We start from the raw sequence: 57,671 nt of genomic DNA, 5'->3' as shown, positions 1-57,671 counted from the left end.
GTTTATTCTGCATAAGTTGTAGTTTTGTGTATGGTTTCTTGATGCTGCCGAAAACGCGCTCCTTGAGATTGTCTCTGTTTAATTGCTCGCAGATAACTTGTTTCTTGTAAAGCGCTCACACTCTCGGCACTGTATTCTGTAAGTAAGCGATCGCGTGCTGCTTGTCCTAGTTGCATTCTTAAGTTTGGGTTAGCCAATAACTCAATCACTGACTGGGAAATTTTTTCGGGGTTATGAGGGGGGATGAGTCGGCCAACTTTTTCTGTATTGAGCATATCCGCCATCCCTCCGGCATTTGTACCGACAATTCCCCTACCAGCGGCCATTGCTTCTAAACAAACACAGGGGAAATTTTCCCACAAACTAGGAAAAACACAAATATCAGTATTGGCTAAAATATCAGGTAGATTTTTTGGAGCTACAACACCAGTAAACTCAATCGATTGGCTGTAAGAACGCAGCATCTTTTCTAAATATTGGCGCATATCTAAGCGTGGATCTGGAGAAGGTTCTGCTGCACCCACAAACCGAAATCGCACATTAGGAAACTGCTGTAAAATTTGGGGAATTGCTTGTGCTAAGTCAATCACACCTTTACGAATTTCCAATCTACCAATAAAAGTTACAGTATTGGTTTGAGTATCAACAGGAATCTTCAGCAACTCCTCACAAGGAATATAAGGATAAGGAACATGACTCACCTTAGCAGCATCCAAACCCCACTCATCAACTAGCAGTTTTCCCAGAGAACGAGAAGGGGAAGCAATTTCATCAGCGCTTACAGCATGCGATCGCTCTATTTCATTGACCTTTAATGTATATAAACGATGGGCTGCACCCATGGGAGAATATCCCCAAGCCGGACGAATTCTCCTGAATAATGAAGCAACATACCAATAACTTTTTCTCAACATCGAGGCATAAGATTCATCATAATTCAACTTTAATAGCAAAATCGAGGGAGTATGCAATTTAAGAACAAACGGGATTTCTGGAACTAATCTTACAGCCTCCCTCGCATCAGCAGCATAGTCAGGCCCTTCCAACACATCAAAACCTATATCCCCATGGCGTTTAGCAAACAGCCGTCCCACAAGTTCTGCAAAATCTTGTTGTTCCAAAGACTTAACTCGGTGGGTGATAACTCCAGCTTCAGCTTCACTCCCAGAACGCTCACGACTACCTGCAAATACTTCTACCTGATGACCAAGTTTACTCAGCATTTTAGCTGACTGATATACATAAGTTGCAATACCGCCATCAGCCGTATCAGGAGGATATTCATAACTAATAAAAGCGATTTTCATCTGTAACTCACACTTAATTGTTTTTAATTTAATTACTTTTGATTATTGACGAGAAATAGAAACAGGAATTTTACAACTTATTGTATGTAAAACTTTTTCTTTCATCCGCCAGATGAAATATTTAATACTGTTGGTTAGATTAGATAAAGTTGGGTTTTGACAGTCCCAAATTTCTTTTTTCAGAGTTTCCCAAATTTCCTGATGTTCGATTCCTTGTGCAGAGAAATAACTTTCTACCCAAAGCAAAAATTTCAATCTGGAAGCCATATAAGCTTTTGTGGCTGCTTCATTAGCACTACAGGTTGCTGGATGCTGTCGATATCTAGCCCAACAATCATTAGCTACAAAAACCGGAAATTTCAGCAGCACTTTTGTAAAAAATACTTGGTCTTCATACATTCCCCGAAAAACTTCTTCAAATTGACCAACTTCTACAAATACTTTTCGCCGCACTAAAACATTACAAGTTGTAGGCGTTTGGCATTTGTTTTTTAATAATAAGAGAAGAAGTTGAGGTGATGGAACCAAGGTATTTGGCTGAACACCAAGATCATAAAAATGATCTTCTTGGCTATCATCAGAATTTTTCGCCCAGCTATACCAAATCTCTGTACGTCCATAAACCATCGCTGCACTAGATTCTGAGTTCAAAATATTGACTTGCTGTTCCAATTTTTTTGGTAGCCAAATATCATCACCATCTAAAAAAGCAATATACTCACCTTCTGCTTTTTGAATACCCAAATTGCGAGAAGCACTCATTCCCCGATTTTGGTGATTTTCATGCTCTAGATAACGAACTTTATCAGGGTATTCTTCAGCAAAGCGACGAGCAATATCTGTGCTACTGTCAACAGAACCATCATCAACTAATAACAGTTCCCAATTTTTATAAGTTTGAGCAAATACGCTCTCGATAGCTTCCTGAATAAACTTTTCTTCATTTAAGAAGATAATAATTCCCGATACTAAAGGTTGAGTGTCCATAAATATATAACCTTTTTATAATAAAGTACCACTATGTTGCAGTTGATAGAGTTTAGAAAACATTCCCTTTAGCTTAAGTAAATCAGAGAATTTTCCTTGCTCAACAACTCTGCCGTGATCAAGTACAATAATCTGGTCAGATTTTTCAATTGTAGATAGACGATGAGCGATCACAATCACAGTCCGATTTTGACTCAGAATATTAACAGCTTCTTGGATTAATCGTTCTGATTCACTATCAAGGGCATTTGTTGCTTCATCTAAAATCAAAATTTGGGGATTACGTAAAATCGCTCTAGCAATAGAAATTCGCTGGCGTTGTCCTCCTGAAAGCCTTACTCCTCTATCACCAATATGAGTATCATAGCCTTGGGGAAGATTACAAATAAATTCATGAGCATAAGCCTGTTTTGCAGCAGCAATAACTTCCTCATCCGAAGCATCCAACCGACTATAAGCAATATTTTCTTTAATGGTTGTACTGAACATATGCACATCTTGACTCACCAGTGCAATTTGACTACGCCAAGAGGACAAATTGAAATTTCTTAAAGGAGAACCGTCTAGATAAATTTCTCCTTGTGTAACTTCATAAAAGCGTAATAGCAGGTTGATTAAAGTTGACTTACCAGAGCCTGAAGGTCCTACAAATGCCGTAGTTTTACCTTTAGGGATACAGATAGAAATTCCCTCGACTGCTGGACTAGTTTGGCTTTCATAACAAAATATAACATCTTCAAAACTAATTGCCAATTCTAGTTTCTTAAAAGGCGCTTTTCCAGAATATATATAAGGCTTGTTAGAAGTATCTAAGAAAGATACAACATTATTTACCGGGCTGAGTAAACCAACTAACTTCGCTCGATTTTTATCAAATTCTTTTATATAAGGCTGTAATCGAGACAACATCAAAATAAAAGTTAGCAAAACTGGTACTGTAGCTTGATTTTGAAAGGCAATGATTAAAATAGCTACTAGTATAGCTACAGAAAAAACTTCAGAAATCGGTTCAACTGCACTAGACAAAAGCTCAAACTTTACACTTACATTGCGGACATTTTTCGATAAATCATCAAACCGGGCTTTTTCGTATGATTCTTGTCCAAAGGAACGGATAACTTTAATTCCTATTATTCCTTCCACTATCCGATTGTAGAGGTCACTATTAGCATTAGTTTTCTGTTCACCAAGGGCAGAAATTTGATATGTTAATTTTCGGATAATTATGGAAATACAAACTAGAGAAACTGCAACAAATATTGTTATCTGCCATGATAGGAGTAGTAAAAGGAGAATAAAAACTGTAATTGTACATCCATGAATAATAATATAAGTAAAATAAGTTAGTGCATCACAAGCAAGGCTAGTTTCCATTTCTAAGGTATTAATCAATCTCCCTGATTGATGGGAATCGATAAAACTCTGGCTAACATTTAAAAGTTGCTGAAAAATCCCCACTCGCAAATGGTGATAAACATTCACATATAGCCAATGAGATAAAGCCTGATAACCATAAGATAGACCACTTTTGAGCAGGAAAGCTAAGAAAATGAAAAAGGGAATTATTAAAAAGCGTTGGCTGGGATGAATAAACAAAAATAGTTGATTGAGATAATTTAAAAATAAATTATTGTAAACGCTAGTTTGTGCTGATGTTTTATCTAAGCTTTGTAATAGAGGAATAAATAGACTGATACCCAACCCTTCAGCGAAAGGAGACAAAGTTCCTAATAGAACAATTACGGGAATTGCCCAAGGATAAAATTTTATCAGGGGCATTAATGCCTTAATTGCTTGTAATTCTTTCATGATGGTTTAGAGGTATTCATACCTTTAAAATGACTGTTTTTTCCATTGTCTTGGTGTGCCAAATATTTTCGGTGCTAGTTGGTGTAAAATTATTTCAACTTGCACTTTCATTGTTTTGTTCAGCTTTTGCTGTTCCGAATTTAAGAAATTATATAAATCGCTAAAATTTTCTGGTTGATTTTTTTGATAATTTATGTCAGCAATTGGTTGGATTTGTGTTTGTGGTTGATAGATAGGTACAACCGAACCTGTAGTTCTTTGGGTAAGCAGTTTGAAGATGCTAGTTAATAATAATTTATATAAGCTTAAACGAAAACAAGGCGTTATGATATCGGCTTTTAAAGCTTTATATAGCCAGTTCAAACTAATTCTAGGATTATTACCTTGATTACTTTGATTAGCTAAGTACATATAGAAACTACTGGCAGATAATCGTTCTATATATGTAGGCATATTAGGATATTTACCTCGAATCGATTGCCACATTAAATCATGGGATTTTGCCATCTGGCTATAGTCCTTGGACATACTATTAGGAAGTTGACGATAGCCGACTAAAATTTCTGGAACTACTCTAAATTGGTAGTATTCGGCAATCCGTAAGCAAATATCCCAATCTTCACTTCCCTGAGCATCTTGCTTCTTCAATCCACTATCATATCCACCAACTTGCTCGAAGCACGTCCGACGAATCATGATAGAACTGGCATTACCAATAAAATAATGAAGCAGCAATGTTGTATAAACGTCACCTTCTATCCTAGAGGCTCGAAAGTATCCAGTTGGCATTTCATTTTCTTCGATATCCATCGACCAAGAATATACTAAGCCGACTTCTGAACCTGCTTGCAACATACATTGCACTTGCTTTTCAATTTTTTGTGGATACCAAATATCATCAGCATCAATTGGGGCAATGAATTCTCCCCGTGAGTTTTCTATTGCTAAATTACGTGCAGATGCTACTCCAGAATTAGATTGTTGTAGCAAGATGATTTGCTGATATTTTTGGGCGATACTTCTAACGATTTCAGCCGTTTTATCTTGAGAACCATCATCTACGACTAAAATTTCGATATTTTTATATGTTTGTTCAATGATTGAATATAGTGTTTTAGCTATAAATTTTTCGGCGTTATATGCAGGAACGATTACCGATACTAAAGGGATATGAGCGTCAGGCTGTTGAGTAATCATATATCTATTCTTGAAGCAGTTTTAATAATTTGCATAGTTAATTAGCTGTATTTTTTTCGTCTGCTTTTAATTAATTCGGGCATACAGTTGATGAAAATGCTTGCCCTACAAGGCTTTTTAGGTTAAATGATGGGTATAGTAGCTATTTTGTTACCATCATCGATCTAGCGATCGCATAACTCCCGGTTTTTTCCCATATTTAGATACTTATATCAGACTTTCCTAAGTACTATAAGGGTTTACCACAGGTAATACAAAGTAATCACGTAGATACTCAAGTTTAGTAATTGCTTACAGACAGGTAGCTAAACATTCAAGGCTCTTGTAAGTAGAGAGAACAATTGATACGGAGCATACTTGAACTCTATTAAGACTGACATGGTTTTTCAGGTATTCCTAGCTCTGGGAAATTCTGCTAATAGTAGCGTAAAGCTATGTTTTTTAATTACCGCATCCACTTTTTGGTAGATTTATTTAAACTTATTTATGAGGTTATGTAGATTTTACAACTCTACTGATAAAATTATCAAATATTAAGGCTGTAATTTCTCTGGCTGTAGAAAAAGTTCATCACAACTTTATTTTCTTTGGCAAAATAAATTCCTCCAAGAAGATTCCGTAAAGATACGGAGGAATGAGTTTAAATGATCAATGTTTAAGCGCTATATTAACGACATACAAAATAACAAAAGATTTATTACTGCTATATACGATGGCATCATCTACCGTACAAAATCTACCAAGTGTTTCGGAAATTACAGTACATAATTTACCAAAAGTTTCAGTAATTATACCTGTGTACAACGGAGGTGAAAATTTTCATCGCTGTCTGACGAGTATGGCTAAAGCTGCATCTTCTGCCTTGGAAGTGATTGTTGTTGCTGATGGTGACACAGATGGTTCATGGCTCCTAGCCAAAAACTTTGGTGTGAAGGTAATTAGAAATCCTAAATCGGTAGGCCCTGCCAAAGCTCGGAACTTAGGAGCCAAAGTAGCACGAGGTGAAGTGCTATTTTTTGTAGATGCCGATGTGGAGATTTATCCAGAGACGATAGATAAAGTTGCGATCGCCTTTCAGCAAGAGCCAGAGATAGCAGCTCTCATTGGCTGCTACGATGATGCACCAGGAGCAGACAATTTTTTGTCCCAGTACAAAAATTTATTCCACCATTACACTCACCAAACAGCATCTGAACAAGCATCAACCTTTTGGGGTGCATGTGGAGCAATCCGCCGCGATGTATTCCTAGAAATCGGCGGGTTTGACGAAAGTTATCGCCATCCCTCCGTAGAAGACATTGAATTAGGCTATCGGCTCAAGCATCATGGTTATCAAATTAAGCTATGTAAGCACATACAGGTTAAGCATCTTAAGTGCTGGAAAGTGATTTCTCTACTTAAAGCGGAGATTTTCTACCGTGCTCTTCCATGGACTGCCTTAATATTGCGCGATCGCCAAATAATCAACGACTTAAATCTAAATTTAACAAACCGAATTAGCGTAGTATTACTCTACGCACTTTTGGGTAGCGTGATAGCAGCTTGTTGGTGGACAAGTTCTCTAATACTCACCTTTACTTTCAGTCTTGCACTTCTAATACTCAACGCCTCTGTTTACCAATTCTTTTGGGAAAAGCGAGGTTTTTCATTTACACTCCTAACTATTTTCTGGCATTGGCTTTACTACCTTTACAGCGGACTAGCATTTGCTATTGGGTTAGTTCGGCACCAAATACTCAATAAACCCAGATATTCTTTCCGGCTATTTCAAAATTTTTCCTAGTTCAATTTTTGACTCCTCAAAAATCCCCATCATGAAGCGATAGGGGACTATCAATAGCTATTCACTAACCAGAAAATCATAGACCACAGCTTAATGCGTTGTCTATTAGGTAATTCAATCTCAATGAATTGCTAAATTGGGCACGCATTTATCAAGTAATTTGGAGCTAAATCATTGGAAAAACATCCTGTAGTTATCATTGGGGCGGGCCCAGCCGGTTTGACATCTGCCTATCAACTTGTAAAGCAAGGAATTAAGCCTATAGTTTTGGAAAAAGCCGATAAAGTTGGTGGTATTGCTCGCACAGAAATATATAAAGGCTATCGCTTCGATATTGGTGGTCATCGCTTTTATACCAAAGTAGAAGAAGTTCAAAAACTCTGGCAAGAAGTCCTTGGAGAAGACTTTCTCAAAGTTCCCCGGATGTCACGCATCTATTATCGGAATCGATTCTTCAACTATCCCCTATCAATTTTTAACACCCTATCAAATATCGGCATCATCGAAAGTTTATTAATTTTATTGAGCTACTTCAAGGCACAGTTATGGCCTTGTCCTCAAGAAGATACTTTAGACCAGTGGGTAACTAATCGTTTCGGCAGTCGTCTCTACAAAATCTTCTTCAAAACCTACACCGAAAAAGTCTGGGGTATCCCCTGCAACAAAATTCAAGCAGAATGGGCAGCACAACGCATCAAAGGATTGTCTTTAAAGACAGCCATCTTAAATGCCCTATTTGGTAGCAACGATACTAAAACCTTGATTAAAGAGTTTGATTATCCAGCTTTGGGCCCAGGAATGATGTGGGAGAAATTTCAAGAAGCGGTAGACAGCAAAGGTGGTCAAGTCTGTCTCAATACTGGAGTTATTCGTATTGAAAGAGAAGGCAATCATATCAATAAAATCATTGCTCAAAAAGACGGCGAGACTTTCCAAATTGCTGGAGAAAATTTCATCTCCACCATGCCTGTAACTACACTGATAGATCGGCTCGATCCACCGGCTCCAGACGAAGTAATCCAAGCAGCCAAATCACTCAATTATCGCAACTTTATCATTGTCTCGCTGATTATTGACGCGAAAGATTTGTTTCCCGATAACTGGATTTATGTTCATAGTTCAGAAGTTAAAGTAGGTCGCATCCAAAACTTTAAAAATTGGAGTCCGGAAATGGTTCCCGATGCCAACAAAACCTGTTTAGGTATGGAATACTTCTGTAGCTATGGTGATGAGATTTGGACAATGTCTGATAGTGAGTTGCTAGATTTAGCAACAACTGAAATAGCACGTTTGGGACTTGCTGAAGCAAATAAAGTCGAAGATGGTGTTGTCCTGCGTCAAGCGAAAGCTTATCCCGTATACGACCGGGATTATCGTCAGCATTTGCAAGTTATTCAAAAGTATTTGGAAAATTTTGATAACCTGCAAACAATTGGTCGTAACGGAATGCACCGTTATAACAATCAAGACCACTCTATGTTGACGGGAATGCTTGCCGTTAGGAACTTACTAGGTGAAAACAATGACCTGTGGGAAGTAAATACTGAACGTTCTTATTATGAAGAGTTCACAAAAGACGATTTAAAAAATCAAAAGGCTCTGCAAGTACTAGAAACCAAATCCTAAGAAGATAAATGTAAAGAAATCAGACGAAAACTTCAGGTTTCTTCAATTTCTCGCCATGACTGAAACCTGAAATTACTTAAAATATTACACTCAATACCCTTGGTGTTAAGAGGTTGTTTGAAAAGTCTAATTTATTACTCACCGGGCGACTGGAAGTCGCGGCTTTCTCATCCTGTCCAAAATCGCCATGCTTTAGATCCCAATGCGTCATGAGAATTGCATCGCTTCTTGTACAATCTGTTGTTGATCAAGCTCAGTAACATTTTTTTGATAGAGTGATGCTTTGTTGAATGCTCTTCATCTCTATGTCCCAGGTATCGCTCCCCCAATCGCTTCAGAAAGACCTACCGCTCACCGCTCTTGCGCCCATGCAGGATGTGACAAACCTCTGGTTTATGAAGATCATTGCCCACTACGGCAGTCCTGACTACTTCTTCACCGAGTATTTCCGCGTCAATCATACCTCACGGCTAAATCGTAGCATTCTGGCAGCAATCACCGAAAACGACACAGGTCGCCCGGTTTTTGCTCAAATGATTGGCGAAAGCATTCCTGACTTAGTAAGAACAGCAAAGGAACTCTGCGGCTATAATATTGCTGGAGTAGACTTGAACATGGGCTGTCCAGCACCTCGAATCTATCGCAAAAATGTTGGGGGTGGATTGCTGCGAGAACCGGAAAAAGTAGAGCGGATTTTGGGAGAACTGCGTTCTGCTGTGAACGATCGCCCTTTGACTGTCAAGATGCGCGTAGGCTTTGAAAATACAGATAACTTTTACTCCATACTAGATATAATCAATAGCCACAGCATTGATTTACTGAGTTTACATGGTCGCACGGTGAAAGATATGTACCACGGGGCAGTGAAATATGATTTGATTGCGGAAGCGGTCAAACGAGTCCATTGTCCAGTACTGGCTAATGGTAATATCAACTCGGCGACAACTGCTGTTGAAGTGCTTTCTCAAACGGGCGCGGCGGGTGTGATGGTGGGACGTTGGGCGATTGGGAATCCTTGGCTTTTTAATCAAATTCGCCAGGCTTTGCGAGGAGAGCAGATCACACCCGTTCCTTTAGTAGAGGTACGCAACTATATTGATCGTTTATGGCAAACCCCCACAGCGCCAACTATACCAGTGCGAGCGCGTGTAGGCTACCTGAAAATGTTCCTCAACTACATTGCTTTGAGTGTTGACGCTGAAGGTCATTTTCTGCGGCTGATGCGACACACATCTACCGAGGTAGAACTGTTTACCCTCTGCGATCGCTTTCTCCTTGCTGAAGGAACGAAAACTTTAGCTCTAGCACCCTCCTTGAGCGTGTAACTGTCCATAATGGGGTATTACAGCATGGGTGGCGTGGCTGTGCCGCAACCAGTGTGGGGAGGTGATGCGGCTAAAAAGTGCTACTTCGGCAATGGATTTGATGATGCGGCGGATGTAGCGTGTTGCCGATGGGTTCACCCGTTTTTTGGCTTGTGAAAAGCGACTCAGTTTTGTCTTTGGCGTGTTGCCGATTAGCCAGAAGGTATTGGTAAAGTTCTGTTGGTATGGGAACATCGCGCTCCTTGTCTCCTTAAGAATTTTGCCAAATTAATTGATTTTAGCTTTATTGGTAAAATCTTTCTCAGAAATCACCTTAAGTCCAAACTAGTTTGTTTTAGTACTTTGTTTAATATGTTCAAAGCTGCGTTATGGTCTCGATCCAAAACACATCTTTGATAAAACAAGCAATCTTGGCTTATGGCCGCTTTTTTTCATATAGCGCTACCCTATAGTTTCAGGATAGATGATGTTTAACAACATATCAAAATTACAATTAAGACAACTATTTTTTTTTGGTCTAGTTGCCTTATATCTAGGAATATTCTTTTTTTCCAATAAACTCCAATTTGCGCCAGTTTGGGATGAGAAGCATTTCTGGGGAACCAGCCTGCTGTTTAGCAAAAGTCTGATTCCTGATTTAGGTCTATTGCGAAATTATCCTGAATTAAATACACCACTGCCTTTTATAATTTTTGGCACTCTTGAACATCTATTTCATGGTGGATTATTTGTTGGGCGTTTGCTAAATTTGCTTCTCTCATTCGTAATTATCTGCTTGGTTGGATTTTCTGGCATTAGCAAAAGCCAATCTGGTTTTATAGCAGCATCTGGCATCTTACTATCACCATATTATCTTTTCCATAGTATAGTTTTGTATACAGATATTATTGCCATATTTTTCGTAGTATTTGGCTTCTGGTTTTACATCCGTTCTCAACATATTTTGAGCTGCCTAGCCTTTATTTTGGCAATTGCCTCACGCCAATATATGCTGGCGTTCCCCTTAGCTATAGCAGCTTATGAGTTGAGTTGTTCTTGGAAAACAGGATTCAAACTCCGCATTCAATTGTTAGCTCCTATAGTTGCTTCATCATCTATTTTTGGATGGATTTGGCTCTTTGGTGGACTAGCTCCACAATCTGGGTTAGGGACAGAAGTTACTCCGGAAATTCAACAATTAGTCTGGGCTTTTTCAATTAATGGTAGCCTTTACTTCCTAGCCTGGGTTGGATTAAATTTTGTAGTTCCTGAATGGGTTTTACTTTCTAGAAAAATTAATCAGCGCCAGATATTTATTCCTAAAAATTGTTGTCTAGCTCTGGGGATACTGCTGTTATTTATTATATCGTTTCACAGCTTTGAGTCTCATGGAATTCTCAAAAACGCAACAGAGTTATTACCAAGTGATTTTTTAAAATTTGTAGTATTTTACTGTTTGGCTCTATTAGCTTGTGTACGCTTTTCACGTATTAATCTAGCTTTCTGGGTGATTTTAATGAACTGTGGAATCATGCTTAAGGCTTACCCTTGGGAGAAATACGTTCTCCCATTAATTGTAGTATTTTGGTATTTTCAATCTATTAATCTCCTAGACAACACACCAAAAGATGGTGTTGCCAAGACAAAGACATAGAAATAGGGCCTTTTCGGCTTTCTTAGCTAGTCTTATACATTTTAAAGACCAGTAACGCAGGGAATTTACATAAAGTTTTAACTAAAACATGGTAGATGCCCTGCTTTTGCATTTAGCCCTTGTATACCAAACATTTTAACCCTGTATGTCAGTGTTATAACGCGTTATATCCATTAAAGAGTGTATAAAGTTGGCGGGTATTCCGTTTATTGGCAGAGAAAAATGTGTACTTTATCTACATAGATAATTTTTTGTAGGCGATTTGATTGATATGAAATTAACATTATTTTTTCCTGCCTTTGTTGCAGCCACAGGTGTTGCTCTTGCTGTAACCGCTATTCCAGCAGCAGCCGCTGTTGTTGGATGTAGTAGCGGTAGTGTCACAGCAGGTGGTAATGCCTACAGTTCTTGCTCTGGCATAATTATTGGTAACAACCGGGGTGCTGGAACCGATAATTTAGAATATAGACTCAATTCTGACAACCTAGCGTTGCTACCACAGAGCGGCTCGGCATTGGATTTTACAAAATATACATGGACTTTGGCCACTGCATCTCTGGGCTTCCAACCTAATAACTACAATACGAGTGGAACATGGAGTCTGGGTGCTGGAAAAAGTATTAACTCTCCCTTTGCGATCGCAGTCAAGGGCGGCCCCGACTATAGCGCCTACTTTTTTAACGCTGCCAGCAACATCACAAGCGGTACTTGGAATACTTTTGGTATCGCCAAGGGGAATGGTCAACCAGGCCCTGGTCTTTCCCATCTCGACATATACGTTGCTACTGCTAAAGATGTTCCCGAACCTCTAAGTATTCTTGGCACGGTTGCGGCTTTTGGTTTTGGCGGCTTGTTGAAGCGGAAGCATGGCAATCAGGCGAACAAAGAACAAGCATCAGCCTAATCAAATTTGAATCCAGTAGGTCTGATTTCTGGGAATTTGAAAGAGTCTAAAGAATAGATGGGTAATGGGTTTTGTCTATTACCCATTATCTATTACGGGTTGCTAGTAATTGCACTCAAATCTGGCTCCCTGAGTGAGTTGAGCAATGTCCACATCTGCAAATCAGTGAAATCTGGAATTGCCATAAATGCGCCGATTTCCTGCAAAAATTGGGGATTATGGGTGGAGGCAATGCCAATGGTGCGGATACCAGCGCTGACAGCAGATAGAATTCCAGAGGGAGAATCTTCTAGGGCGATCGCATTTTCTGCTGTAATTCCCAACTGGCTCAAAGCAACTTGGTAGGGTGCGGGATCTGGTTTACCCGCTATACAATCCTCGGCTAAAACAACTGCGTGGAAAGCTGCTTTTATTCCCAAAACTTCTAGCATGAATTCTGCATTTAATCTAGGGGCATTGGTCACTAAAGCGCGTTTTAGCTGATGTGTCTCTGTCCATGCCAGTAGTTCAGCAAATCCGCTCAAAGATTGCAGATGTGGGGCAAGTTGGCGGAAAAGCGCTTCTTTTTCGTCTGCGAACTTTTGCCCCGCTGCTGGTGATAGTTGCGGTAGAATGTCTTTGATAATCTCTGGGTTTAGTCGCCCACTAATTCGAGATTTGTAGAAGGTTTCGTCAATTTCCATGCCGGAATTTAACAGCATTTGCCGCCAAGCTTGGTAGTGTATCGGGTCTGTGTTGACAATAGTGCCGTCTAGGTCAAAGAGAATTGCAGCCAGCATGGTTTTTTGGTGTGATTATATTAATAATTATTAACTTAATTTACACTGTTTTCTTGTTTTGAGATGCCCCGAAGGTAAATTTTGGGTAGTTGATCTTTCTGTGTAAGCAAATGTTAGCGGCTACAAAGTTTTTTCGTGTCGATGAATTAATGGTGCAGATTTACAACTCCGAAGTGGAAATGGCTCAGGATGTTGCCGAAATTGCACACAAGTATTTACAGAATCTCCTCCAGGAACAGGATACAGTCGCTGTATTATTAGCCACAGGGAATTCTCAACTCAAATTTCTCGATGCTTTGATTGCCTTGGGTGGTGTAGACTGGTCGCGGATTACCTTATTCCATCTAGATGAATATTTGGGTATTAGTGCTGACCATGCTGCCAGTTTCCGGCGCTATCTGCGGGAGCGTGTTGATCAGCGGGTGGCTCCTAAAGAATTTCACTATATAGAGGGTGATGCCTTGCAACCTATCGCCGAATGCGATCGCTACACCAAACTGCTACAAGCTCAACCAATTGACTTGTGCTGTCTCGGTATTGGCGAAAATGGACATTTGGCTTTTAACGATCCAGCAGTGGCCAATTTTCAAGATATACACAGCATTAAACTAGTAAAACTGGATACTGTGAACCGTCAGCAACAAGTAAACACAGGTCATTTTTCTAATCTAGAAGCTGTCCCGCAATATGCTTTTACTGTAACTATCCCCATGATTTGTTCCGCCAAAAAAATTATCTGCCTAGTACCAGAAACACGTAAAGCTAAGGTGGTAAAGAAGATATTGTATGGAGATATTACTACCGACTATCCCGCTTCTATTCTGCGTCAACAACCCCAGGCTACTTTATTTTTAGATGTTAATTCTGCTAGCCTGCTGGCTTAACTTTTTGAGACAGGGGCATTGCCATTTTTATCAACATCGACACCAGCCCCTACAGGTAGATTTGAAAATTTTGAATTTTGTGCCTCTTGCAGAGAATCTGCGCTTCCTTAGCAGCTTGCGGCAGGCTCAATGCAAGAATTTTGAATTACTTAACTATAGGCTCTTGAAGCTTGAAATTAGACAAACAAGCTTCAAGATGAGGGCAATCTTCACATTGGAGGGTTTTGCCTGGATTGGCACATCCACAGGGAGGATTCACAAAACATTCAGAAGGTTGTTTGGGCATCCAAGATTTTTTAAGTACAAAGTATACGATTACTTCTTGGAGGCAAAAAATCAAATCTCTGATCATAAAAATTAAAATTTAGACCAATAATAAAATAAAGAGTTAAATGACACTTCATTCTCTATTACTGGCAAAATTATAACTTCATACCTAAAGCATGGATGAATCTAGACTTAAGGAATATTTTTAGATTCACTCAAGTTGTAACCTAAGATATAAACATATTGTACAGGCGATGAATCTATCTTTGTTTGCTGCGTCATGAAACTTCTTTGATTAACCGACCATCTTCCATGTGAATTATGCGATCGGCAATATCTAAAATCCGGTTGTCATGAGTGACTATTAAGATCGCGCAATTCTGCTCTTTAGTTAGTTGTTGCATCAGATTAACAACATCTCGGCCTGACTTACTATCTAAGGCTGCGGTAGGTTCATCAGCTAAGATCAATTTGGGATGGCTGACTAAAGCACGGGCAATAGCTACCCGTTGTTTTTGCCCTCCTGAAAGATCAGATGGGTAGTAATTAACTCGATTACCCAATTTAACAGCATGGAGTATAGCTTCTGATTGGATACGAGCTTCCCGTTCAGGAATATCTTTGTGTAGTTCCAGCGACATTTGAACATTTTGTCTGGCTGTTAAGAAGTCTAGCAAGTTATGAGCTTGAAAGATATAACCTATCTGGCGACGTACTTTCACTAATTTCTCATTACTAGCTCCACAAAGCTCTTGCCCTAGAAACTTAAGACTTCCTTCTTGGACAGAACGTAAACCACCAATTAAAGTTAGTAAAGTAGTTTTTCCTGAACCTGAAGGGCCAGTCATAATCATAATTTCTCCAGATTTAATTGCCAAATTAATGTCAAACAAAATTTGGGTACGCAATGCTGTTTTACCAAAATATTGATTGAGATTTGTTATATTTACAATTAAATTTGATAGATTCATTTTATTTAGTTGCATTATCTAAGACTAAAAAATTTCTGCCGGATCTACATTTCGCAGTTTATTTGTTGATAAAAATCCAGAAATTAAACACATTGATATGGCAAAAAATAATACGAGAATTGCCTTGTGTAGATCCATACTAACTGGTAAGTTAGTAGCATTTTTTGCAATGTCATACAGTCCCAGAGATATAGCAAAACCTGGAATATAACCTAAAGCTGCCAAGATTAAAGCCTGTTGAAAAACTATACCCAAAAGGTATTTATTTTTAAACCCCATTGCTTTTAGAGTTGCATATTCAGCTAAGTGAGAAGAAATATTACTATAAAGAATTTGATAAACAACAATTACACCAACCACAAATCCCATAGCTACCATCAAGTTAAACACAAAGCCAATAGGTGTCCTGAGAGTCCAATAGCTTTTTTCAAAATCAATAAACTGATCACGTGTAAAAACAGTTACATCTTTGGGTAATTTGGCTAACAAAGTTGCTAAAACTTTTTGGGGGTTGGCATTAGGTTTGAGGTTAATTAAACCTATATCTATTCTTTTTGGCTCACGGTCTTGGAATATCCGCAGGAAAGTTGAAGAACTAACAATTAAATTGCCATCAACTCCAAAGGAAGGGCCAAGACTAAATAAGCCACCAACTTTAACTCTGTAACCAATTAAGCCACTATAGGTAAATATTTCCATATTCACAGGCTTATTTTGCTTAAAATATTGGGCAATTGGGCCAAACTCTGGTCGAGAAGCGCTGTCAAATAAAACTTTATCAGGATTTTGTAGCAACTTTAGTTTTTGCTCAACTTCTGGCATTTTAAAAATCGATTTAACTGGGTCAAATCCAATTATATATATAGGATATTTTCGCCCATTAATTGGATTTTTTAGTTTAGCAAACTGTACATATACAGGGCTGATTGACTCTACCTGATCAAAACCTAATGTCTGATATAAACGACTGCGGGAAAAGCTTTGATTAGATGTTAAAGATTGATATTGGGCACTGATTAAAAATAAATCTCCTTGGAGATTTCTATGCAATTGTGTAGCACTGGAATAGAGGGCGTCTTGGAAGCCAATTTGCAGAAACATCAACACAGCAACAAAAGCAATCCCAGCCAAAGCGACAAAAAAGCGAATTTTTTGTCTGGCTAGTTGTAGCCAACCTAGAGGTATATTGCTAAACATTTTAAAATTTTTGTTGTGAATCGAATGTAAATCGAATCTATTAGGACTTACTTTCCTTTACAAATTACCCTCTTTTCAGGCTTGTTTGATGCTTCCCCTGACACATCTTAACCGTAGTGTGCGTTCCCTAACGCACAATTTATAAAACTTTCAATGGATAAAAGCAATGACCACATTTACCATTTTTTGTTAATGCGTAAGTCCTATCTATTTAGAGCTATTTTCAAAATGCTGTTAGTGTAGCGTCAATTAGCTAATTCTGACTTTTTTATGCAATCAAGGAAACTTTAATTCTGGCTTTTTGCCAAACTATTGATATTTATTGATTTTTTTCTGATATTTATTACCCAGATAATTCATATCTGAATGAGTACCTGTACCTGTAAGTCAGTCAGCCCTGAGATACGTTGGTTATCTGCTGAGTTATCAATGCGAATTTTGACATTGATAATTTTATTATCAGTATCTGCTCCTGGATTATTAGTGAATATATTTTGTTTGCTAACTCGCAAACCAATATCTGCAACTGTTCCTCGTATTTCCCCAGCAAAAGCATCGCCAGTAATTTTAGCCACCTGACCTAAACGCACTTTTTTAATATCAGTTTCATAGACTTCTGCTACTACAAACATCTGTTGTGTGCGACCTAGTTCAGCTATTCCCTGGCTACCAATCATTTCTCCGGGCCAAGCATTAATTTTCAGGACTTGGCCATTTATCGGAGAGCGCACAGAACTTAAATCTAGTTCAGCCTCAGCCTGTTTAACTGAAGCTTTTGCACTCTCGACATCGGCTTGTGCTGCTTGCACATCAGTAGGGCGGACTTCAGCTATACTCACAAGCCTGGCTTTAGCCTCGTTTAACTGCTTTTGTAGAGTTTCGACAGTGCGGTTGAGGGAAGCTTTAGCTTCATTCATCTGCTGTTGAACAGTATCCACGCGCAAACGTTTAGCATCTGCATCGGAAGCAGAAATCGCACCATCACGGTATAACTTCTGATATCTCTGATTCTCAGTTTCGGCATTACGCCATTCTGCATTTATGCGAGCAATTGTCGCCTCTTGTGCATAAATTTGTCCACGTAACTCTGCTTCTAGATTAGCAATTGTTGCTTCTTGTGCATAGATGTCACCGTCTTTTGCTCCTGCTTCTACCTTGTAGAGACTGGCTTGGGCGACTTGGACTTGTCTATGAGCTTTTTCTAAAGCTGCAAGACGGGAATTGTAACTATCAAGAATCGCCACCACTTGTCCCCGTTGTACCCTGTCACCTTTGTTGATTAGGAGTTTGGCAACTCGAACACCCCCTCCTTGAGAATCGGGAGCAGACAGACGAAGGACTTCTCCTTGCGGTTCTAAACGTCCTAATGCTGCAATAGCAGTCATGGTAGGAGAACTACTTGGGATAACTTCAGGTTGTTCGCTAGAAGTTAAACGAAGTCGTGAAAGGCTGTAGAGTGATAGCGCACCAGTTGCTACAGCCGTAGAAATTGCCAAAGTTATTGACCACCAACTGACAGGTTTTGTGAATGACTGCTTTTCTTTATATACCATAATCATGTCTTCTAAGTTAGCGATATCTGACGACAAGTGACTCCGCGTCTACGCAACTTGTGCATTTAACTGGTATGCAGGCAGTATTTAGGAAGAATACTTGTCATCGTTCGGCAAAGGTAAAGCTGAGAGGATGGTATGATGGCGCACTCATTAGCTACCAATCCGTTAGCAGCATCACCTGTCAGTAGAGCCATTTGGCATTTGATGCATCGAAAACGAGACGTTTTTACTTGTTTAGCACTACCTCTTTTTTCTTTTTCACGATCGCTAAGTATTCGCTACGAGTGCCATCTACTCGGTAATGGTCGCAAATTTGGCAGAGTTTGAGGATGTCTAAGCGGCTGAACACTTTTTGATGCTCAATTCCGTTATCATTTCGCCACCGCCAGAAAGTCGTCCGGTCAATGCGACGATTACTCTCAGGCCATCTTCGCCGTGATAAGAACTCTATAAGTTCTTCTTCATAAAAAGAGTAGCCTTTGGGTAATTTGAGAAGTTCTTCTCTTAACTCAGTTAGCGGGATGAGTGGATCTAGCTCAGATAGTCTCATGCCAGCAAGCCCTTATAGTTTCGTGTACGTTCAATCATGCAGAAAGCTACACGCAATACGGTTTAATCACTTTAATGTGCCCATACTGTACAGTTAATAGTGGATAGAGTGATGAGATAACAGATGAATTTATCTAATTACTCTGCCGCGTCGCTAAATGAACAGTATAGAGCTACGCTATTCAATCACACACAATAGACTGATTAAAACTCAATTGCAACCTATATGCAACAGATTGACTGGCGAATAATCAGCGGGGTTACGACATAAATGTTGCAGTTTGTGATGCTTGGCATTTTTTTTTGAATTTAGTTCCTTTATAGATGTTACTAATAAGCTGGAAATTAGCAATTTCTTCAGTGATAATTGCTTTTCTTCATCCGTTGGGCATAGCAATTTGTTACTAAAATTACACTGCCAGGAAATTTCTTTGAGAGAGTTTTTTTATATACAATTGGATAATTGATTTATATAAGGGATAGTTTTTGAAAAAATCAACTTTTGGATAGATGCAAAAATAGAGTGTGATGATGAATACTCCAATACAGTTATTCGCACTGTTATTTATCTTAGTAAGATGTCAGATTTGGTTTGATAAGTCTGATTAACTGGATTTGTCATAGTCTGTGATTTAAGTGTAATATTTTATTGGTGTTAATAAATACTAAAACTGAGGAATATCAGATTATTTCATTATGGCTAAAGTCTCTTTGAGAATATAGAAAAAATTTTTAGTTTCATGTTTGGGAAATTGGTTAATGAACCCAGGACAAAGGCATGTTATTTTAAAAAGCTTACTAGGTAAAGGTTTCATTCATAAATTAATTTTGGTTATGACATCGTGAAACCGTTACAAAGAAAGGATCTTTATCCTTGAGATGCGGTTGCTCTGGTACTAAATGGAGGTAATAGTTTTTGTGACTGGAAGATGTCTGTTTTCGTATGTTTTTTTACTTCGTTCAAAAACTATGCAATTTATATGCAATTTTGCTAAATATCTTTCGGTAAATGAGATACTCATTATGCGGATATTTATAGATTAATTAGTTAGTTAATCAATCTTTTATATAATCAGAGCCGACGGTGTTTCATAGATGTTGCATATCAGTTGCCGTCGAGAAGCAGTTGATCTAATATCAACGCAAGTGGCAATTTAATTGAATAACGCAAAATCCGATCAGGTTTATTCATAAAAGCATTTACTAAAAACCGCAGAAAGACCTACCTATTTGCTGTCTGTAATCTGGGAATTTCAATTTACTGGAATTCTGAAAGACTGTTTTATAAATAACAACGTTTCACATTTTGAGTGGAGAGGAAATAAATATTTCCACGTTTTCAATTTGCACGAGCATAATAGTGAAGATATAGCGATGGCTGCTTCTAGGATTGAAGCTGCCTTGGCACAGTTGCAAAACGAAGCGAGCAATTGTGAAAAGGCTCTGCTCAAGCTGATAAAGGCGAAAAAAGATATGTCTGAAACCGCAATGTTAACTAGCAAAATAAATAGGCAATTGCAACAAACCAATGTTGCTATTATCGGGATGGCTTCCATATTCCCACAATCTAAAAATTTACAGGAATACTGGGAAAAAATTATTCAGAAAATTGATTGTATTACTGATGTACCTCCTTCGCGTTGGAGGGTAGAAGATTACTACGATGCCAACCCCAAAGCACCGGATAAAACCTACTGCAAACGGGGCGGATTTATCCCAGAAATCGATTTTAATCCGATGGAATTTGGGTTGCCTCCCAATATTCTAGAAGTCACAGATATTTCCCAACTACTAGGTTTGGTTGTAGCTAAATCAGCGATGGAAGATGCTGGTTACGGTGAATCGCGGCAGTTTAATGATCAGTTGCGCGATCGCACCGGAGTTGTCTTGGGGGTGGCAATTGGCAGGCAGTTGGCCATACCCCTGAGTACCCGATTAGAGTATCCGGTTTGGGAAAAAGTCCTCAAAAGCAGTGGCGTATCTGCTGAGGATACACAAAAAATTATCGACAGACTCAAAAATTCATATGTGCAGTGGGACGAGAACGCCTTCCCCGGTATGCTGGCTAATGTAATTGCGGGACGGATTGCCAATCGTCTAGATTTCGGGGGGATGAACTGTGTAGTAGATGCCGCCTGTGCTAGTTCATTGGGTGCTCTGAGAATGGCAATTAGTGAGTTAGTTGAGCATCGAGCGGACATGATGCTGACTGGTGGAGTTGACACCGACAACTCGATTCTTGCCTATATGTGTTTCAGCAAAACCCCCGCTGTTTCTCAAAACGACAAAGTCAAACCTTTTGATGCAGATTCCGATGGGATGATGCTTGGTGAAGGTGTGGGGATGTTGGTACTTAAGCGCCTGGAAGATGCCCAACGAGATAATGACAGAATTTATGCTGTGATTAAAGGTATTGGCACTTCTAGTGATGGGCGCTATAAAAGCATCTATGCGCCACGACCGGAAGGTCAAGTCAGAGCGCTGCGTCGTGCTTATGAAGATGCGGGATTTTCCCCTGCCAGTGTTGGTTTAATTGAAGCCCACGGTACTGGCACAATGGTGGGAGATCCCACAGAATTCACCTCGATTAAAGAAGTTTTCGCCGAAAATAATCCCAGAAAACAATATATTGCTCTGGGTACTGTCAAATCCCAGATTGGACACACAAAAGCGGCTGCCGGTGCGGCGAGTCTGATCAAAGCTGCTTTGTCTCTGCATCACAAAATATTGCCCCCGACGATTAACGTCACCAAACCCCATCCCAAACTCAACATTGAAACTTCCCCATTTTATTTAAATACAGAAACTAGACCGTGGATTCCCACCAATGATCAGCCAAGACGTGCGGGGGTGAGTTCCTTTGGCTTTGGTGGCACAAATTACCACGTTGTTCTAGAAGAATACGAAAACGAACACAGTAGCCCCTATCGTTTACACCCTACTCCCCAAGCAGTGTTGCTATTTGCGGCTACGCCGGAGCAGTTGTTGTCACGTTGTCAAGAGATGCAACGGCAATTGCAATCTGATGGGGGAGAGCGGCACTATACAGAACTGATTGCGGCTTGTAAATCTTTAGCAATTCCGGTGACAAATGCCAGACTGGGGTTTGTGGCTAATTCTCTAACACAGGCTGGTGAGTTTTTGCAAATCAGCATTGACTGGTTGAGAAACAAGCCACAAGCCGAATCTTGGGAACATCCCCAAGGAATTTACTACCGCAAAGCTGGGTTGACAACTCAGGGAAAAGTGGTGGCGCTGTTTTCTGGACAAGGCTCTCAATACCTAGAAATGGGACGGGAACTGGTGATGAACTTTCCATGTTTGCGCCAGAACTATGCAAAGATGGATAGCCTGTTGTCTAAAGATGGTTTGCAGCCTGTCTCTGAGGTGGTTTTTCCGCCCCCGATGTTTGATGCTGCGGCTAAGGCTGCCCAGGTAGAAGCGTTACAACTAACAGAATATGCACAGCCAGCGATTGGGGTTTTCAGTGCAGGTTTGTACAAGATATTGCAACAGGCTGGCTTCAAGGCAGATTTTGTTGCTGGCCATAGCTTTGGAGAGCTGACGGCTTTGTGGGCTGGTGGTGTTTTGAGTGAAGCAGATTACTTTTTTTTGGTGAAAGCCAGGGGACAAGCGATGGCTGCACCAAAAGATCCCCAGTTTGATGGGGGTGGTATGCTGGCGGTGACTGGGGATGTTAGTCAGGTGGTAGAACTGATCAAGAAGTTTCCCCAAGTTATTATTGCTAACTGGAATTCTCAGAAGCAGGTGGTACTGGCTGGGGCGATCGCCCAAATATCCCAAGTGCAAGAAGCTTTGAAAACTCAAGGGTTCTCTGTTGTGCGGTTAAAAGTTTCGGCGGCTTTTCACACTCCACTGGTGGCTTATGCCCAGAAACCCTTTGCCCAGGCGATTGAAAAGGTTACTTTCAACACTGCCAAAATCCCGGTTTATACCAATGTCACTGGTGGGCGTTACCCCAGTGAATCCCTAGCGATGCAAAAAACCCTCAAGGAACACTTGAGAAATCAGGTTTTGTTTCGCCAAGAAATTGAAAATATCTATGGTGAAGGCGGTTATTGCTTTATTGAATTTGGCCCGAAAAATATTCTCACCAATTTGGTTAAGGATATTCTCAAGGATAAGCCGCATATAGCTGTGGCTTTAAATGGTAATCTGCCCAGGGTCGGAGACGATCGCACTCTCCGAGAAGCTATTGTACAGTTGCGCGTCGCTGGATTGCCTTTGAGCAACCTAGACCCCTATGAAATTGAGCGCCAAATCCCCGAAGCGACTAAACATCAGATGTTGAATGTGCGATTGAACAGCACTAATTATGTTTCTGAAAAAACGAAACAGTCTTTTGTAAAAGCTCTGGAAAATGGACATCAAGTGGATTTGAAATCAGCACCACTAACCAACGTCACCCCCAATTATTCCCCGAAATCTCCCCGTCAATCGGAAAAAGTACTCAATGGTAGTGCCAAATCACCGCAAAATGGGTATCAAGTGGACTTGCAACTAACATCAATCAACCACTCCAACGCCGATTATCCCCAGCCATCTCCCCGTCAACCGGAGAAGGTAGCCAATGGTAATGTCAAGTCTTGGCAAAATGGCAAACCAGATTACGAAAAAGTTATCGACAGCTTAGATTTTTCCTTAACTGAATTCAGCCGCCAACAACGTGACATTTTAAATGTCCACGAACAATCTTTGCAATATCAGACGGAATATACCAAAACCTTTCTTGAATTAATGCAGCAGCAGCATTCATTTTTGGGAAATGGTCAACTCGTTGAACAACAGACGCCAACTCAGCAACTGGCAATTTCCAGTTCTGAACGTAGCATTATGCGGTTTCACGATCATCAAACTGATACTCTCCGCATTCATGAGCGATATCTCAACTATCAGCACGACTACACCAATAATTACTTCCAATTAATCCAGCAACATTATCACCTGTTGCACCTTGGAGATGTGGCTCAACCCCATGTCTTACCAGTGGTGAACCATCAAGATAGTCCGGTTCTAGTGCCAACTTCTGTCGCTGCTACTAGTCCCCAACCCTTACAGGTGATTAATTTTCCAGCTAGTCCGGTTTCGGTGAGCAACTTGGAGCCAGGGATAACTAATGGTGTAAATCATCTCCAGGATCTGGTTTTGCCTAAGGAGAATCACCCAGGAATTATTACGGTAACGCCCACAGTCCCAACAGTTACAGCAATTGATCTAGCTAATCTGAGTCAAACTCTGCTCACCATCGTTAGTGATAAAACGGGCTATCCAACGTCGATGTTAGAACTGTCGATGGATATTGAGGCAGATTTGGGGATTGATTCGATTAAGCGGGTGGAAATTCTGGGAGGGTTGTTGGAGCTATATCCTGATTTACCCAAGCCGAATCCAGAAGAACTGGCTCAACTGCGTACCCTGGGACAAATTGTTGAGTATATGCAAACGCTCGCTCCAAAAGAACCGGTTGCTCAACCAATATCCACAGACTTAGAATTCAAGACTCAACCAATATCCACAGACTTAGAACTCAAGACTCAACCAATATCCACAGACTTAGAATTCAAGACTCAACCAATATCCACAGACTCAACACAGGCTACACCCCTGGACACTAGGAGCATTCAGCACTCATTACTCAACATTGTCTGTGATAAAACAGGCTATCCAACGTCGATGTTAGAACTGTCGATGGATATTGAGGCAGATTTGGGGATTGATTCGATTAAGCGGGTGGAAATTTTGGGCGGGTTGTTGGAGCTATATCCTGATTTACCCAAGCCGAATCCAGAAGAACTGGCTCAACTGCGTACCCTGGGACAAATTGTTGAGTATATGCAAACGCTGGCTCCAAAAGATATCCCCACAGATTTAACACTCAATACTGAAGCAGGGCTAGACTCGGCTACGGTAACAGCACTCAGCACTCACCAGATTCGCCGCAGTCCGGTGAGACTGAAAGCGCTTCCGGAACCTGATGTTTTAGATGTGACTATACCCCCTCAGCATATCGCCTTAGTGACTGATGATGGTTCTCCCACCACTGGGGAATTAGCAGTAGCTTTAACAGGACGCGGTTGGAAAACTGTTGTTTTAAGCTTTCCCCGAACCTTGGTTGAACAACAGTTACCTTTAGCTGAGGGAATCCAGCGGGTTGTGTTGGCGGATTTGAGCGAAGAGCATTTACAACAACAGTTAGAGGCGATCGCGCATAAATACGGGGCGATCGCTGCATTCATCCATCTGAATCCCGTCAGTGATGTCTGCTATCTGGAAACAGAAAAGGCTCTGCTACGCCATGTCTTTTTAATCGCCAAATATCTCAAAGAACCGCTGAATCAAGCAGCTACCAAAGGACGCAGTTGTTTTCTGACTGTGGCTCATCTAGATGGTCAGTTTGGATTAGGACGTACAACTAACTTTGGTGCAATTGGTGCGGGACTGTTCGGACTCACCAAAAGTTTAAACCTAGAATGGGAAGATGTATTTTGCCGATCGCTTGATTTAAGTCCTGATTTAGGGACTCCAGCAGCAGTAGAATCTATCCTCGCTGAACTTTACGACCCCAATCGCTTAGTTACAGAAGTGGGATATAGTTCACAAGGACGTGTCACCCTGGTGGCGGAAACTCTTCCCCCATCACCAATTATTGCTCCCTCTGTCCCCAATACCAAGCTTCAATCTCAAGTCTTTCTTGTTAGTGGTGGTGGAAAAGGGATTACTGCTCAGTGTGTCATCAAACTAGCAGAGCAATATCAATGTAAATTTATCCTGCTGGGTCGTTCTAGTACAGAGCCAGAACCTGTATGGGCAGAGGATTGTGACACCGAAGCCCAATTGAAACAGCGGATTATGGAGGATTTTCTGGCTAAAGGCGAAAAGCCTACACCTGTAATGGTGCAGAAAAAGTATCAGGCTATTTCCTCCCAACGGGAAATCCAAGCCACCATTCGAGCTATTGAGCAGGTGGGTGGACAAGGGGAATATGTGAGTGTGGATGTTACCGATGCGATCGCACTCCAAGAGCAATTAGCCGGTGTCATTGAGCGGTGGGGAGCAGTCACAGGAATCATTCACGGGGCTGGGAATCTCGCCGATAAGCTGATTGAGAAAAAATCAGTCCAGGATTTTGAAACAGTTTATGCAGCCAAAGTCAAAGGTTTAGAAAACCTGCTGCACTGTGTCCCAGCCAGCCAGCTGCAATATTTAGTCTTGTTTTCCTCTGTGGTTGGATTTTACGGCAACGTGGGACAATCTGATTATGCGATCGCCAATGAAATCCTTAACAAATCAGCCCATCTGATTAAGCGCAACCATCCCGATTGTCACGTAGTTGCGATTAATTGGGGCCCTTGGGATAGTGGCATGGTATCACCAGAATTAAAGAAAGCTTTTGCCGAGCGCAATATTGAGACAATCCCCATTGAAGTCGGGACACAAATGTTAGTTAATGAACTAGCAATCAGCAATCAAGAATTTGTGCAATTAGTCATTGGCAGCCCCATATTATACAGACCACCGTTATTAGCCAATGGGTTCAAAACCTTTCGTATCCAGCGCAAATTAACACTCTTGTCTAATCCATTTTTACAAGATCATGTAATTGCTGGTAATGCCGTTCTTCCCGCAACTTGTGCCCTAGCATGGATCATCAATACTTGTGAACAACTCTATCCCGGCTACACATTCTTTATTTGTCCAAACTACAAAGTTTTAAAGGGAATTGTTTTTGATGAAAATCTAGCAAGTGAATACACTTTAGATTTGCAAGAAATTGCTAAAATCGAAGATGACAAAATAGAATTTGAAGCCAAAATCTGGAGTAAATATTCAGGAGATAAAACTCGCTATCACTTTAGTACCCACGTGAAGCTAAAACGACAAATTCCTAGTGTCCCTATTTATGAACAACTGAACTTAAATCAAGATCAGAACCTCCTCAGCACTAAATCGTTTTATCAAAATGGTACAGGCAGCTTATTTCATGGAGTAACTTTCCAAGGCGTCAAAGCTCTCTTAAATGCCAGTCCAGGAAAATTGACAATAGAATGCTTATTGCCAAATCCTGGAGAAAAGCAACAAGGACAATTCCCCCTTCAAACATTCAATCCCTACATTGCAGATGTTCAGGTTCATGCACTCTGGATGTGGACACATCATTTTTACCAACAAGTTTGTTTACCTTCAGAAATCAAAGCCTTTGAACAGTTTGCTCCTATCCCATTTGGTGAAACATTCTACGTTTCTTGTGAAGTCAAATCAAAAACAGAATCGGCTGTAGTTGCTGATGTCATTGCACATGATCAACAAGGAAAAATATATAACCGGATGATAGGAGCCAAAGCAACTATTTTGCCCAAACAATTGTGAAAAAAGTCGAAGCAAACTCAATACAGTTTAGATAAAAATCCCCACCTTCCCAGTATTTAAAGGGAAAATATAGGCCAATACAGTTCAGTTAAGCATTTCTTCCTTCTCTTCCTTTGTGTCCTACAGCCCTTTGGGCAAGAGCCTACGGCACGCTTCGCGAACGCTGCGCGCGTGCGTGCTTTGCGGTAGCCTGCGGCACGCCGCTCCGCGTCTACGTTAAAAAATTGATTTAGACAAAAACTGAAGCCTTAACACCAAGCGTATTTCCTTAAAAAAGGGGATATCTCCAAAGACTGAAAATCACTAACTAAACTGTATTGATTCCAACCTTGCAAATGTAAAAATAGACATTTTTGAGAAACTAGATCATGGAAAAATTTCCCCAAAATAAAAATCCCAAAATGGCGATTGTTGGCATGGATTGCTTTGTAGGCAGATGTCAGGGATTAGATGCCTTTGAACGCAGCATTTATCAAGGCATTCAGCACTTTATTCCCCTTCCTCCCCACCGAACACCAGCCATAGAATTACCAGAAGAGACACTAACAAACCCTGAAACCTTCAATAGTAAAACACCATTAGGCGCATACATCAAAGATTTTGAAATTGATGTTTTAAACTTGCTAATACCGCCAGACGAGCTAGATAAATTCAAGCCTCAAGACCTATTGATGCTCCAGGTAGCGAATAATGCCCTGAAAGATGCTGGACTGGATAAACAGACAAAAATGGCAGTTGTGATTGTCACAGCAACAGAAGTTCTCCCCCCTCAAATTAACGACAGTGAATACCCGAATCAAAACACAAATAAATTAGCTAGTTATATTTCCCGTCTCTGGGATGCTGCTAGTCCAGCATTTGCATTAAATGCTGAACAAGATTCTGTTTTCCAAGCCTTGAATTTAGCCCAAAAACTACTAGCTAATAAACAAGTAGATGCTATTATAGTTGGTGCCGTTGATTTGTCTGGACTAGAAAATCATCAGACAAATCTCAACACAGGTGTAAATACCCTCAGTTACGACCAGAACGCCAATGGTTCCGTAGTTGGGGAAGGTGCAGCCGCTGTGGTATTGAAACTCCATGACACAGCAAAACAAGATCAAAATCGCATATATGCGGTCATTGACGCCCTGGGACTAGTAGAAAATTCCCAACTCCACCCAAAAGCAGTAACCCAAGCTTGTCAGGTAGCTTTTAACCTGGCAGATATCAAACCAGATGATATCGGCTATTTGGAAGTTTTTGCCAGTGGTGTTCAACAGCAAGATCAGGCAGAGATTCAGGGTTTAATCGAGGCTTATCGCGTTGCTGAAACAAATCTGCGTTGTGCCCTTGGCAGCGTAAAAGCCAACATTGGGCATACCTATGCAGCATCAGGAATAGTTAGTCTGGTAAAAACAGCACTCTGCCTATATCATCGCTACATTCCCGCGGTTCCCCAGTGGTCTAACCCCAAAACGCCAGCAGAGTGGCTTTCCAGCCCCTTTTATGTCGCTTCTCAATCAAAACCCTGGTTTTTAGAAGCAGAAGCCAAAAAAAGAATCGCTGCCATTAATAGTATGGATGTAGATGGCAGTTATGCACACTTGATTTTGTCAGAGGAACCAAATCAGAAAAATTACAGCAGTAGATATTTAGAGCAAATGCCTTTTTATCTATTTGCGATCGCAGCTGATAATCAATTAAGCTTATTAGAGCAGCTTTCCACCCTCGAAAAAAATATCACCAATTGCACCTCCCTATCTGCTGCCGCTAGCCAGAACTTTACAACCTTTAAAAACCATCAAAAAGGAACCTATGCCTTAGCAATTCTTGGACGCAATCAGGATGAATTAATCAGAGAAATTCACCGCGCATTTTCAGGCGTTACCGCAGCATTTGACACAGGAGAACCCTGGCAAACTCCAATAGGCAGCTACTTTACAGCAAAACCACTGGCAGAACAAGGTAAATTAGCCTTCGTTTACCCCGGTTCCTTCACTTCTTACATTGGACTAGCCCAAAATCTCTTCCGCTTATTTCCCCAAGTTCACGATGACCCAATAATCAGTAACGTTTATCATCGTGTCGCCAATATAGAAAAACTTCTATATCCCAGAAGCTTAACAAAGTTGTCTAACAAGCAACTGGAAACCTTTGAACAGCAATTGATAAATGATCCAGTAGCAATGCTCGAATCGGAAGCTGGCATTGCTGGAATTATCACGGCAATACTCAAAAATTATTTCCAAATACAGCCCCAATCTGTATTTGGATATAGCCTCGGCGAAACTAGCATTATGCTAGCTCAGAGTGTCTGGACTAGCTTTAAAAATACCAGCGATTACTTAAACTCATCCCCCCTCTTTAAAACCCGCCTCTCCGGCCCCAAAAATGCAGTGCGCGAGTATTGGGGATTACCCCAAGCCCAAGATAATCAAGAGCAAGACTTTTGGAGTAACTATGCTCTCATTTGTCCAGTAGCCCGCGTCAGAGAAGCTCTCAAACAAGAAAATCGCGTCTATTTGTGTCTGATTAATACACCAGAAGAAGTTGTAATTTCTGGTGAAACACAAGCCTGTAAGCGGGTGATTCAAAACTTAAATTGTGATGCCTTCCATACTCAAATAAATCATGTAATCCATTGCGAGCCAATGCACTCAGAATATGATGAACTTGTAAGAATACACACCATACCAACTCAAAACGTATCAGGAACTGTTTTTTATTCCGCCGCAGCATACGAACCCATTACTATCGATAGTAATTCTATTGGTCACAACATAGCTAAAACCCTCTGTCAAGAGCTTGATTTCCCTCGGTTAATTAACCGCGTCTACAACGATGGCTACAGAATATTTGTCGAAGTAGGTGTTGGTAGTAACTGTTCAAGATGGATTGGAGAAACCCTAAAGAACAAAGAACACGTTACCATCTCTGTTAATAAAAGAGGTGTAGATGATCATGTTTCTATTGTTAAAGCATTAGCGAAACTCCTCAGTCATCGGGTTAACTTAGACTTGTCTCCACTATATTCTCCATCGACAACAAGCTTAAATAAAACCCAGTCAATGCTCAAAACCATCACCTTAGATAGTGGTAAATATAATGCCTCATCTGTGAAGGCAAAAAACTACCAGCAACCTATCAAAGATACATCTTTAAATACTCTAGAGAATCTAGTTGATAAACAGCAGTATACCCCAGTAAAATCCACTTACAGCTTACTTGAACAAAAACATCTTCCCAATTTACGTAACCCTCATTATCAAAAGCTAAGTGATAACAATACCCGCGTCACCAAAACTCATGCTGTTTTATTGCAGGCACGACAGGAATCACTACAACAAATAAGTTTGCTGCTTCAGCAACAACTAACTATTTACCAAAGGCTAGTTGAACAAGTCAACAAATTACAATAAACCAAAACTCTAGCATAAGTAGGTAAGTAGGTTGGTGTAAATAATTCAAGGTTGGTAGTGAGGGCTTAAGCCCTCTCTATCTCCTGTGGTCGAAGCTACCTTGTAGCAGTCGTAAATGATTTGTCAAAAGAAGCAGGGGAGCAGGGAGCGGGGAGCAGGGGGGAGAGACTGGGACAAAGCTTGTACCCCGCCCCAGCCGAGCGCCCTGGAAGGGCGGGGCTTCTTACCCATGCTCCGCTTCGCTCCGCGCAGAGAGGAAGGGCTTGCTCCCCCTGCTCCCTGCCCCCTTCCCCTCTGCCTCTTCGGTGAGATTGATAAAATCTCTATTGGCACTCCTGCTTGATCCAGGGTATTACAAATACATTCTCACAAATCAAATAAAACTTGCATCTCTTAATAAATCTTTCTGGCTTTAAAAAAGATTTATTAAACTATTACTTCTCTTTTAAATCTTTTAAACTAGAGGGTTAATAACGTGATTAGCATAGATTCTCTTTTGAATAAACAAACTAATTCCCTAAAATTCTCCACTTTGTTTGGCAACCACAATCAAGTTTGGCATGGTTATTTAGATACTGTATCTTTTGATGAAGATGGCATCAAATCTAAATTACTTAGTTTAGCTAAACCTTGTTATATTATCAGTCATCAAGGGCAAATAGGCGTCACGACTGAAGGTAAATATGGTCATACCAAAAATGACAAAATAGAACAAATGGAAATGCTCATCACTGTGCCACCCTTGGCAATTCAACAGCTAGGTGATCCAAGTTTCCTAAATTTTTATGGTGTAAAATGTGCCTATTTAACTGGGGCAATGGCTCATGGCATTGCTTCTGAAGAATTAGTAATTGCACTAGGAAAAGAGAAAATTTTGAGTTCATTTGGTGCAGGGGGTTTATCTCTTTTCCGTATTGAAGCAGCCATTAACCGCATACAACAATCCTTAAAACAGGAACCTTACGCTTTTAACTTACTCCATAGTCCTAGTGAACCTGCTATTGAACGCCGTACCGTTGATTTGTATCTCCAATATCAGGTGAGAGTCATAGAAGCTTCTGCCTTTTTAGATTTGACTGACAACATTGTTTATTATCGAGCCGCAGGACTGAGTTTAGATACAGCTAATCAAATCGAAATCAAAAATAAAGTCATCGCCAAAATTTCTCGCCGAGAAGTTGCTACCAAATTTCTTCAACCTGCTCCTAGCAAAATTCTTAAACAATTAGTTGAGCAAGGTTTAATCAGTAAATTACAGGCATCTCTCGCCGAAAAAATTCCTATGGCTGATGATATCACTGTAGAAGCCGATTCAGGGGGTCATACAGATAACCGTCCGCTGGTTTGTTTATTACCTTCCATCCTGGAATTGAGAGATGAAATACAAAGTAAATATTGTTATGAAAAACCAGTCAGGATTGGAGTAGCAGGAGGAATCGCCACTCCAAAATCAGCATTAGCTGCCTTTATGATGGGTGCAGCTTATGTTGTTACCGGCTCCATTAACCAATCTTGTATTGAAGCTGGAACTTCTCAATATACCAAAGAGTTGCTAGCTCAAGCCGAGATGACTGATGTGATGATGGCTCCGGCAGCAGATATGTTTGAAATGGGGGTAAAACTGCAAGTTCTCAAACGCGGAACGCTGTTTCCTCTCCGAGCGCAAAAGTTATTTGACTTATACAAAAACTATGACTCAATTGACGACATTCCCCAAGGAGAAAGAGACAAATTAGAAAAACAAATTTTGCGAAACAGTTTACAAGCAGTTTGGCAAGAGACGGCTTCTTATTTGTCTCAACGAAATCCTGATAAATTAGCCAAAGCAGCCAATAATCCTAAACTCAAAATGGCGTTAATTTTTCGCTGGTATCTGGGACTATCTTCACGTTGGTCTAGCTCTGGTGAAAAAGGACGAGAAATTGATTATCAAATCTGGTGTGGCCCGGCAATGGGTAGCTTTAATGATTGGGTGAGAGCATCTTATCTAGCTGAACCTCATAATCGGAAAGTGGTTGATATTGCTTATCACATCATGACAGGAGCCGCATTTTTATATCGAATACAAAGTTTAAAAATTCAAGGATTGTATATTCCAGATAATTATAGTCAATATCGTCCAGTTAGGTTTCCTATAAATTGAATATTTTTGATTGATGTTCAAATCAGGTTGATGAAACTATCAATTCAAATAATCCTTGGCGAATATGTCTAACGACAGAAATTTAGGACATCTTGAACAAGTCATGGAAGTTCTAAATAACCGTGCTAAAACATGGAATTTAGTAACTATTAGCCGCATCAATAAATCTCTAGATAGAGAAATTTTGAGCCAGGCTATAGATATGATACAGTATCGTCATCCTCGTCTGAATTCTCGGATTATTAATTCTAATAATCATCTCCGATTCCAAACAGAAGGGACAGCTAAAATTGCTTTGCATATTGTGAATAAATTGGACAATGAGCAGTGGCAAGAAGTAGTTAATGACGAGATGAATAAGAAAATTGATAGTAGCCAAAATCTACTACGAGTGGTGCTTATTCATATCCTGAACGATAATCATATAAGTTACCTAATTACAACAGTACATCATGCGATCGCAGATGGAACATTCAGCATTCAACTGCACTCACAAATCTTCACTTATTACCAGAAAGTTGTATCTGGTGATCTAATTAACCCAGTTAATATACTGCCCCCAATCCCACCCATAAAAAAACTATTACCCCAATGGACAAAGGGTTTTAGAGGTAGGATAAATAGCATTTTATTCTTGTTGCAACTAGCATTTGAAAAAATTTGGCATCGACCGGAAACATTAGGTTTTCAAAAGTACGTTCCCATAGCCAAGCGTCATTGCAATATTATTCACAGACAGCTTAATCCAGATTTTACCCAACAGTTTGTAAATCGTTGCCGACAAGAAAGTACAACAGTAAATAGTGCTTTATGTGCCGCAATGATGTTTACAGTAGGCAGAAAAATTATTAAGCTTAATAGCAAAGATGTCCGAGTAAACTGCCTATCATATCTAGATTTGAGAAGACGTCTCAAACCTGCAATTGATGAGGAACATCCGGCTGTATTAGCCACATCTTTAATGGGGTTTCACACCATCAAGACAAACACCTCCTTCTGGGAATTAGCTCGACAAGTGAAAAAAAAGCTAGATGCTGGTATCAAGCAAGGCGATATCTTTAAGACAGTATTGATTGTCAAGCAACTCATAGATTTTTGTTTTATCTTCCCCAAGCAAGTAGCTGCCACGGTATCTGTTTCTAATATTGGCAAAGTAAACATTCCCAAAGTTTATGGTGAGTTTGAACTAGAAGAAATCAGTTTTGCTGCTTCTCATGCTTTGTATGCAGGTGTTTTTGTACTCCATGCGGCAACTTTTCAGGAAAAAATGCTCTTAAATTTTGTGTTTTCTCAGCCATCAATCAGTCAGCAAATAATGGAGGAACTTGTAAATAATTTCATGTCCTGTGTTTTTGATGTTTGTCACTTCAATTTGGATATGTCTTTTATATCCTAGATGCCAATTAAATGCTGTTAATATTTACCTTAGAGGTATGTAAATGAGTGAATATATTCCTAATTCTCATCTCAAAAAGTCACCTACTGTTGTAGATATTCAAGAGTGGCTAGTTTCTAACATTTCCTATGTATTGGGAGTTGAATCTGACCAAATAGATATCCATGAACCTTTGGAAAACTATGGTTTAGATTCAGGACAGGCGATGATTTTAGCCAGTAAAGCTGAGAAATCTCTAGGATTTAAGTTGTCTCTCCACTATCTGTGGTATTACCCCACTATTGAAGAGCTTGCTCAACGCTTATCTGAAGATTTGCAAGATTCTACCTCAGAAACTTTTCAGATTTAAACGCCAGGCAACAAATTCTCCTGGTATTTCTTTCTTGAGAATAGACACTTTACCAGCATTAGTTAAACCCCCTTGAATCAAGTGTTCTCTTCTCTAGTTTACTTGCAGTTATACAATTTTGGATTAACATTAGGATATTTCAAAAATATGAACGCATCTGAACTTTTAGCCAAGCTTAATCAACAGGGCGTTAAATTGTGGGTAGATAATGGCAAACTAAATGTTCGTTCTCCTAAAGGGGTAATTACACCAGAAATAGAGGCAGAATTAGCTACCCGTAAAGCAGAGCTTTTGGCACTGCTTCAGGAAGTAGATATCAGCACTAAATCTACATCTGTCCCACTAATTCAGGGATTAAGCCTGCAAACTATTGGACGGTTAATTAGCGGATTTATTGGAGAATCACCTGCGGGGTATCAGCCACCAATTATTAATCCTAAAGTTATGGCTCAAAACCTCAGTGTTACCTTTAGACCTTTACCCCCTAATTATCAGAATGAAGCCATTATAGAATTTCGACAAGAATTGGTAAATAAGCTAAAAAGCTATGGGGTAAAAATTCTCTCTTGGGAGGAAGCAACAACTGAATTTTGCTATAAGATTAAACTTCCAGTAATTAACTGGAATCAAAGCTTAAAAATGAGGGGTATTAGAGCAGAAATTGATGCAGTTATCGATATAGAAAGACCTAAGTCTTTGCTAGATAATTTGGGAATATTGATAGCTGAAAAATTGTATAACCTATATTATCGCAGGCAGCTACAAAATCGCGATATGTCCGTTGTAAAAATTGCTAAACTTAGTTCTTGGGCTGAAGATCATGCAGCAAAATATGTTGAAGACCCTACCAATACTCAAGTAATCATAATTACTGAAATAGATCAAAAATTTGTCAATCCTCTAATACCCTATCAAGATAAAATAAATATTGGCATCAATACCCTAGTTAGAACATTTTCCGAAATTGTCATTGGGGTATCATCTGAAAAAATTTCCATTTTAAATATGAATCTTTCTGATTCTATTTTTGCTAAAGATCAAATAGAAAATTTTGTCTTAAAATCACTGATTCCTAAAATATTTGTCCCCATTGCTCCACTTTTACTAAACCGATTTGAAGTAGGAGAGTATAATCCGCATGAATCTAATTATGCTGCAAAATTGGTTAAATTGGGTCAAGAACTGGCTATAACAGGTTTATTTCCACCTGGGTTTAAGCTTTCTGAGGTTATTAAAAGACAGTCCCACAGAGATATTGTCAATGTCATTGTTAACGGCCGGACGGGTGTCTCTTATGGTTTTGTTGCTTATGCAGAACCTCCACAGTATGTAGGTGCAACACAAATAACTGCTAATGAGTGGGAAAATCTTTTATCTGTTGAGGGATTTAGTAGTAATGAACTCCGTCAAAATAAACAAAGTAGACGTTATATTAAAACCATAATTGCTGGAGAATATGTATTTAAGCAAATCCCCGATATTTGGTTAGTTAGTGCTCGTTCAGGTTCTAATAAAACGGACTTGCGTCTTGAGAATGATGTCATCCGCATTGGTTTGAAAGAAAAGTTATATCTCCAATTACCCGCAGGGGTTGGGCAGCAAATGGTAGATATCAAACCTTCTTATGATATCTATGTCATGCTTGCCATTAGTTTGGCAGCTGCTTTGTATACACCAGAATTAATTAAAGATGGTGCGCCAATTGTTCACTTTCACGGCTATCCGGCATTTGATTGGTTTCAGCCGAATGAATACTACGCTGGAGTCGATAATCCTTCTGTACCTTGTGGAACCTATGAATCAGGAGTACTCAATTTTTTAGGCATTTCTAACTTGGCAAATCAACAGATTAGCAATATGAATTTAATTAGTTTGGTAGAACCAGATCATGGAACAAATTTTATCGCCTCTGATGGGGAATATCTAGTTCAAAGGTTGAAGGCTGGATGCCTAGAGCAAAAAATTGAACTAGGTGGTAAACATTTTGCTTCTCTGAAGGCAAATATAGCTAAAGATTAAAATATAAAGAAAGCTACACAGAAGGAATGCGGCGCACCCAGGAATGGTTGCAAAGCACAGACATCAAAAAATTGGTGTAAGAAGTAAGCACCCGAAAATGAGAAATAGTTTATCACTTAAGGGAAAGACTAGCATGGCTTTTAATAATTTCTTGCCAGGTACGATCTTAGAAGGTTTTAATTTTCAAAAAATCATCAAAACCTTGGATTACAGAAAAAAACAAGATATAACTTTGAAAGCAGATGTTGATACTGTTTTAGCTTACAAAGCTTGGATTAAGGATAAAACTAATAATACTCTTGACAAAACAAGAATATTAGGAGTTGTGTCTGTGTCCTCAGGATCTGAAAAATATTTACCCTACACTATACCCAAAATAATTAAACAAGTATCTGAAATAGGTTTGATGGCTGATATAGTCATCGGTTTGAATAATGGTTTTGAATGTCAGACTGTTATTGATCGGTTGAGTTTTCTTCCAGATGTCCAAGTTATTCATCTATATACTGGAGAAAAAGTTGCTAACAATGTGCCGGCTAAAATATTTGACACTTTGAGGTGTGAAGGTGAACCATATTACTTAAGAAATATTGATTTTCAACAATGTAGTCATAGAATATTTATTATCCATCAACAAGAAGGGATATATTCAGCAGGTAAAATTAGAATGTTGGGAGATATTTATAGTTCATTGCTTTTAGAAAGTATAGATAAAGGATGGATACCTCCGGAAATTTTGGTAGCTTTTGATGCTGAATCACAGTTTCTAGTAGAGCAAAATTATCCTGCTATCGAGCTAGATTCTAATGGATTAATGTTAATAGTCACTGAACTACAAAATAAACCAGAAATAGATATTCTTGGTACAAGAACTAGATTGGCTGTTTACCAAAAAACTATGCTAGACGATCTGGAAATTTTATTGCCTAACTTTAGACAAGAGATACCTCCTATCCAATGGTTTATAGAAATTATGCATGGTAAATTCAGGGGCTATAAGTGGAATGCTGGAGGAGGTATTGTTGCTCGAACAAATGTGATGATTAGCTTGTTAGCGGTGATTGCTGAAATGTATCCGGGGACAAGAATTGAAGATGTACATCTCACAATATTAGCCATGCACTCAGGCTTTATCGGTGACATATTTATGGATGTGGTTTCTACAAATAGAACTCCCAGTATTACCGATATGACAATGGATCAGCCACCAAAAAAAGCCTGGATTGAACAAATATATAGATGGAATGCTGGTTATCAAGGATTAAAATTATGTTATGGGCTTCATAACATTAAATTGATAGCATCTGATGGCTTTCCTTGGTTTTCATTAAGGGAACCAATTAAATTTTTGCAAAGCGTGAAGGGAAAGGAAGCAATTAATTTATCCACAGTAATTAAGAAAATAAAATATTTAGCGATCGCACTTCTGGCTTCTCAACAAATCAGGAAAAGGAGTATAGAAAACCCTGATATTCTGCAAGGCAGCGGAGCAAAGGGTTTTTGGTGAAAGTATCTGTCTATGGGATACCCCCAACACCCTAAGGAAGGAAGACAACAAATCCCCCAAATACCCTTAAGAGTTATGACACATTTATCCAAAAATCAGCCGTGTTAATTTTACTATCACGATTAAATTGCATCCAAACTTTATATGTTCCCGCTTGAGGAAAGCTCGTCATAAACTTCACCTGTCCCTCTGGGGTATTTTTAAGAGCATGAGCATGGATATAATCAGATTCTGTTAATGGAGACGAACTTTTGATAATGACTAAATGTCCTTTTTCACCTAGATATGGCTGTAAATCTTTAATGGGCTGATTGTTACTAGCCTCTTTTAAATCAAACTGTAAAGTAACTTGCTTACCAGCCTTGATAGTTTTTTCAGAAGAGGTGAAATTTACTTTAGTACTAGATAAAGTTTTAGTCTTTTCAAACTTTGCCAAATCTTTAGGAAGTGGTGTTGAGCCAGGAATTATGAGTTTCATTAATGAAACTGATTCTTTATTACCTGCTGGTTTATAATCACTAATTAGGGTATAATTACCAGCAGTAGGAAAGCTTGAATTTACTTCAAAGCGACCATTACCTTTATATTCAGGGTGAATGTGCTCGAAAGATATAAGGTCATCTCTAACAACAATTAAATGCATTAACTTCTCTTGGAAAGTGTCAAACTTTGTGACAGATTTTCCCGCAGAATCTTGAATATCAATCACTAAAGGAATAGGCTGATTTGGACTAAGATTTTTGGCGGCAGTCAATTTAGCCTGGGTAGTGACTTGAGATTTTTCTCCCTGATTCATCTCTGCCATTGAGTGTCCTTGATGTTCACTCCTTGCATTTTGTTGATGATTTCCTTGATGCATATCGTCTTGGGAAACCTGTTTTTCAGCAGATTTAATATTCGACGTACAACTTTGAGCGAAAAGCAAGCTAGCAGCGACAATAATTCCCGTAAATAATCGTTTCATTTTTTCCTTATCCCTAACTTAAAATTTAACGCTTAACAAATAGAAAAGCCCTGGCGACTAAAAGTCCTACGCCAGATGCTGCCTCTTTCAACGGAACTTAAGTTTCGACTTTTTCGAGTTTATCAAAACTAGTGACATAGGGACAATTTTTTGCCGAAAAGCCAGAACTTTTGCCAGATAACAAAGGTATGGAGCTTGGTGAATTTTCTTTTGCTAATTTCTATCTTAAACAGCAGTTAACACAGGTTGGAAAGGTTGTAATAAAATCCCTAAAATCCGTTCAACCTCTTTGATGTAATATTCAATTTCATCAATATAAACAGTACTTCCTTCCAAAAATAAAAACTTCCAGTTCGTTCCCGTAGTCACCGAACCATAAACACGTTGCACCTCATTACCTTGATTTTGATTAAAGCACTGAGCCGCAACCATCGCCGCTACACATTGACCAAGACCACCAATAATATCTTCCTTCTTAGCTTCAAAGATTATCGTTACCGGAGCAGTGATAAAAAGTTGCTCTCTAGAACCACTAATAATGTAATCGCAAAATCCTTGTAAACCTCTTTTAGCATCAACATTAAATTCATTACCAGAGAAAAGGGAAATTTGGTTATTTAATAATCGTCTCACTTCTGCTAAAATGGGAGCAATTAAAAACTCTGACCGTGCTTTTTCAGTAGAAATAGAAGTAGCTAACGGTATGTAATCTATCAGCAGAGTTTTTAAAGTTTCTGACGGTAAGACTGGTTTGATCTCAGCAAATAAATTTCGACTTTCATCGAGTGTTAAGCCGAAATCCTTTTTAACTTTAGCAAGACTGAAATCACTGTAAGCCATTTTTTTGTACCTAAATTGATTAGAGATAAAATTTTCTTTTCAACTGTTTATTAGAATGTGAAATTATCCTGTTTTTTATCGTGAATTAACTGTTTAAATCCATAGCGTTTCATAAAATTATTTCCTCAAGGAGCGCCGCTATATTATACACCGTGCAAATGAAGTATATTGAGCAATCACATAGAATATCCAACACAATATCTGACAAAAAGCCGCTTCGAGTCTATCCTTTTATACTCTTCCTTTCTTCCTTTCTTCCTTTGTGTCCTTTGCGTCCTTTGCGGTTCGTTAAATAAATATTCTTTCCTTCAGCAGAAAGCAAGTAAAACCTAATCATCCTTCACCACAAACCACCCCAAAACAGCCAACCCCAACAACAAAGGTGTCAACCAATCACCCCAACCCACATATAGAGTTTGTGTTTGCCGGCGATAAATAATTTCAGCATGGGTTTCATAAGTGTTATATTGCGATCGCCACAATGTTCTACCATGAGGATCAACAAAAGCTGAATATCCGGTATTTGTAGCCCGCACTGCCCATCTATCGGTTTCAATAGCCCGCATGATATCCTGGGCATGGTGTTGGGCTGACATCGCTGGTGTGTAATGGGCATCATTAGAAGAACTGAGGATAAATTGCCCACCTACCGCAGCTTGACGGCGGAATTGTTCAGGAAAAGCTGATTCATAACAAATACCAACAATTGCTCGTCCAAAAGGAGTATCAAAAACTTGATTTGCTGCACCAGGAACTTGATGCTCATCTAGTGGTGACAACCGGGAAATAATGCCACCGATAACTTCTTCAAAGGGAATATATTCCCCTAAAGGTACTAATTTAGATTTATCATAACGGCTGACAATTTTACCGTTTGCAGCAATAGTAAATAAGCTATTTGTATAACTGCTTCCCCGTTGGCCAAATGCACCAATCCAAGCAACTACACCTTTTTGTCGCACTGCTGCAACTAAAGAACTTGTGCTTAATTGATGCTGAAAAAAAGGTAAAGCTCCTTCTGGGGTGAGAACTCCATTTACACCTTGTTCTGCTAAAGTTATATATCCATTGGTGTAACCTTCGATAGCACGACGATATCCTTCAGGACGCAGTTTAATGATGTTGGGAATATTGCCTTGAATAATTCCTATTTTTAAGGCTGTTTCTGGTGGTTGGGCGATGGGATGAATATATAAGAGAAAACCTATGAGATGAGAGGTAATTAATAATGTTGTGGCTGTGGTTAAATATGGATTAATGAACCGCAGAGGCGCAGAGGACGCGGAGGAGTTTTTGTTGAGCCACGCTTCGGCGATTAGTCCGTTGACGGCGACTATTATTGCTGTAATGGTGCTGGTTCCGGAGAGTTGACCAAGATGTAAAATTAGGAGGTTTTGCGGTGACTGGGTGTAAGCGAGAGTACTCCACCACAAGGCTCCTGAACTCCAAAGGCTCTCTAAGGCGCACCAAAAGGCTGTGCCTATAAGTATGCGTAACCACGGTTTTTGCTTGTCTAGGCGCACCAGACAAGCTGCCCAAAGGGATACTAATAACCCTCCCCAGAGGCTGATGAATGCCCAACAGAAGAGGGTGATTAATAAACTTGGAAGCCAGGGAACGCCTAACCAATCCATGGGATGAATGCCGGTTATCCAAGATAGGGCGATGCCGTGATAGCCGATAGCCCAAGCTAAGGCGAAGGCGATAGGTTTTTTTTTGCTGGGTGCAGATTTCACAACCAACACCCAGAGGGGGGCTAGGGCTATCCAAGCGAGGAACCAGGCGCCGATGGGGGCGACGGTTAGCCCCATGAATACGCCGCTAGCGAGGGAAAGTAAAAGGTAAAAAGATAATTGTGGGCTTTTTTCTTTTACCTTTTTACTTTTTACTTTTTCCTTCATAAGACATCGCGGTAAGTGGGAAACTCAGTGTCTTGAGACCTGAGAGGGAAACGACTCGTGCGGTTTTAACCGCCTTGAATATTTTTTCATTACCGCCTTGGAGTTGGGAAATTCGGGGTACTTTTGTGATGTACTTTCAACGGGACAATTACCGATTCAAATTTTCCAACTCTGTACGCATAATGTTTTGCTCCAAAGAGCCTCCCATTTCTGGGGTAATGTTAGCTATCTCCCAAGGGGAGACGCTTCGCGAACGACCTGTTATAAGAGCTTGTTAGGCTTGCAACACTGTCCCAGTGACCTTAGAACTGTTTAATCGCAAGCGACAGAGCTCTTAACTAGTGAAGCAGCGCGGTCTTGGGGGTTTCCCCCATGAGCGACTGCTGAACCCCGAAGGGGCTACGCATTCTCCGGTGTCGTGACTCAAATAACGGCTACCCTTTGACTACGCTCAGGGTGGTCTGGTCAATACGGCTTGCTTGATTACTCTTGCAAGCCCAGTCCCTTTAGGGCTGGGTTACTGACTCCACTTCTTCCAATTCGCCTGTATCACCAGTATCGGGGGGGACTATTGCCACTGCGGTTAGTGCATCATCTTCGTCTAGGCGCTGCACTCGCACTCCTGTGGCCGATCGCGATTGTGTGGAAATCGCATTCACGGCTTGCCGAATGATAATACCGCGACTTGTGACCATCATGATCTCTTCGTCGTTGTTGACTATCCGCAGGGTTGCTAGTTGGTCTTTGGTTTTGCGGTTTTTGAATTTGGTAGCCATTAAACCCTGTCCGGCGCGTTTTTGCAATCGGAATTGGGCAACTGGCACACGTTTGCCATATCCACCAACGGTAATCACTAACACCCAAGGGCCAACATTCCCATTGCTTGGTGCTTCTGCTTCTTCGGTTTCCACTTCGGTTTCCACAATATCTTCGACTTCCGCTTCTGTCTCTGGATTCAAGGTATCCAGGGTTCCCACCAATTCTTCTTCTGTCGTGTTCAAGGTGTCGAGAACTGCTGCTGGTAGGATATCCATCCCCACCAGTTCGTCGCCTTTTTTCAGTTTCATGGATTTTACTCCACGAGTAGCCCTACCGAGGGGGCGTAATTGTTCGTGGTTGCAGCGGAAGTGAATCGCCATCCCATGACGGGAACCAACGATGACGCTATCTTCAACTCTAGCGCGGCGTACCCAGCGCAGTTGGTCGCCTTCTTCTAAGGAAATGGCAATTAAGCCGTTGGCGCGAATGTGGCTAAAGGCTTCCAATGCGGTTTTTTTGATATTGCCGCCTTTGGTGAGCATGACTAGGTATTCTTCGCTGGTAAACTCGTCAACGGGGACAATAGAGGTGATTTTTTCTTCTTTGGGAATGGGTAGCATTTGCACAATCGGTGTACCGCGACTGGTGCGGGAACCGAGGGGAATTTGATAAGCTTTGAGGCAGTAGACGACGCCGCGATCGCTAAAAAATAAAACGCTATCGTGATCACAGCAAGTTAAGAAATGCTCGATGTTGTCATCATCTTTAACTTTAGCCCCAGCTTTGCCTCTGGTAGCACGGCTTTGAGCTTCAAAGGTGCTAACGGGCATCCGTTTGATGTAACCATGTTCTGTCAGCAGAATTAAAGCTTTTTCATTGGCTATCAAATCACGTTCATCAATCTCTCCTTCGGCGTGGGTAATGATTGTGCGGCGGGGTGTGGAGAAGCTAGTTTTGATGATCGAGACTTCGGTTTCAATGATTTCTAGCACCCGCTCCCGTCTGTCCAAGATATCCTTTAAGTCGGCGATCTGGGTTTGTAATTCTTCGTGTTCTAAACGAATTTTATCGGCTTCTAGGGCTGTTAACCGTCGCAGTTGCATTTGCAAAATTGCATCTGCTTGCACTTCCGAAAGTCCGTAATTTGTGATTAACTCACCTTTGGCTGTGGGTGCATCGGGGGCATGGCGAATCAAGATAATAATTGCATCTAAATGGGACAGGGCAATTAATAAACCTTGTAAAAGATGATCCCGTTCTTCCGCTTTTCGTAGTTGGTAACGGGTGCGTCTGTTAATGGTTTCAATGCGAAAATCGAGGAAGACCGATAAAAACTCTTTCAGGGCGAGGATTTGGGGTTCGCCATTCACCAAGGCCAGCATATTCGCCCCAAAGTTGGCTTGGAGTGGAGTTTGCTTGTAGAGGTTGTTGAGGACGACGCGGGGATAGGCATCGCGCTTGAGTTCGATGACTATTCGCATCCCATCGCGATCGCTTTCATCCCGGAGATCGGAGATGCCATCGATGCGTTTATCATTCACCAACTCGGCAATTTTTTCAATTAGTGCCGCTTTGTTGGTTTGGTAGGGCAATTCGGTGATGATAATTGCTTCTTTTTCCGGACGCCCCCGCTGTTCAATGGTTTCAATGTTAGCGACGCCGCGCATGGTGATGGAACCGCGCCCGGTGGTGTAAGCTTCTTTAATCGCCCCTGTTCCCAAAACCAGCGCCCCGGTGGGGAAGTCTGGCCCGTGGATGTACTGCATTAATTCTAGAGAAGTGATTTCTGGGTTGTGAATCAATGCCACTAAACCATCAATCAATTCGCCTAAATTGTGGGGGGGGATGTTGGTTGCCATCCCGACGGCAATTCCAGAGGAACCATTTAGCAGTAATTGGGGGATTCTGGATGGTAGGACTGTGGGTTCTTGTTGGGAACCGTCGAAGTTATCGGCAAAGTCTACTGTTTCTGATTCGATATCTTGCAGTAGGGCGGCGCTGGTAAGTCCTTGCAAGCGACATTCTGTGTATCGCATTGCCGCCGGGGGGTCGTTGTCTACAGAACCGAAGTTACCGTGACCGTTAATTAAAGGCGATCGCATGGAAAAATCCTGCGCCATCCGCACCAAGGCATCATACACAGCCGTGTCGCCGTGGGGGTGATACTTACCCAGCACTTCCCCCACGACACGGGCACATTTTCTAAAGGGGCGATCATGCAGCAGACCTAGCTCATGCATGGCGTAGAGGATGCGGCGATGCACAGGTTTGAGGCCATCCCTGGCATCTGGCAACGCCCGACCGACAATCACGCTCATGGCGTATTCCAGATATGAGCGGGACATTTCGTTCCGCAAATCTGTCGGGATAATCCTCTCCTGTGAGGTTGTCATAGCCTAAAAAACTCCAAAAATCGTAGATTTTAGCCTTTCTAGTTGACAAAATACAAAATTATGTCAAATTAATCTTGAATAGTTGCCATATTTAGCTACAATTTTAACATATACTACCGTTTTTTGCGGGCAGATAAGAGTTAGCAAAAGCGCCTGAAAACCCAAATATTCTATCACCGATAATCATTATAAATATTGATGTATTATTTGTGCCATTTTCATTCCTAAAAATTTATCCATCAAAAATCATGTTTTCTAGTTAAATATAATTCTTTTAATCATGTAAAATCTCTAATATTGAAATTATTAAAATCCGATAAAAACGGCTTAATATATATAAAATATGATAGATAATTTTTTAGAAAAAACCTTAATTTGGCTAAATTATTCTAAGTAATAAAAATGATAACTCCCTGAATAATTTATCGATTAACTTGGTTATATTGTCTATCCAGTTTTGGTTAATCAAGCTCACTCCGAGATAGACCTATTAAAAGGATTTAATGGCATAGATATTTTAAATTCGTCATAACTATCCAACTGACTGAATTTTAAATTTTAAATTTTGGATAAGGGAATTGAAGATTGAAAATCCAAAATTTAAAAAGGGTTATAAGCCCCCAAATTTCTTGGTTAAACAAATCCAAAATCCAAAATTCTTTGACTTGATTGCTGGGGTCAATCTAAAATACAAAATTGTGTGGCACTTATTGCACTATTGATGTTATAAAAATTGATCGTGGTGTTTATGCCCCAAGATAGTGTTTGCCCGACAACACAATCTTTTAAGCTGGGACTATGCATTCAGGGAAATATTGATGAATAAAAAAACAGTTCCCAATCAAGCTGAAAAGACAAATCCAGAAGATGACTCATCCCAATTAAGCCCGGAGGTACTTGACAAAATCAAACATCCGCCAAAAATGGATGATGTCATTCGAGAACAATCACCCGAAGAACGTCGGGGGAATCAAGCTTTAGTTCCAGAAATGCTGGAACAACCAATCGATGAAATGATCGGTTTCAGCTAAAGAGTAGTCAGGTTAAAATTGCATTCAGTATTCTGCTGATCATCTTTTTTATCCTATGCTGCCAGTCATTTATTCCCAGGAGTTTTTGGAGCACAAGACGGGAACCTACCATCCAGAAAAACCAGAACGCTTAACGGCGATTGTCAACGGACTGAAAGCATCTACCTTTGCCGAAGAAATTGAATGGCTTACACCTACTCCAGCAGCTGAAAGACCAACGTTATTGCCTCTGTTGGCAAAAGTTCATACTCCAGCTTACATCAGTAAAGTTAAAGCGATCGCCTCTAGTGGTGGTGGTTATCTAGATGGAGATACGCCAGTTTCCCCTCGGAGTTATGATGTAGCATTGTTGGCGGTAAGTGCTTGGTTAGATGGAGTTGATGCAGTGCTAGCAACGGCAAATCCGGCTTTTGTGCTGGCGCGTCCACCGGGACATCATGCAGAAAGCGATGCAGGAATGGGTTTTTGCTTATTTTCCAATGCAGCGATCGCCGCTTTCTACGCCTTGGAACAACCCGGAATTAACCGCGTCGCTATCCTAGACTGGGATGTGCATCACGGCAATGGCACCCAAGCGATTGTCGAAACTCACCCACAAATTGCTTATTGTTCTCTACATCAATACCCTTGCTATCCCGGTACTGGTAAAGCTTCTGAACAAGGTTTGCATCATAACCTGTTAAATTTACCCGTACCTCCTGGTAGTGATGTTGCCCTATATCAACCACTGTTTGAAAAGAAGGTTGTGCCCTTTTTAGCGCAATTTGAAGCTGATTTACTGATTGTCAGTGCCGGTTATGATGCCAATGCCGCAGATCCTTTAGCAAGTATCAATTTGCAGCCTGAAGACTATGGTCTATTTACACAATATTGTCTAGGGCTTACTCGAAAAATTCTCTTTGGTTTAGAGGGCGGCTACGATTTCTCAACACTTTCTCAATCAGTTATTGCCACCATTGAACACTGTTTGGTTTAGCGATTTATGCCTTTCCAGGTAGAACCTGGAAAGAGCAAATAATCGGAAAATGATCATTTTTTAGCAATCCGATACTCTAGGATATTTAAGATTTTACCACTCAAATTTGTCTCCTCATATTCGTTGCAAATTACACCACCAAGGCTTTCGGGAATTTTCCTACTGAGGATATTTTCCCGATCCACAGGATAAATTAGATACTCATAATCTAAATTATTGTCAGCCCATTCCTTAAGGGACGTAATCGTTTCTAACCCATAACCCTTACCATGTGCTGATTTTTTCAGCCAAATCCCAGTTTTTGGCTGTTTACTCTGAAGATCGCGGATTCCACTACATCCTAAAAATTCTTGGGAATCTTTCTGAAGAATTACAACTGTGAGCTTTTCCCCTTTTTGCATCTCTAGCAAAGATTCATGAATAAATAATTCTGTTTCCGAAATTACTTCAGGAGGACGAGCATATAAATATTTAGTAATTTCCTCAGTAAATTCTCTAAAAATAACTTCTTTGTATTTCAGCGATATAGGCTGCAACAATAGCCGATTTGTGGATATTTGCCAGGATAATAGCTCCATAGATTTTTAAATTCGATGTTTCTTGATTTACCATTATACCAAGTATTTATGCGTATTTTTGTGTGATCAATTGCTGTATTAAGTAGATTTTTAACAATCATGCCAGTTAAATTCATCAAATCTTCAGCCAGAAAAAATTTAAGCAGTGTGCTGAAAGTGCTTAAGTTTTGTTAAGATGTTAGTGCTAGCAGTTTCTCAGAAAAGTTCACCTATCTGGGTGTAGAGAATTAAAGATTACTAGCAGCACAAAGTTCAGAAGGTGAAGCAAATGACCACCTATATTTTCTCCAACGATGCCCTACAGATGCTTGTCAATGCCTATCTAATTTCCGGAACACTGCTAATTGCAGCTTCTGCTATAGGTTTGATAGTCATTGAAACAATTGAAAAGACAGGAGAACACTAAATTCAGACTTGGTGGTGTATTTATTACCAAACTCATTAAGTGTAGATGTTTGCTGCTAATAAATCCTGGCAATACCAAAAGATGAAAGTCTCACGGCGTTGCAGGACTGCCTGAAAGTCAGAATACAGGTAACTGTACCGCTATTGAGACAGACATCTAGGAACAACACAAGTTAGTTTATACAGGCTTTGAGTATTTCTAGTGCCATTTCCATAGAAATCCTGCAAGTCAGATTAGTCAGAAACTGTAGATAATCGGCTGATAATGCTCCCACAAGTTATCCCCATTGCCGTTAATAAAATTTAGCGAAAATTTGAGTAAATAGCCCTGAAAAAAATTGTGCCAAAGGAGTTGAGCTTCTTTGGCACTACTTTTGGTGTGATTGTATGTAACAATATTAGCCACTTGAGCTTTGCCAAAAATCATCGGATGCAAGGAATGTTGCCACCGTAGCAGGTATCCGGTTTTTGATTCTTGGAGCAAAATATTCTATCCTTGAGAATAAATTTTATTAGTATGTCAGGTTTTGCAACTCTATCCCAACTGGTTGAAGTTCTTTTAGCCCAGCCTATAAACTTATCTGCATCTGCTTTAGCACAATGGAGTAGCGGTATCCAAACAGACACCCGAATATTGAAACCGGGGGAGGTGTTTGTGGCTTTACGAGGTGAAAAGTTTGATGGGCACGAGTTTATCCCCACGGCGATCGCCAAAGGAGCCTTGGTAGCAATTGTTGATTTTGAATACGACAATCCGGGATTTCCCGTATTGCGGGTGAAAGACACTCTTCAGGCATATCAGCAAATTGCTAACTGGTGGCGCGATCGCTTCCAGATCCCAGTAATTGGGGTAACGGGTTCTGTAGGCAAAACCACTACTAAAGAACTAATCGCCGCCGTTCTGGCAACCAGGGGACGAGTTCACAAAACTTATGGGAATTTCAATAACGAAATCGGTGTCCCAAAAACTCTCCTAGAACTCGGTGCAGAACATGACTTTGCTGTAATTGAGATGGCGATGCGGGGTAGGGGACAAATTGCTGAACTGACACAAATAGCCCGTCCGACAATTGGCGTGATTACTAATGTGGGGACGGCCCATATTGAGTTACTGGGTTCTGAAGAAGCGATCGCCGAAGCTAAATGTGAGTTATTAGCCTCGATGACGAATGATAGTGTGGCAATTCTCAATCACGATCATCCTTTATTAATGGCCACAGCGGCAAAATTCTGGAAAGGAAAAGTTTTGACTTACGGCTTAGATGGTGGCGATATCCAAGGGGTGTTAATCAATAACCAAACAGTGGAAGTTGCTGGTATGTCTATACCTTTACCTTTACCTGGTCGTCACAACGCCACTAATTTTTTAGCAGCCTTAGCAGTGGCCCAGGTACTAGAGATTGATTGGTCATGGCTGCAAGCTGGTGTGATAGTGAATATGCCCACTGGGCGATCGCAGCGGTTTGCCTTGGCTAATGATGTGCTGATCTTAGATGAAACTTATAATGCTGCACCAGAAGCCATGCTAGCGGCGTTGCATTTGTTGGCAGATACGCCAGGAAAGCGGAAGATTGCGGTATTGGGTGCGATGAAGGAATTGGGAGAGCGATCGCCCCAGTTGCACCAACGAGTGGGGGAAACGGTGCGAAAGCTAAAGTTAGATGGGTTGTTGGTTTTGGTTGACGGTAAAGACGCAGAAGCGATCGCTAAAAGTGCCGTGGGTGTGCCATCAGAGTGCTTTGTCACTCATGCCGATTTGCTGGCTAGGTTAAAAACATTTGTGCAAGCAGGCGATCGTCTGCTATTCAAAGCTGCCCATTCCGTAGGATTGGATCGGGTTGTCAATCAGTTGCGTGCAGAATTACCCAGTTGAACTCAAAAAGAGGGGAAATTGTAGAGATGTTGCAGACAATGTCTCTACATTCCTAAGAAAAATTGTTCTGCTTTTAACCCGTGTTTCATCCAAGCAAAAACGCTATATTAGCCATTTTATAAGACATTATTATCATAATTACGTCTGCCACTCCTCACTTAGGAAATAACCTTCATGGCGGATAATTTTTTAGTAAATATCGTCATATCATAGCCACCTAATCCCAATTAAAAATTAAGAAAGCCTGATTTGATAAGATTTCCGGGCTTCTATCTGTCACATTCTTTTTTTAAAAAATTGGTATGAGTTTTTATTAGCACCCTACTACATAACTAAGTATGCAAAAAGAAACCAAACTATATTAAGTAAAGTAAAAAAAGTTGAAATTAGCTCGTAGTGAGTGGCTCTTAGCCATCTCTATCTCCGAAGAGTCGCGCTACGCGTATAGCCTTTAGCTGCGCCAACGCCATGGCTAGAGCCTACGGCAAGCTCCGCGAACCGGCGATAGGAGACGCTACGCAGTAAGCGCATCTATGCCCCCTTTCTCTTTACAAAGTATGGCTGAGAGCCGCTGACTACAAACCTTTAATTATTTACGTTGCTCTACTTAAACCCTAACCTTTTGCTGACAGGAAAAAATACTGAATCAGTATTTTTTGAAAAATTCATCGATGTATTGTTAACTTAATTACTAATCTAAAAAATCTAGCCAGACCCAACTCTGTTAATTATGTCTAAACCATCAAGCTTAAAGGCTTGATTTACCCAATGAATTTTGAAATGATCAGAACTAAGCTTAGACAAAAGCCAGTCTAATCTCACTTTTTTGTTAAACAATGCCTGCTTGAAAAAAGGAGAAAAATTTATGGCTAACATCACAATTTCTGAATTGCGTCCTGCTGGTTATGATCTGTTGCACGATTCCGAAAGCTTTCTCAATGAACTAGCTGCACAGGAAATACAAAACGTAGTGGGAGGCCATTCTTACAGTGCATCCAAGTTCGGGTATGGCTCTCACTCCGGACATGGCTATGACCACTCCCACTCCAGACATGGCTCCCACTACGGACATGGCTCTCATCACAGCAAGCATGGCCATTGGTATTAGTCTAAAAAATAAAAATTATTAGCAGTTAGCTAATAGCTTATTTAATCAATCGGGAGAGTAATCTAATTACTCTTCCGGTCTTTTTGGTGATTTTTCCTGAGTTATCTCAGGTAAGTCTGACTCAGTTGATCTATGGATTTACCTGTTGAGAAAAAAAGTTTGAAAAAAACTTTCTGCCTCATTGCGTTTGCATTATTTCTCAGACAACCAATTGTTGATAATGGGTAATCGCTCAAATAACCCTACCTCACGAAGGTAAACTAATTGCGGCGAAACTCTGCAAAACAGAATTATGCCCAAATTAGTCAATAAACAACTGACTGCTAGGGATAACAAGATATAAGTGGGAGGCATGACTACACCAATGACGAACCAAGTGTAGACGTGCATGATCATCACAAACGCGAAAATACTAGCAATTCCAGCAGCTTGCCATATTTGATGTGTTGGGCGGCGTAATACTGCGAGGATAATCGTCATCAATGTGCCAAGTATGTTTGCTGGCACTAGGAATGCACAGATACCTATGCAGTTGTTGCGGGAAAACTCAGCTAAGGTGTGAAAGTCGAACATCAATTTATGGGGATAATGATTACTTAATTATTTTAAATTAAATATTTTTTTATCTAACTGAACTAACAGTAACATATATAGTGAGTACTCACATTGAGAATTTAACATAAATTTAATAAATTTGCTTTGTTTTACAGCTACTAATAGTCCATCCTCAATATTTAGAGCAAATATGGTGGGCATTCCCCACCATAGCAAAATTAACCCATCAAAATCACAGTATCGATAACGTGAATAACACCATTATCAGCTGCAATATCTGCTGCTAAAACAGTGGCATTTTTGACTTCAAAACCATCAGCGCAATCAATTTTAATGGGTGAACCTTCCACAGATTTAACCGTACCAAGTTTTGCCAAATCAGCCTGCAAAAGCTTACCTGGAACAACATGATAGGTTAAAATTCGGGTTAACTGGGGAATGTTCTGCAACAGGGTTTGTATGGTTCCTGGTGGTAACTTGGCAAAAGCATCATCAGTTGGCGCAAACACAGTGAAGGGGCCAGGACTTTTTAATGTCTCCACTAAACCAGCAGCAACGACCGCCGCCACCAAAGTTTTGAAGGAATCAGCACCAACTGCAATATCAACAATATCAGCCATTGATTTCACCTAATCTCTGCCAAAGATTTTAAAGGATACTCAACAGTTTTAACTTTTATTAATCCAATGGCTATTGTAATATCGCCTTATGATGTACTTAGGAAAATTCCTTGATAACTGAAATGTCCAAGCGCACTTATGCAATCCTGGGAACTGGTGCATTAGGCGGGTTTTATGGTGCCAGACTCCAAAAAGCTGGTTTAGAAGTCCACTTTTTGCTCAAGAGTGATTACCTTGAAGTCAAGCAAAACGGTTTAGTCGTCGAGTCTAAAGACGGTGACTTTACTCTACCCCAAGTCCACGCCTACTGTAATGTAGAAAAAATGCCAAGGTGTGATGTGGTAGTGGTGGCACTGAAAACAACGCAAAACCATTTGCTCCCACAGATATTACCACCCGTTATTAAAGAAAATGGGGTGGTGTTGGTATTGCAGAATGGACTGGGTGTAGAAGAGGAAGTTGCCCAAATTGTTAGCGGCGTCAGCGTTATTGGTGGGTTATGCTTTTTGTGTTCCAATAAAGTGGGGCCAGGGCATATCCGCCACCTAGACTATGGACATATGACTCTGGGCGAATATAACTCTAACTATCATCCCGCTGGAACTACAGAAAAAATGCGGCAAATTGCCGAAGACTTTAACAGCGCTAATATCCCGATAGAATTAGTTGAAGATTTACTGTTGGGACGGTGGAAAAAACTGGTGTGGAATATCCCCTACAACGGGCTGTCTGTAATTCTCAACGCCACAACAGACGAATTAATGGCAGATATCTACACTCGTCAGTTAGTTGAACAGTTAATGTATGAAGTTGCAGATGGGGCGAAAAGTACCGGGCGCATCATTCCCGATAGCTTTATTCAAACAATGCTTGATTACACTGTGAAGATGAAGCCTTACCGCACTAGCATGAAGATTGATTACGACGAAGGCCGTGCCTTAGAAGTAGAAGCTATTTTTGGCAACCCATTACGGAAAGCCCAAGCAGCGGGTGCGAATTTACCGCAGATTAACTGTGTATACCAGCAGTTAAAGTTTTTGGCAGCCAAAATAACCTTTACTTGATAAAGTAATCGTGAGAGTATACCTTTTAAAAGGTTTCTAAAGTTCTGATATAGGTATGTAAGCCATGAGTAGTCAGACAGTGGTGCTAGCTATTAATTGGATTGTGGGGATTCTGATTATTGGTCTCACATATCTGGTTAATTTTAATGGAGCAGGAAGCAGCAGTTTAGTCGGTAGCGTATTTCTCTTAGTGACTTTGCTACCTAACAATTTACTCCGCTTTGAGCGTTTGTCCAAAAGCCGAAAACTCAGGGCTTTGGCTCGTATCCGCCGCGAATTAGGAATTGCTTCCGGGGTTTGGTTTGTAATTCATGCAGCGCTCAGTATCCAAAAATATTTCAGTTCTGAGATCAGTTTTTTTACTCAACTAACCTATCGAGAGATTCTCCCAGGTTTTTTATCGCTAATTGTCTTTGTGCTGCTGCTTGTAACTTCCAACCGTTGGAGCCAAAGGCTACTAGGGCAGAATTGGCAAAAATTGCATTCCCTGGTTTGGTTGGTGCTACCTTTAGTGTTGACTCACGTTACGTTTGTGACTTTACACTATCACGGGATGATATTGCCACCACCTTTTATCACTTATTTAGGGTTGATGATTTTTGCGGCTGTAGAATTTTTTGGATTGCGGCAAAATTTTCCCAACAAAAACTGGCAGCATTCAGCTTTGGTTGCAGTAGGTTGCCTCATTTGCTTACCGATTATTTTATTTTTGGCAGCTAATCCAGCAAAGATATGATGTATACATCTGTTAATAGTTTGAAGGCTTGAAAGCCTGGGATTTCAAGGTTATAGCCAGTCAGACTATGGTGAGGACTTGCTAGTGCAAGTCCATACAATATCAAATCATCTGAGACTAACGTCAACCAAAAATTTCAGACATTGCCTGTAGAATGTCAAGATAAAAATTACCTTTTACCGCTCGAAATAGTTCAAATTGAGAGCCTGGGGCGCCGAAAAATGGTCTGAGAAACCATCCTAATTGCATCCCAACAAAGGCATAAAGAAATAGCCAGGATCTTAAAATAGTGGTGCGGGTTTTTTTGCCCACTTCATCTAGTTGTGAAAGTAACTGCATTCCTTCATAAAGGAACTTAACACCAAAGATGCCAGTAATGCCAAAAATTAAGACATTTAATAATTTAAAAAATTGATAAGAATCGGGGGCTGTGATCATAAAGAACAGGGTGACTGGTGCCAAGCTGAATAACAGCACGCTAATCACTGATACTGCTGTGAGTAAAACAACAAAATGCTGTTGAATACTGCTGCGGGAACCAAATAAAACGTTAAAAAAGAACAGTGTGGGAAAGCAAATTATCAGGGTTAATAAGTAGAATGCTGGGAGTTTAATAGCCCCAGATAATGCCTGGGCAAAACTGTGAGATGCACCGATAATTGCGCCATAAATGCCAAAAAAGATGGAACTGGTAACGAATAGAGAACTGATTTTACTTTGTAATCTCACATTCTGACGAATTTCTTCTAAAAAATTCTGACGATCTCGCAGTAAATTAAGTAAAACGCCAAATTGTTGAATTTTGTAAGCTGGTTTTTCTAACATATTTATATTGGAGATGATTTTTTTCTACAACTGGCTAATTAGCGAAATCCCATGAGATAGCCAAGGGATTGAAAAACGCTTAGATAGAAATTCCCTTCTCTTTCGCGAAACAGTTGAAATACAGAATCAGGTGTGCCAAAAAAAGGCCTGAGAGTCCATCCTAGCTGACTACCTACGAAAGCATAAAGAAAGAGCCAAAATTGTAAAATTTTCTGGCGGGTTTTGCTACCTTCGTTGTCTTGTTCTAAAACCAAATTGGTAGCATTATATAAGGAAGAGATGCCGATAAATCCAGTTAACGCAAAGATAATTACATTTAATAAAATTAAAAATTGGTAATTATTGGTAGTAATTAAGAAAAATAGTGTGATTGGCGCAAAGCTAAATAACAGCACGCTGGTGACTGACACGGCAGTTAGCACTAATGCAAAATGCTGCCCAAAAGTGCGCTTAGAACCAAAAATAATATTAGCAAAGAACAATGTTGGCAGGCAAATCAGCAATGTGATTAAATACAGTGCTGGTAGTTTAACGGCGGAAGATAAAGCTTGCATCCAGCTATGGTATGCGCCAATGATGCCGCCATACATGGCTATAAATAGGGAACTGCAAACTAAGAGAGAAATGATTTTACTGGGTAATCTTACGCCTTGGCTAATTTCTTCGAGAAATGTTTGGCGATCGCGCAGTAAGCCCAGCAGTACTGTAAAATATTTTATACTAAGAGATTTCCGTTCAATCATCCTATCCTCACATACATAATATTCAACATTTGTCAATCATTGATCAGCGTAATCCGCACCAGAACCATATTTCCAGGCGTCAACCAAGCGATGCCAATAATATTGTTGTTCCCTTGGCAAATTCCTTACCGATGTTTCTAACATTGGACTCAAGGAAAATAAAGCGGTATAAATACTTAAATTTACGTAATGCACTAGCCAATCCAACAAATTTGCCAAACCTACTTGAGGAATAATCTTGGCAACTAATGCCGGATGGGATAAACCTGTTTTTAACAGTGTTTGCGTTAGTGCTGAAAACTGGACAATATCTTGTAAAAAGGGCTTGAGTACTGGTGTACCTAGCTGTTGCATTTCCTGAAATACGGCGGATAGCAGTTGGTTAATTTGATTGGGAGCAATATTTTGATTTACACCTACACTCATGGCTTTTTGAAATAACCAAGTTACACTCAAACTTGGCTGATATGGTTGTAACATTGCTAAGGCTTTGGCAGATAATTGCTCAGTTTGCAGTGCTTCTTCAATCCCTAATGTTAACCGCTGCAAGTGACGCACCATAGCGCCAAAACCCCCAAAACTTAAGGGTGATTGACTACCGCTGCTGTCTCCGACGGGGAGAATGCGATTCCACGGGGTTTTGAGGGGACTTTGGCGATAGGTGGGAAAGAAGCCAAACAGCCCTCGTTGAAACTGAAGTTGGCTCAATTCCACACCTTGATATTCTGGTAAGAGGCGCAGATATTCTTCAAACAGGGCTTCTAAAGTCAAGCGTTGTGGATGTGCATCCATGTAGGTAAATAAGTAAGTTGTTCTACCATCCCTGGCTGGGAAGGCTTCCCAAAAGTATTGGCATTGATTCTGCAAGGATGTGAATGATAACAACAAGTCCCCTGTGGGATTTTCCGGAAAACCTTGAGCGCAACTGCCTACAACCAAGCAGAGGGCATCTGGTTTTTTACCAAGACGTGCTTGTTTGCTAATGGGAGAAAGATGTCCCATGGCATCGATTAACAATCTAGCGGTGAATTGGTTGTTGAGCATCACCCCATCGGGATGAACTACTGCTTCTGTAAAGGGGGTATTTTCAAATAGTTTTCCCCCAGCTTGCAGAAATTTTGTTTTCAAGGTGGCTAGTAGATAAACTGGATCTATGCCGATGTTGAGGACGTCTTCTACCCAAACTTGGGTTCCACCTTGAAAGCTGACTCTTGCCGGGTTATATTGGGTGGCGATCGCACTTTCTAACTCCTGTTCTGTTAGCAAGTTCAATTCCCTAAAGACTTCTAGCTCTTGACGGGAGATATTCCACTCTTGTGCTCTCCCCCGCAAAATTAAGCGCTCTATTAATGCTACTCGCACTCCCCGCACTGCTAAGGCGCTAGCAATTAAAATTCCTAATGTGCCACCGCAGACAATCACATCCCAGTCTACAGGTCCTAAAGGTTGGGTATTTTCTTGAATTACCGTGGCTATGGGTGCGTTGTCTGCTCTCAGAGATGCTAAGATGCGATCGCTTTGCCGCAAAGACAACATCACGTCCCCTGGTAGTTGAGAAAGAATTTCTTCAGTTAAGGACATAAAAGTTAATTTCACCAGACTTAAATAGGTGGGCTTAAACAATTCAAAATGTGGCGTTGCTGAATCGGCGAATCAATTTACCTCACGCAGAGGAGCCAGCGCGTTGCGGAGCCAGTGCGTTGGGCGGTTTTCCCGACTTAAAGCAACTGGCGTGGGGTTCCAAGAGTTGTAGCGACTGGCGTCGCAGATGCGCAGAGAGTAAGAGTTTTAAGATACCCCATTTTTTAGTTTCATACTTCTATTCAGCAATGCCCAAAATGCTTTCATGGAAGACTATTTAAATTTTTTTACACTGATGGGTGAACTCCGCAGACTATAAGGCTGATCAAATTTTAAAATTTATATAAAGTACAAAAAAACATCCCCCGGAAGATAGATAATTTTTCGTAGCCCATCTTTAAGTTAACCACTAAGTTTAAAGTCCTAAATTTACAAAAATTTCTATGACTACCATAGTTTTTATCAATATCAAAAACCTAGTATAAACCAGTAAATAACAATACTCAGTTCAACTTACTGGCAACTTTGTTGGCAACCATATCCCGAAGCTAAAGAATACGAACTACAAACGGTGCTTATGGAAGGCAAGTCTCCAAAGTTGCAACGTCAAAGCAATCGCTGCTTTCGTATTGGTAAACTTCTCTGATTTTATAGACAGACATTACCAAATATAGATAAATGTATTAAGATAGTTGTCAAGGTTTAGAACAACAAATATGAAACTATCAGATTATGCTAA

The 57,671-nt window shown here is 40.3% G+C and carries 42 protein-coding genes (1 of these 42 running past the window's edge); 20 read left to right on the top strand and 22 right to left on the bottom strand.

The window, feature by feature from the left end; translation table 11 throughout:
• The 5 genes in view from H6G32_RS26470 to H6G32_RS17585 are tightly spaced (at most 42 nt apart) and all read right to left on the bottom strand, a layout consistent with a single transcriptional unit that may run on beyond the window.
• Positions 1-13 carry the start of a glycosyltransferase family 2 protein gene (locus H6G32_RS26470; RefSeq protein ID WP_199328147.1) on the bottom strand. It extends 926 nt beyond the left edge of the window, so the window shows 13 of its 939 coding nt (coding positions 1-13); the start codon lies at positions 11-13; its stop codon lies off the left edge, out of view.
• A complete protein-coding gene (locus H6G32_RS17600; protein ID WP_190460618.1) occupies positions 3-1,307 on the bottom strand; it encodes a glycosyltransferase family 4 protein in 1,305 nt (434 codons plus the stop codon). The genes H6G32_RS26470 and H6G32_RS17600 overlap by 11 nt, the downstream gene beginning before the upstream one ends.
• A gap of 42 nt (positions 1,308-1,349) precedes the next feature.
• A complete protein-coding gene (locus H6G32_RS17595; protein ID WP_190460616.1) occupies positions 1,350-2,294 on the bottom strand; it encodes a glycosyltransferase family 2 protein in 945 nt (314 codons plus the stop codon).
• Positions 2,295-2,309: 15 nt separating this feature from the next.
• Complete coding sequence (locus H6G32_RS17590) at positions 2,310-4,103, bottom strand: ABC transporter ATP-binding protein (RefSeq protein WP_190460613.1); 1,794 nt, start codon at positions 4,101-4,103, stop codon at positions 2,310-2,312.
• A 24-nt stretch (positions 4,104-4,127) separates the two neighbouring features.
• On the bottom strand, positions 4,128-5,300 hold the full coding sequence (locus tag H6G32_RS17585) for a glycosyltransferase family 2 protein (RefSeq protein WP_190460611.1): 1,173 nt from the start codon (positions 5,298-5,300) through the stop codon (positions 4,128-4,130).
• Positions 5,301-6,012: 712 nt separating this feature from the next.
• Between H6G32_RS17585 and H6G32_RS17580 the strand changes: the two genes are divergently transcribed.
• The 3 genes from H6G32_RS17580 (at position 6,013) to H6G32_RS17570 (ending at position 10,034) form a co-directional block, all read left to right on the top strand.
• Positions 6,013-7,083 (top strand): glycosyltransferase, encoded by a 1,071-nt coding sequence (locus tag H6G32_RS17580; RefSeq protein ID WP_190460609.1) that lies wholly within the window; start codon positions 6,013-6,015, stop codon positions 7,081-7,083.
• A gap of 174 nt (positions 7,084-7,257) precedes the next feature.
• Entirely contained in the window at positions 7,258-8,709 is a 1,452-nt protein-coding gene (locus H6G32_RS17575; protein ID WP_190460607.1) for an NAD(P)/FAD-dependent oxidoreductase, read from the top strand.
• A 305-nt stretch (positions 8,710-9,014) separates the two neighbouring features.
• Complete coding sequence (locus H6G32_RS17570; protein ID WP_190460641.1) at positions 9,015-10,034, top strand: tRNA-dihydrouridine synthase family protein; 1,020 nt, start codon at positions 9,015-9,017, stop codon at positions 10,032-10,034.
• Here the strand turns inward: H6G32_RS17570 and H6G32_RS17565 are convergent.
• On the bottom strand, positions 10,011-10,268 hold the full coding sequence (locus H6G32_RS17565) for a hypothetical protein (protein ID WP_242046634.1): 258 nt from the start codon (positions 10,266-10,268) through the stop codon (positions 10,011-10,013). The genes H6G32_RS17570 and H6G32_RS17565 overlap by 24 nt on opposite strands.
• Before the next feature lie 229 nt (positions 10,269-10,497).
• On the opposite strand from H6G32_RS17565, the gene H6G32_RS17560 reads away from it, so the two are divergent.
• Together H6G32_RS17560 and H6G32_RS17555 are read left to right on the top strand one after the other, a co-directional pair.
• A complete protein-coding gene (locus H6G32_RS17560) occupies positions 10,498-11,667 on the top strand; it encodes a hypothetical protein (protein ID WP_190460605.1) in 1,170 nt (389 codons plus the stop codon).
• Positions 11,668-11,938: 271 nt separating this feature from the next.
• Complete coding sequence (locus tag H6G32_RS17555) at positions 11,939-12,571, top strand: PEP-CTERM sorting domain-containing protein (protein ID WP_190460603.1); 633 nt, start codon at positions 11,939-11,941, stop codon at positions 12,569-12,571.
• 92 nt (positions 12,572-12,663) lie between these two features.
• Here the strand turns inward: H6G32_RS17555 and H6G32_RS17550 are convergent, their stop codons facing one another.
• Positions 12,664-13,350: an HAD family hydrolase gene (locus H6G32_RS17550; protein ID WP_190460601.1), complete on the bottom strand. Its 687-nt coding sequence runs from the start codon at positions 13,348-13,350 to the stop codon at positions 12,664-12,666.
• A 110-nt stretch (positions 13,351-13,460) separates the two neighbouring features.
• On the opposite strand from H6G32_RS17550, the gene H6G32_RS17545 reads away from it, so the two are divergent.
• Positions 13,461-14,234 (top strand): glucosamine-6-phosphate deaminase, encoded by a 774-nt coding sequence (locus H6G32_RS17545; RefSeq protein WP_190460599.1) that lies wholly within the window; start codon positions 13,461-13,463, stop codon positions 14,232-14,234.
• Between the two features lie 545 nt (positions 14,235-14,779).
• Here the strand turns inward: H6G32_RS17545 and H6G32_RS17540 are convergent.
• The 4 genes from H6G32_RS17540 to H6G32_RS17525 form a co-directional block, all read right to left on the bottom strand.
• Positions 14,780-15,472 carry a DevA family ABC transporter ATP-binding protein gene (locus tag H6G32_RS17540; RefSeq protein WP_190460596.1) on the bottom strand — a complete coding sequence of 231 codons (693 nt, stop codon included), beginning with the start codon at positions 15,470-15,472 and terminating at the stop codon, positions 14,780-14,782.
• A 24-nt stretch (positions 15,473-15,496) separates the two neighbouring features.
• The gene (gene devC / locus H6G32_RS17535) at positions 15,497-16,669 is read right to left on the bottom strand and encodes an ABC transporter permease DevC (protein WP_190460594.1); all 1,173 of its coding nucleotides are present in this window, start codon (positions 16,667-16,669) and stop codon (positions 15,497-15,499) included.
• Between the two features lie 356 nt (positions 16,670-17,025).
• A complete protein-coding gene (locus H6G32_RS17530; protein ID WP_190460592.1) occupies positions 17,026-18,222 on the bottom strand; it encodes an ABC exporter membrane fusion protein in 1,197 nt (398 codons plus the stop codon).
• Between the two features lie 229 nt (positions 18,223-18,451).
• A complete protein-coding gene (locus H6G32_RS17525) occupies positions 18,452-18,775 on the bottom strand; it encodes a hypothetical protein (RefSeq protein ID WP_190460590.1) in 324 nt (107 codons plus the stop codon).
• Positions 18,776-20,148: 1,373 nt separating this feature from the next.
• Between H6G32_RS17525 and H6G32_RS17520 the strand changes: the two genes are divergently transcribed.
• From H6G32_RS17520 to H6G32_RS17490, 7 genes are all read left to right on the top strand, one after another.
• Positions 20,149-27,162, top strand: a complete 7,014-nt coding sequence (locus H6G32_RS17520) for a type I polyketide synthase (protein WP_190460588.1) — start codon at positions 20,149-20,151, stop codon at positions 27,160-27,162.
• Between the two features lie 368 nt (positions 27,163-27,530).
• A complete protein-coding gene (locus H6G32_RS17515) occupies positions 27,531-30,566 on the top strand; it encodes a PfaB family protein (protein WP_190460586.1) in 3,036 nt (1,011 codons plus the stop codon).
• A gap of 475 nt (positions 30,567-31,041) precedes the next feature.
• Positions 31,042-32,709 carry a PfaD family polyunsaturated fatty acid/polyketide biosynthesis protein gene (locus H6G32_RS17510; protein WP_190460584.1) on the top strand — a complete coding sequence of 556 codons (1,668 nt, stop codon included), beginning with the start codon at positions 31,042-31,044 and terminating at the stop codon, positions 32,707-32,709.
• A gap of 64 nt (positions 32,710-32,773) precedes the next feature.
• Positions 32,774-34,105 carry a phthiocerol/phthiodiolone dimycocerosyl transferase family protein gene (locus tag H6G32_RS17505; protein WP_190460582.1) on the top strand — a complete coding sequence of 444 codons (1,332 nt, stop codon included), beginning with the start codon at positions 32,774-32,776 and terminating at the stop codon, positions 34,103-34,105.
• Between the two features lie 43 nt (positions 34,106-34,148).
• The gene (locus tag H6G32_RS17500) at positions 34,149-34,454 is read left to right on the top strand and encodes a phosphopantetheine-binding protein (RefSeq protein ID WP_190460580.1); all 306 of its coding nucleotides are present in this window, start codon (positions 34,149-34,151) and stop codon (positions 34,452-34,454) included.
• A gap of 147 nt (positions 34,455-34,601) precedes the next feature.
• The gene (locus H6G32_RS17495; RefSeq protein WP_190460578.1) at positions 34,602-36,473 is read left to right on the top strand and encodes a hypothetical protein; all 1,872 of its coding nucleotides are present in this window, start codon (positions 34,602-34,604) and stop codon (positions 36,471-36,473) included.
• A 43-nt stretch (positions 36,474-36,516) separates the two neighbouring features.
• The gene (locus H6G32_RS17490) at positions 36,517-37,980 is read left to right on the top strand and encodes a hypothetical protein (RefSeq protein ID WP_190460576.1); all 1,464 of its coding nucleotides are present in this window, start codon (positions 36,517-36,519) and stop codon (positions 37,978-37,980) included.
• Between the two features lie 73 nt (positions 37,981-38,053).
• On the opposite strand, the gene H6G32_RS17485 is transcribed toward H6G32_RS17490, so the two are convergent.
• The 4 genes from H6G32_RS17485 to gyrA all read right to left on the bottom strand — a co-directional run bounded on the left by H6G32_RS17485 (position 38,054) and on the right by gyrA (position 44,837).
• Positions 38,054-38,944 (bottom strand): hypothetical protein, encoded by an 891-nt coding sequence (locus H6G32_RS17485; RefSeq protein ID WP_190460574.1) that lies wholly within the window; start codon positions 38,942-38,944, stop codon positions 38,054-38,056.
• A 225-nt stretch (positions 38,945-39,169) separates the two neighbouring features.
• Positions 39,170-39,784 carry a hypothetical protein gene (locus H6G32_RS17480; RefSeq protein ID WP_190460572.1) on the bottom strand — a complete coding sequence of 205 codons (615 nt, stop codon included), beginning with the start codon at positions 39,782-39,784 and terminating at the stop codon, positions 39,170-39,172.
• Positions 39,785-40,113: 329 nt separating this feature from the next.
• Positions 40,114-41,685, bottom strand: a complete 1,572-nt coding sequence (gene lnt / locus H6G32_RS17475) for an apolipoprotein N-acyltransferase (protein ID WP_190460570.1) — start codon at positions 41,683-41,685, stop codon at positions 40,114-40,116.
• Between the two features lie 506 nt (positions 41,686-42,191).
• On the bottom strand, positions 42,192-44,837 hold the full coding sequence (gyrA, locus tag H6G32_RS17470) for a DNA gyrase subunit A (protein ID WP_190460568.1): 2,646 nt from the start codon (positions 44,835-44,837) through the stop codon (positions 42,192-42,194).
• An 818-nt stretch (positions 44,838-45,655) separates the two neighbouring features.
• On the opposite strand from gyrA, the gene H6G32_RS17465 reads away from it, so the two are divergent.
• Positions 45,656-45,868, top strand: coding sequence for a hypothetical protein (locus tag H6G32_RS17465; RefSeq protein WP_190460566.1), 213 nt, complete (start codon positions 45,656-45,658; stop codon positions 45,866-45,868).
• 55 nt (positions 45,869-45,923) lie between these two features.
• A complete protein-coding gene (locus tag H6G32_RS17460) occupies positions 45,924-46,844 on the top strand; it encodes a histone deacetylase family protein (protein ID WP_190460565.1) in 921 nt (306 codons plus the stop codon).
• A gap of 53 nt (positions 46,845-46,897) precedes the next feature.
• On the opposite strand, the gene H6G32_RS17455 is transcribed toward H6G32_RS17460, so the two are convergent.
• Positions 46,898-47,422 (bottom strand): GNAT family N-acetyltransferase, encoded by a 525-nt coding sequence (locus tag H6G32_RS17455; protein WP_190460563.1) that lies wholly within the window; start codon positions 47,420-47,422, stop codon positions 46,898-46,900.
• 268 nt (positions 47,423-47,690) lie between these two features.
• Here H6G32_RS17455 and H6G32_RS17450 point away from each other — a divergent pair, with 268 nt between their 5' ends.
• Positions 47,691-47,828, top strand: coding sequence for a hypothetical protein (locus H6G32_RS17450; RefSeq protein WP_190460561.1), 138 nt, complete (start codon positions 47,691-47,693; stop codon positions 47,826-47,828).
• Between the two features lie 237 nt (positions 47,829-48,065).
• On the opposite strand, the gene H6G32_RS17445 is transcribed toward H6G32_RS17450, so the two are convergent.
• Positions 48,066-48,311: a hypothetical protein gene (locus H6G32_RS17445; RefSeq protein ID WP_190460558.1), complete on the bottom strand. Its 246-nt coding sequence runs from the start codon at positions 48,309-48,311 to the stop codon at positions 48,066-48,068.
• 33 nt (positions 48,312-48,344) lie between these two features.
• Here H6G32_RS17445 and H6G32_RS17440 point away from each other — a divergent pair, with 33 nt between their 5' ends.
• Entirely contained in the window at positions 48,345-49,700 is a 1,356-nt protein-coding gene (locus H6G32_RS17440) for a UDP-N-acetylmuramoyl-tripeptide--D-alanyl-D-alanine ligase (RefSeq protein ID WP_190460556.1), read from the top strand.
• Positions 49,701-50,565: 865 nt separating this feature from the next.
• Positions 50,566-50,808 (top strand): hypothetical protein, encoded by a 243-nt coding sequence (locus H6G32_RS17435; RefSeq protein WP_190460554.1) that lies wholly within the window; start codon positions 50,566-50,568, stop codon positions 50,806-50,808.
• A gap of 192 nt (positions 50,809-51,000) precedes the next feature.
• On the opposite strand, the gene H6G32_RS17430 is transcribed toward H6G32_RS17435, so the two are convergent.
• Complete coding sequence (locus tag H6G32_RS17430) at positions 51,001-51,381, bottom strand: hypothetical protein (RefSeq protein ID WP_190460553.1); 381 nt, start codon at positions 51,379-51,381, stop codon at positions 51,001-51,003.
• A gap of 200 nt (positions 51,382-51,581) precedes the next feature.
• The gene (locus tag H6G32_RS17425) at positions 51,582-51,983 is read right to left on the bottom strand and encodes a fasciclin domain-containing protein (RefSeq protein ID WP_190460551.1); all 402 of its coding nucleotides are present in this window, start codon (positions 51,981-51,983) and stop codon (positions 51,582-51,584) included.
• A 122-nt stretch (positions 51,984-52,105) separates the two neighbouring features.
• Between H6G32_RS17425 and H6G32_RS17420 the strand changes: the two genes are divergently transcribed.
• Both H6G32_RS17420 and H6G32_RS17415 read left to right on the top strand, forming a co-directional pair.
• Positions 52,106-53,047 carry a putative 2-dehydropantoate 2-reductase gene (locus tag H6G32_RS17420; RefSeq protein WP_190460549.1) on the top strand — a complete coding sequence of 314 codons (942 nt, stop codon included), beginning with the start codon at positions 52,106-52,108 and terminating at the stop codon, positions 53,045-53,047.
• A gap of 64 nt (positions 53,048-53,111) precedes the next feature.
• Positions 53,112-53,783: a ferric reductase-like transmembrane domain-containing protein gene (locus H6G32_RS17415; RefSeq protein WP_190460547.1), complete on the top strand. Its 672-nt coding sequence runs from the start codon at positions 53,112-53,114 to the stop codon at positions 53,781-53,783.
• A gap of 123 nt (positions 53,784-53,906) precedes the next feature.
• Here the strand turns inward: H6G32_RS17415 and H6G32_RS17410 are convergent, their stop codons facing one another.
• From H6G32_RS17410 to H6G32_RS17400, 3 genes are read right to left on the bottom strand one after another with little or no spacing between them, the layout of a single operon-like run.
• Entirely contained in the window at positions 53,907-54,608 is a 702-nt protein-coding gene (locus H6G32_RS17410; protein WP_190460545.1) for an actin-binding WH2 domain-containing protein, read from the bottom strand.
• Positions 54,609-54,646: 38 nt separating this feature from the next.
• Positions 54,647-55,351: an actin-binding WH2 domain-containing protein gene (locus H6G32_RS17405; protein WP_190460542.1), complete on the bottom strand. Its 705-nt coding sequence runs from the start codon at positions 55,349-55,351 to the stop codon at positions 54,647-54,649.
• 36 nt (positions 55,352-55,387) lie between these two features.
• Entirely contained in the window at positions 55,388-56,932 is a 1,545-nt protein-coding gene (locus H6G32_RS17400) for an FAD-dependent oxidoreductase (protein ID WP_190460540.1), read from the bottom strand.
• Positions 56,933-57,671: the final 739 nt, after the last annotated feature.

It is taken from the genome of Cylindrospermum sp. FACHB-282, from assembly GCF_014697195.1.
Taxonomy (GTDB): Bacteria; Cyanobacteriota; Cyanobacteriia; order Cyanobacteriales; family Nostocaceae; genus Cylindrospermum.
Note: the sequence above shows the minus strand (reverse complement) of the source record. Positions and strands in the feature narration are given on the sequence as shown.

Bases quoted from the DNA above. Each gene is read 5' to 3' on its own strand.
- H6G32_RS17600 (WP_190460618.1), bottom strand. From the start codon at position 1,307: ATGAAAATCGCTTTTATTAGTTATGAATATCCTCCTGATACGGCTGAT.
- H6G32_RS17595 (WP_190460616.1), bottom strand. From the start codon at position 2,294: ATGGACACTCAACCTTTAGTATCGGGAATTATTATCTTCTTAAATGAA.
- H6G32_RS17590 (WP_190460613.1), bottom strand. From the start codon at position 4,103: ATGAAAGAATTACAAGCAATTAAGGCATTAATGCCCCTGATAAAATTT.
- H6G32_RS17585 (WP_190460611.1), bottom strand. From the start codon at position 5,300: ATGATTACTCAACAGCCTGACGCTCATATCCCTTTAGTATCGGTAATC.
- H6G32_RS17580 (WP_190460609.1), top strand. From the start codon at position 6,013: ATGGCATCATCTACCGTACAAAATCTACCAAGTGTTTCGGAAATTACA.
- H6G32_RS17570 (WP_190460641.1), top strand. From the start codon at position 9,015: ATGTCCCAGGTATCGCTCCCCCAATCGCTTCAGAAAGACCTACCGCTC.
- H6G32_RS17565 (WP_242046634.1), bottom strand. From the start codon at position 10,268: ATGTTCCCATACCAACAGAACTTTACCAATACCTTCTGGCTAATCGGC.
- H6G32_RS17560 (WP_190460605.1), top strand. From the start codon at position 10,498: ATGATGTTTAACAACATATCAAAATTACAATTAAGACAACTATTTTTT.
- H6G32_RS17555 (WP_190460603.1), top strand. From the start codon at position 11,939: ATGAAATTAACATTATTTTTTCCTGCCTTTGTTGCAGCCACAGGTGTT.
- H6G32_RS17550 (WP_190460601.1), bottom strand. From the start codon at position 13,350: ATGCTGGCTGCAATTCTCTTTGACCTAGACGGCACTATTGTCAACACA.
- H6G32_RS17545 (WP_190460599.1), top strand. From the start codon at position 13,461: ATGTTAGCGGCTACAAAGTTTTTTCGTGTCGATGAATTAATGGTGCAG.
- H6G32_RS17540 (WP_190460596.1), bottom strand. From the start codon at position 15,472: ATGAATCTATCAAATTTAATTGTAAATATAACAAATCTCAATCAATAT.
- devC (WP_190460594.1), bottom strand. From the start codon at position 16,669: ATGTTTAGCAATATACCTCTAGGTTGGCTACAACTAGCCAGACAAAAA.
- H6G32_RS17530 (WP_190460592.1), bottom strand. From the start codon at position 18,222: ATGGTATATAAAGAAAAGCAGTCATTCACAAAACCTGTCAGTTGGTGG.
- H6G32_RS17525 (WP_190460590.1), bottom strand. From the start codon at position 18,775: ATGAGACTATCTGAGCTAGATCCACTCATCCCGCTAACTGAGTTAAGA.
- H6G32_RS17520 (WP_190460588.1), top strand. From the start codon at position 20,149: ATGGCTGCTTCTAGGATTGAAGCTGCCTTGGCACAGTTGCAAAACGAA.
- H6G32_RS17515 (WP_190460586.1), top strand. From the start codon at position 27,531: ATGGAAAAATTTCCCCAAAATAAAAATCCCAAAATGGCGATTGTTGGC.
- H6G32_RS17505 (WP_190460582.1), top strand. From the start codon at position 32,774: ATGTCTAACGACAGAAATTTAGGACATCTTGAACAAGTCATGGAAGTT.
- H6G32_RS17500 (WP_190460580.1), top strand. From the start codon at position 34,149: ATGAGTGAATATATTCCTAATTCTCATCTCAAAAAGTCACCTACTGTT.
- H6G32_RS17495 (WP_190460578.1), top strand. From the start codon at position 34,602: ATGAACGCATCTGAACTTTTAGCCAAGCTTAATCAACAGGGCGTTAAA.
- H6G32_RS17490 (WP_190460576.1), top strand. From the start codon at position 36,517: ATGGTTGCAAAGCACAGACATCAAAAAATTGGTGTAAGAAGTAAGCAC.
- H6G32_RS17485 (WP_190460574.1), bottom strand. From the start codon at position 38,944: ATGAAACGATTATTTACGGGAATTATTGTCGCTGCTAGCTTGCTTTTC.
- H6G32_RS17480 (WP_190460572.1), bottom strand. From the start codon at position 39,784: ATGGCTTACAGTGATTTCAGTCTTGCTAAAGTTAAAAAGGATTTCGGC.
- lnt (WP_190460570.1), bottom strand. From the start codon at position 41,685: ATGAAGGAAAAAGTAAAAAGTAAAAAGGTAAAAGAAAAAAGCCCACAA.
- gyrA (WP_190460568.1), bottom strand. From the start codon at position 44,837: ATGACAACCTCACAGGAGAGGATTATCCCGACAGATTTGCGGAACGAA.
- H6G32_RS17465 (WP_190460566.1), top strand. From the start codon at position 45,656: ATGAATAAAAAAACAGTTCCCAATCAAGCTGAAAAGACAAATCCAGAA.
- H6G32_RS17460 (WP_190460565.1), top strand. From the start codon at position 45,924: ATGCTGCCAGTCATTTATTCCCAGGAGTTTTTGGAGCACAAGACGGGA.
- H6G32_RS17455 (WP_190460563.1), bottom strand. From the start codon at position 47,422: ATGGAGCTATTATCCTGGCAAATATCCACAAATCGGCTATTGTTGCAG.
- H6G32_RS17450 (WP_190460561.1), top strand. From the start codon at position 47,691: ATGACCACCTATATTTTCTCCAACGATGCCCTACAGATGCTTGTCAAT.
- H6G32_RS17440 (WP_190460556.1), top strand. From the start codon at position 48,345: ATGTCAGGTTTTGCAACTCTATCCCAACTGGTTGAAGTTCTTTTAGCC.
- H6G32_RS17435 (WP_190460554.1), top strand. From the start codon at position 50,566: ATGGCTAACATCACAATTTCTGAATTGCGTCCTGCTGGTTATGATCTG.
- H6G32_RS17430 (WP_190460553.1), bottom strand. From the start codon at position 51,381: ATGTTCGACTTTCACACCTTAGCTGAGTTTTCCCGCAACAACTGCATA.
- H6G32_RS17425 (WP_190460551.1), bottom strand. From the start codon at position 51,983: ATGGCTGATATTGTTGATATTGCAGTTGGTGCTGATTCCTTCAAAACT.
- H6G32_RS17420 (WP_190460549.1), top strand. From the start codon at position 52,106: ATGTCCAAGCGCACTTATGCAATCCTGGGAACTGGTGCATTAGGCGGG.
- H6G32_RS17415 (WP_190460547.1), top strand. From the start codon at position 53,112: ATGAGTAGTCAGACAGTGGTGCTAGCTATTAATTGGATTGTGGGGATT.
- H6G32_RS17410 (WP_190460545.1), bottom strand. From the start codon at position 54,608: ATGTTAGAAAAACCAGCTTACAAAATTCAACAATTTGGCGTTTTACTT.
- H6G32_RS17405 (WP_190460542.1), bottom strand. From the start codon at position 55,351: ATGATTGAACGGAAATCTCTTAGTATAAAATATTTTACAGTACTGCTG.
- H6G32_RS17400 (WP_190460540.1), bottom strand. From the start codon at position 56,932: ATGTCCTTAACTGAAGAAATTCTTTCTCAACTACCAGGGGACGTGATG.